The sequence below is a fragment of the Actinomadura sp. NTSP31 genome, assembly GCF_041951385.1.
Classification (GTDB): domain Bacteria; phylum Actinomycetota; class Actinomycetes; order Streptosporangiales; family Streptosporangiaceae; genus Spirillospora; species Spirillospora napierensis.
On the sequence record NZ_JBGNUT010000007.1, the window covers coordinates 230,687 to 288,357 of the forward strand.

At 73.5% G+C, this 57,671-nt stretch carries 50 protein-coding genes (2 of these 50 running past the window's edge); 12 read left to right on the plus strand and 38 right to left on the minus strand.

Annotated elements, in window-relative coordinates; translation table 11 throughout:
* The 11 genes from ACA514_RS14765 to ACA514_RS14815 form a co-directional block, all read right to left on the minus strand.
* On the minus strand, window positions 1–2,675 hold the 5' portion of the coding sequence (locus ACA514_RS14765; RefSeq protein ID WP_375041669.1) for a BTAD domain-containing putative transcriptional regulator. The gene continues 448 nt to the left of window position 1, outside the view; only the first 2,675 of its 3,123 coding nucleotides appear in the window; the start codon lies at window positions 2,673–2,675; its stop codon lies off the left edge, out of view.
* Between the two features lie 64 nt (window positions 2,676–2,739).
* Entirely contained in the window at window positions 2,740–3,195 is a 456-nt protein-coding gene (locus tag ACA514_RS14770; RefSeq protein ID WP_375041670.1) for a TadE/TadG family type IV pilus assembly protein, read from the minus strand.
* Window positions 3,192–3,650, minus strand: coding sequence for a TadE family protein (locus tag ACA514_RS14775; RefSeq protein WP_375041671.1), 459 nt, complete (start codon window positions 3,648–3,650; stop codon window positions 3,192–3,194). Before ACA514_RS14775 ends, ACA514_RS14770 begins: the two co-directional genes overlap by 4 nt.
* On the minus strand, window positions 3,647–4,123 hold the full coding sequence (locus ACA514_RS14780; RefSeq protein ID WP_375041672.1) for a TadE/TadG family type IV pilus assembly protein: 477 nt from the start codon (window positions 4,121–4,123) through the stop codon (window positions 3,647–3,649). The genes ACA514_RS14775 and ACA514_RS14780 overlap by 4 nt, the downstream gene beginning before the upstream one ends.
* A gap of 23 nt (window positions 4,124–4,146) precedes the next feature.
* The gene (locus ACA514_RS14785) at window positions 4,147–4,359 is read right to left on the minus strand and encodes a Flp family type IVb pilin (RefSeq protein WP_375041673.1); all 213 of its coding nucleotides are present in this window, start codon (window positions 4,357–4,359) and stop codon (window positions 4,147–4,149) included.
* A 49-nt stretch (window positions 4,360–4,408) separates the two neighbouring features.
* Complete coding sequence (locus ACA514_RS14790) at window positions 4,409–5,323, minus strand: type II secretion system F family protein (RefSeq protein ID WP_375041674.1); 915 nt, start codon at window positions 5,321–5,323, stop codon at window positions 4,409–4,411.
* 13 nt (window positions 5,324–5,336) lie between these two features.
* On the minus strand, window positions 5,337–6,338 hold the full coding sequence (locus ACA514_RS14795) for a type II secretion system F family protein (RefSeq protein ID WP_375041675.1): 1,002 nt from the start codon (window positions 6,336–6,338) through the stop codon (window positions 5,337–5,339).
* Between the two features lie 37 nt (window positions 6,339–6,375).
* Window positions 6,376–7,677: a CpaF family protein gene (locus ACA514_RS14800; RefSeq protein ID WP_375041676.1), complete on the minus strand. Its 1,302-nt coding sequence runs from the start codon at window positions 7,675–7,677 to the stop codon at window positions 6,376–6,378.
* Complete coding sequence (locus ACA514_RS14805; protein WP_375041677.1) at window positions 7,678–8,682, minus strand: hypothetical protein; 1,005 nt, start codon at window positions 8,680–8,682, stop codon at window positions 7,678–7,680. It lies immediately after the preceding gene.
* 2 nt (window positions 8,683–8,684) lie between these two features.
* Window positions 8,685–9,590, minus strand: a complete 906-nt coding sequence (locus ACA514_RS14810; protein ID WP_375041678.1) for a hypothetical protein — start codon at window positions 9,588–9,590, stop codon at window positions 8,685–8,687.
* Window positions 9,591–9,800: 210 nt separating this feature from the next.
* Entirely contained in the window at window positions 9,801–10,511 is a 711-nt protein-coding gene (locus ACA514_RS14815) for a TetR/AcrR family transcriptional regulator (protein ID WP_375041679.1), read from the minus strand.
* Window positions 10,512–10,641: 130 nt separating this feature from the next.
* Between ACA514_RS14815 and ACA514_RS14820 the strand changes: the two genes are divergently transcribed.
* On the plus strand, window positions 10,642–11,583 hold the full coding sequence (locus ACA514_RS14820; RefSeq protein ID WP_375041680.1) for an NAD-dependent epimerase/dehydratase family protein: 942 nt from the start codon (window positions 10,642–10,644) through the stop codon (window positions 11,581–11,583).
* Window positions 11,584–11,683: 100 nt separating this feature from the next.
* Window positions 11,684–16,225 (plus strand): FtsK/SpoIIIE domain-containing protein, encoded by a 4,542-nt coding sequence (locus ACA514_RS14825; RefSeq protein WP_375041681.1) that lies wholly within the window; start codon window positions 11,684–11,686, stop codon window positions 16,223–16,225.
* A gap of 133 nt (window positions 16,226–16,358) precedes the next feature.
* Here the strand turns inward: ACA514_RS14825 and ACA514_RS14830 are convergent, their stop codons facing one another.
* Both ACA514_RS14830 and ACA514_RS14835 read right to left on the minus strand, forming a co-directional pair.
* Window positions 16,359–16,631 carry a WXG100 family type VII secretion target gene (locus ACA514_RS14830; RefSeq protein WP_375041682.1) on the minus strand — a complete coding sequence of 91 codons (273 nt, stop codon included), beginning with the start codon at window positions 16,629–16,631 and terminating at the stop codon, window positions 16,359–16,361.
* Window positions 16,632–16,991: 360 nt separating this feature from the next.
* The gene (locus ACA514_RS14835) at window positions 16,992–17,534 is read right to left on the minus strand and encodes a hypothetical protein (RefSeq protein ID WP_375041683.1); all 543 of its coding nucleotides are present in this window, start codon (window positions 17,532–17,534) and stop codon (window positions 16,992–16,994) included.
* 159 nt (window positions 17,535–17,693) lie between these two features.
* Between ACA514_RS14835 and ACA514_RS14840 the strand changes: the two genes are divergently transcribed.
* The 4 genes from ACA514_RS14840 to ACA514_RS14855 all read left to right on the plus strand — a co-directional run bounded on the left by ACA514_RS14840 (window position 17,694) and on the right by ACA514_RS14855 (window position 21,875).
* Complete coding sequence (locus tag ACA514_RS14840) at window positions 17,694–17,939, plus strand: type B 50S ribosomal protein L31 (protein ID WP_375041684.1); 246 nt, start codon at window positions 17,694–17,696, stop codon at window positions 17,937–17,939.
* A 304-nt stretch (window positions 17,940–18,243) separates the two neighbouring features.
* The gene (locus ACA514_RS14845) at window positions 18,244–20,010 is read left to right on the plus strand and encodes an acetyl/propionyl/methylcrotonyl-CoA carboxylase subunit alpha (RefSeq protein WP_375041685.1); all 1,767 of its coding nucleotides are present in this window, start codon (window positions 18,244–18,246) and stop codon (window positions 20,008–20,010) included.
* Window positions 20,011–20,155: 145 nt separating this feature from the next.
* Entirely contained in the window at window positions 20,156–21,550 is a 1,395-nt protein-coding gene (locus tag ACA514_RS14850) for a hypothetical protein (protein ID WP_375041686.1), read from the plus strand.
* A gap of 4 nt (window positions 21,551–21,554) precedes the next feature.
* A complete protein-coding gene (locus ACA514_RS14855) occupies window positions 21,555–21,875 on the plus strand; it encodes a DUF5313 family protein (protein ID WP_375041687.1) in 321 nt (106 codons plus the stop codon).
* A gap of 20 nt (window positions 21,876–21,895) precedes the next feature.
* On the opposite strand, the gene ACA514_RS14860 is transcribed toward ACA514_RS14855, so the two are convergent.
* Window positions 21,896–23,281, minus strand: coding sequence for an NAD(P)H-quinone dehydrogenase (locus tag ACA514_RS14860; RefSeq protein WP_375041688.1), 1,386 nt, complete (start codon window positions 23,279–23,281; stop codon window positions 21,896–21,898).
* Between the two features lie 164 nt (window positions 23,282–23,445).
* On the opposite strand from ACA514_RS14860, the gene ACA514_RS14865 reads away from it, so the two are divergent.
* The 3 genes from ACA514_RS14865 (at window position 23,446) to ACA514_RS14875 (ending at window position 26,390) form a co-directional block, all read left to right on the plus strand.
* The gene (locus tag ACA514_RS14865; protein ID WP_344278340.1) at window positions 23,446–23,892 is read left to right on the plus strand and encodes a gamma-glutamylcyclotransferase; all 447 of its coding nucleotides are present in this window, start codon (window positions 23,446–23,448) and stop codon (window positions 23,890–23,892) included.
* 63 nt (window positions 23,893–23,955) lie between these two features.
* Window positions 23,956–24,756 carry a purine-nucleoside phosphorylase gene (locus ACA514_RS14870; protein ID WP_375041689.1) on the plus strand — a complete coding sequence of 267 codons (801 nt, stop codon included), beginning with the start codon at window positions 23,956–23,958 and terminating at the stop codon, window positions 24,754–24,756.
* Window positions 24,757–24,758: 2 nt separating this feature from the next.
* Window positions 24,759–26,390 (plus strand): phospho-sugar mutase, encoded by a 1,632-nt coding sequence (locus tag ACA514_RS14875; protein WP_375041690.1) that lies wholly within the window; start codon window positions 24,759–24,761, stop codon window positions 26,388–26,390.
* 22 nt (window positions 26,391–26,412) lie between these two features.
* Here ACA514_RS14875 and ACA514_RS14880 read toward each other — a convergent pair whose 3' ends face one another.
* The 16 genes from ACA514_RS14880 to ACA514_RS14955 form a co-directional block, all read right to left on the minus strand.
* On the minus strand, window positions 26,413–27,054 hold the full coding sequence (locus ACA514_RS14880; protein WP_375041691.1) for a PH domain-containing protein: 642 nt from the start codon (window positions 27,052–27,054) through the stop codon (window positions 26,413–26,415).
* 7 nt (window positions 27,055–27,061) lie between these two features.
* Window positions 27,062–28,153 carry an adenosine deaminase gene (locus tag ACA514_RS14885; RefSeq protein WP_375041692.1) on the minus strand — a complete coding sequence of 364 codons (1,092 nt, stop codon included), beginning with the start codon at window positions 28,151–28,153 and terminating at the stop codon, window positions 27,062–27,064.
* 62 nt (window positions 28,154–28,215) lie between these two features.
* The gene (locus ACA514_RS14890; protein ID WP_375041693.1) at window positions 28,216–28,572 is read right to left on the minus strand and encodes a cupin domain-containing protein; all 357 of its coding nucleotides are present in this window, start codon (window positions 28,570–28,572) and stop codon (window positions 28,216–28,218) included.
* A 55-nt stretch (window positions 28,573–28,627) separates the two neighbouring features.
* Entirely contained in the window at window positions 28,628–29,095 is a 468-nt protein-coding gene (locus ACA514_RS14895; RefSeq protein WP_375041694.1) for a hypothetical protein, read from the minus strand.
* Window positions 29,088–29,621, minus strand: a complete 534-nt coding sequence (locus ACA514_RS14900) for a hypothetical protein (protein WP_375041695.1) — start codon at window positions 29,619–29,621, stop codon at window positions 29,088–29,090. Before ACA514_RS14900 ends, ACA514_RS14895 begins: the two co-directional genes overlap by 8 nt.
* The gene (locus ACA514_RS14905; protein WP_375041696.1) at window positions 29,603–31,342 is read right to left on the minus strand and encodes an alpha/beta hydrolase; all 1,740 of its coding nucleotides are present in this window, start codon (window positions 31,340–31,342) and stop codon (window positions 29,603–29,605) included. Before ACA514_RS14905 ends, ACA514_RS14900 begins: the two co-directional genes overlap by 19 nt.
* Window positions 31,342–31,755, minus strand: coding sequence for a hypothetical protein (locus tag ACA514_RS14910; protein WP_375041697.1), 414 nt, complete (start codon window positions 31,753–31,755; stop codon window positions 31,342–31,344). The genes ACA514_RS14905 and ACA514_RS14910 overlap by 1 nt, the downstream gene beginning before the upstream one ends.
* A 455-nt stretch (window positions 31,756–32,210) precedes the next feature.
* Window positions 32,211–33,110, minus strand: a complete 900-nt coding sequence (locus ACA514_RS14915; protein WP_375041772.1) for a hypothetical protein — start codon at window positions 33,108–33,110, stop codon at window positions 32,211–32,213.
* 84 nt (window positions 33,111–33,194) lie between these two features.
* Window positions 33,195–34,469 (minus strand): thymidine phosphorylase, encoded by a 1,275-nt coding sequence (locus tag ACA514_RS14920; protein ID WP_375041698.1) that lies wholly within the window; start codon window positions 34,467–34,469, stop codon window positions 33,195–33,197.
* Between the two features lie 53 nt (window positions 34,470–34,522).
* Window positions 34,523–34,930, minus strand: coding sequence for a cytidine deaminase (locus ACA514_RS14925; protein WP_375041699.1), 408 nt, complete (start codon window positions 34,928–34,930; stop codon window positions 34,523–34,525).
* A 25-nt stretch (window positions 34,931–34,955) separates the two neighbouring features.
* Window positions 34,956–36,308 (minus strand): ABC transporter permease, encoded by a 1,353-nt coding sequence (locus ACA514_RS14930; RefSeq protein WP_375041700.1) that lies wholly within the window; start codon window positions 36,306–36,308, stop codon window positions 34,956–34,958.
* Window positions 36,305–37,657, minus strand: a complete 1,353-nt coding sequence (locus ACA514_RS14935) for an ABC transporter permease (protein ID WP_375041701.1) — start codon at window positions 37,655–37,657, stop codon at window positions 36,305–36,307. Before ACA514_RS14935 ends, ACA514_RS14930 begins: the two co-directional genes overlap by 4 nt.
* Window positions 37,654–39,192: an ABC transporter ATP-binding protein gene (locus tag ACA514_RS14940; protein ID WP_375041702.1), complete on the minus strand. Its 1,539-nt coding sequence runs from the start codon at window positions 39,190–39,192 to the stop codon at window positions 37,654–37,656. The genes ACA514_RS14935 and ACA514_RS14940 overlap by 4 nt, the downstream gene beginning before the upstream one ends.
* A 147-nt stretch (window positions 39,193–39,339) precedes the next feature.
* Entirely contained in the window at window positions 39,340–40,401 is a 1,062-nt protein-coding gene (locus ACA514_RS14945) for a BMP family protein (RefSeq protein ID WP_375041703.1), read from the minus strand.
* 250 nt (window positions 40,402–40,651) lie between these two features.
* Window positions 40,652–41,971, minus strand: coding sequence for an amidohydrolase (locus ACA514_RS14950; RefSeq protein WP_375041704.1), 1,320 nt, complete (start codon window positions 41,969–41,971; stop codon window positions 40,652–40,654).
* 148 nt (window positions 41,972–42,119) lie between these two features.
* Entirely contained in the window at window positions 42,120–43,286 is a 1,167-nt protein-coding gene (locus ACA514_RS14955) for a glutamate--cysteine ligase (RefSeq protein ID WP_375041705.1), read from the minus strand.
* A 530-nt stretch (window positions 43,287–43,816) separates the two neighbouring features.
* Between ACA514_RS14955 and ACA514_RS14960 the strand changes: the two genes are divergently transcribed.
* Entirely contained in the window at window positions 43,817–45,094 is a 1,278-nt protein-coding gene (locus ACA514_RS14960; RefSeq protein WP_375041706.1) for a D-alanyl-D-alanine carboxypeptidase family protein, read from the plus strand.
* Here the strand turns inward: ACA514_RS14960 and ACA514_RS14965 are convergent.
* From ACA514_RS14965 to ACA514_RS14980, 4 genes are read right to left on the minus strand one after another with little or no spacing between them, the layout of a single operon-like run.
* On the minus strand, window positions 45,091–46,161 hold the full coding sequence (locus ACA514_RS14965) for a YihY/virulence factor BrkB family protein (protein ID WP_375041707.1): 1,071 nt from the start codon (window positions 46,159–46,161) through the stop codon (window positions 45,091–45,093). The two genes, ACA514_RS14960 and ACA514_RS14965, sit on opposite strands and share 4 nt — an antisense overlap.
* A gap of 46 nt (window positions 46,162–46,207) precedes the next feature.
* On the minus strand, window positions 46,208–46,801 hold the full coding sequence (locus tag ACA514_RS14970) for a 2'-5' RNA ligase family protein (protein ID WP_375041708.1): 594 nt from the start codon (window positions 46,799–46,801) through the stop codon (window positions 46,208–46,210).
* A gap of 50 nt (window positions 46,802–46,851) precedes the next feature.
* Complete coding sequence (gene trpS / locus ACA514_RS14975) at window positions 46,852–47,919, minus strand: tryptophan--tRNA ligase (RefSeq protein WP_375041773.1); 1,068 nt, start codon at window positions 47,917–47,919, stop codon at window positions 46,852–46,854.
* An 18-nt stretch (window positions 47,920–47,937) separates the two neighbouring features.
* Window positions 47,938–49,008: a hemolysin family protein gene (locus tag ACA514_RS14980; protein ID WP_375041709.1), complete on the minus strand. Its 1,071-nt coding sequence runs from the start codon at window positions 49,006–49,008 to the stop codon at window positions 47,938–47,940.
* Window positions 49,009–49,159: 151 nt separating this feature from the next.
* On the opposite strand from ACA514_RS14980, the gene galE reads away from it, so the two are divergent.
* Entirely contained in the window at window positions 49,160–50,113 is a 954-nt protein-coding gene (gene galE, locus ACA514_RS14985) for a UDP-glucose 4-epimerase GalE (RefSeq protein WP_375041710.1), read from the plus strand.
* A complete protein-coding gene (galK, locus tag ACA514_RS14990) occupies window positions 50,110–51,255 on the plus strand; it encodes a galactokinase (protein WP_375041711.1) in 1,146 nt (381 codons plus the stop codon). Before galE ends, galK begins: the two co-directional genes overlap by 4 nt.
* 58 nt (window positions 51,256–51,313) lie before the next feature.
* Here the strand turns inward: galK and ACA514_RS14995 are convergent, their stop codons facing one another.
* The 4 genes from ACA514_RS14995 to ACA514_RS15010 all read right to left on the minus strand — a co-directional run.
* Window positions 51,314–53,998, minus strand: a complete 2,685-nt coding sequence (locus ACA514_RS14995) for a hypothetical protein (protein ID WP_375041712.1) — start codon at window positions 53,996–53,998, stop codon at window positions 51,314–51,316.
* Window positions 53,995–55,764 (minus strand): HSP90 family protein, encoded by a 1,770-nt coding sequence (locus ACA514_RS15000; protein ID WP_375041713.1) that lies wholly within the window; start codon window positions 55,762–55,764, stop codon window positions 53,995–53,997. The genes ACA514_RS14995 and ACA514_RS15000 overlap by 4 nt, the downstream gene beginning before the upstream one ends.
* 130 nt (window positions 55,765–55,894) lie before the next feature.
* Window positions 55,895–56,884: a malate dehydrogenase gene (locus ACA514_RS15005; protein ID WP_375041714.1), complete on the minus strand. Its 990-nt coding sequence runs from the start codon at window positions 56,882–56,884 to the stop codon at window positions 55,895–55,897.
* Between the two features lie 254 nt (window positions 56,885–57,138).
* Window positions 57,139–57,671, minus strand: the final stretch of a protein-coding gene (locus tag ACA514_RS15010) for an NADP-dependent isocitrate dehydrogenase (protein ID WP_375041715.1). The gene runs 685 nt beyond the window's last position; only the last 533 of its 1,218 coding nucleotides appear in the window; the start codon falls outside the window, past its right edge — the gene reads right to left on this strand; it ends in the stop codon at window positions 57,139–57,141.

Sequence of the window (57,671 nt, forward strand, 5' to 3'; positions counted from 1 at the left end):
CGGAACACCGCGAGGTCGACGCGGACCTCCGAACCGAGCCTGATCCGGCCGCGCTCGTCGTAGTACAGGTTCGGGCGGCCCCGGGCGTCGCGGCCCAGCCAGTCCGACACGCGGGCCACGCACGCGTCGCGGACCCCGGCGGTGACGCCGCGCGGCCAGATCGCGCCGGACAGCACCGTCGGATGCACGCCGTTCGGGTGCGCCGCCAGGTAGACGAGCACCTCGGTGCACAGCTCGCGGCGGCTCTCGTCCATCGGGCCGGGCGCCTCGACCTCGATCGGGCCGAGCAGCCGGACGTCCACCGAGGACTGCTGCGCGGACGGCGGCTGCGGGCCGTCCGCCATGTCCGGCAGCGGCACCGACTCGGCCCGGCCGGCCATCCGGAACAGCTCGAACACGGCGCGGTACTGCTCGTCGCGGACGAGCTGGGCGTCCACCTCGAAGCCGAGGACGCCGGCGTGCAGCCGGCCCCGCTCGTCGACGTCCCAGGTCCAGGTGGCGCCCTGCACGTCGCCGGGGACGAGGTAGCCGGCGGCCATCCGGGTGCCGGTGCGGGCGAGCGCGACGAGCCGGTCGGCCTCCTGCTCGGTCGGCGGGTCCGCCATGACCAGGTAGTGCGGCATCCACGCCTCGCCGAACACGCCGCGGCACCGGCCGGTGAGCACCGAGTCGACGCCGGACGCGGCGAGCGCCTGCCGCACCTCCTCGCTGCGCCCCTCCAGCTCGGGCAGCGCGTCCGCGAGGTTCGGCACGGACCGGATCCGGTCCGGGGCGATCCGCCCGAGGCCCTCGCCGAACTCGCCGCCGAACCCGACGAGCGTGATCCGCATGTGGTCCGACCACCGGTTCGTCGCCAGCTCCATCGCGATCGCGGCGAGCGCGGCGCGCCGGTCGGCGTCCGGGCCGCGCAGCGCGACGAGCCCGTGCGCCGCCTCCAGGTCGACGAGGATCCGGCCGCTGTCGTTGGTGCCGATGGACACCAGGCCCGGGTAGGGGGCGAGGACGTCGGCGAGGTCGGACGCCTCCAGCCCGGCCGCCGCGTCGGCGCGCAGCCGCCACACCTGGCCGTCGTCGAACGCCTGCCAGGGCGCCGGCGGGTTGCGGTCGGCGGGCGCGATCCACAGGTCGATGCTGCCCTGCCCGCTCTCCGACCGCCCCAGGTGCACCCCGTAGACGGTCGGGAGCGCGCGGCCCCCGGCGGCCATCGACTTCGACAGGTGCCGCAGCCCGAGGTCCAGGAGGCGCGCGCCGTCGGCGTCGGCGCCGAACCGCAGCGCCCGCTCCGCCTCCGCCGCCGCGCCCTCCGGCCGGACGATCATGTGGCCGAACGCGCGGTTCCACATCTGCGTGCGGCGGCGCCGGCCGAGCACGCCGAGCAGCCCGGCGGCCAGCAGCGACGCCGCGGCGAGCCCCTGCGGCCACGTCAGCTCGAACTTCGGGCCGGGCTCTTCGTAGGCGGTCCTGGTGTGGCCGGGGAGGCTCGCCCCGCCGCTCCCGGCGCCGCCGCCCATCTCGCCGGACGGCCCGTCCGTGGCGCCGCCGCCGTGCGCGGGCGGGTGCGAGGGCGCCCCGGCCTGATGGGACGGCGCGGGCACGTGCGATGGCGCGGGCGCATGGGACGGCGCGGGCGCATGTGACGGCGCGGGTGTGTGCGCGGGGGCGGGTGCGTGCGACGGCGCGGGCGCCTGCGTGTGCGTCGGCTGCGGCGCCGGGGTGTGGGCCGGCGCCGGAGTCTGCGACGGCTGCGGCGCCGGAGTCGCCGGCGCGGACGGCTGCGGAGCCGGCTTCTGCGGCGCGGGCGTCGAGGGCGCGGGCTCCTGCGGGTGCTGCTCATGGTCGGGCACGGCGTGCCCGTACCGGTAGTAGTCGTGCAGGTCCTGGACGGGTACGGACTCCGCGTGCTTGGCGTCCGCCGGCATCTCCAGGATCCAGCCGGGGCGGATCAGGCTCGCGATGGTGAGGCGCGTCCCGTCCGGCTGCACGTGCCCCTTGTTGAGGTCGTAGACCTCCTTGTAGCGGCGCCCTTCGCCGAGGCACTTCTCGGCGATCTCCCAGAGGCTCTCGTGGTGGCGGCCCTCCGGCGGATGCACCCGGTAGATCTTGGTGGTGACCGGTGTCTCGGCGAGGGACTCGGTGCGGGTGTCGACGGGCGGGGACGCCGCCTCGGCGGGCCGCCGGTCCGGCGCGTCCGGGGCCCGGTGGTACTCCTGCGCCTGTGCGTGCGCGGGACGCTGCGCCAGCCCCCCGGAGAACGCCGGCGCGATCACCGACGCGGCGGTGAACAGCAGCAGCGCGGCGACCACCAGCCGGTGCACCAGCGACTGCGTGCCGCCGGCGAGCGGCACCCGCGCGGGCACGCCGACGCCGCGCACCCCCGCGTACACCTCGACGATCACGCACACGGCGAGCTGGATCCAGGCGAGCCAGACCAGCACGACGAGGATGCCGATGAGGGAGCCGGGCCCGACCTCGCGGGTGAGGTCGGACGCGGCGGGCAGGTGCGACGGGAGCGGCGATCCGAAGAACGTCAGCAGCGCGTACGGGACCCCGGCGAGCAGCGCCGCCAGCGCGGCGAGCGCGCCGATGCCGGCGAGGACGTCCCCGGCCCCCCGGCGCCTGCCGTGGAGCGGTCCGCGCGCCCGTGCCGAGGGCCGCTGCCCGTGCCGCGTCACCATCGCGCCCCCACCGTTCTCCGGTCCTCGGACGTCGCACCAATGGTAAAGCCGTTTTCGCTGGGCCTCACGGGCCGTTTCCTCCGGTGACGGGGTGGGCGGTCTCGGTGGAGGACAGGGTGAACGAGCCGAACCCGGGGACGATCCCGAGGATCTGCGGTTTCACCGTGATCTCGACGCTGACCGTCACCTGCTGCTGGTCGGCGTCGCAGCGCGACGCGGTGATCTGCGTGCCGAACGAGCCGAGCAGGTCGCACGCCGTGGCGCGGGCCCGGCCCGGGTCGAGGACGGGCTCGCCGGTGGCGCGGAGCGCGTCGGTGTCGATCTCGTCGGCGCCGGCGCGGGCGGCCTGCTCGGCCATGTCGGCGGCGCGCTGCCGGGCGTGGATCGCCAGGCCGCCGTCGACCAGCAGGCCCGCCAGCATCAGCACGACCGGCGTGAACAGGACGGTGTACATCGCGACCGTGCCGCGGTCGTCCCGCATCCGGACGCGCCGCGACAGGCGGCGCAGGAGCCGTCTCATCGGCCGTCCTCCGGTTCCGCCGGCGCGCCCTCGTCGCCCCGGAAGGTGAAGGTGTCGATCGGCGCCACCGACCGGCCCTGCAGCTGCTTGGTGCCGGGCAGGCCGATGAACGCCAGGTCGGACAGGTCCACGTCGCAGAGGATCGTCACCTCGACGCGCCCGCCGGGCTCGAAATGCGAGACGTTCGTCCGGACGGTCGGCCCGCCGGAGCACCACCGCGAGTCGCGCAGGCCGGCGGTGGCGGTCTCCTCCGCGAGCCGCTGCGCGGACCGGGAGTCGCGGGCGATGGACGCGGCGCGCACCGCGTCGCGGGCCGCGCCGTCCACCTGGCTCTGCGCGTCCACCATCCGCCCGGCCCCGGCGAGGAACAGCAGGAACGCCACGAACAGCGGCGTGACCAGCACCAGCTCCAGCGACATCGAGCCCCGGTCCGCGTCCCGGTGCCGCCACTTCACCGGCCCGCCCCCCGCTGGCAGGCGAGGCCCGCGCCGACGTCCGGGCGGAAGCACTCGATCGGGCCCTGCGACCGCTGCGACACGTGGAAGGTCAGGAACGGGATGACCTGCACGGCGTCGCCGCTGACCTCGACCCAGCGTTCGTCGTCGGCCTCGCCGGTGTCGACGCGCAGGCCGCTGATCAGGTGCGGCCCGATGTGGTCGATGTCGCCGGTGGCCTTGGCCGCGGCCGCGTCCTGCCAGCCGCCGCCGACGGGCTCGGTCCGGGCGACGCGGGCGCCGGCCTGCGCGGCGGCCAGCGCGACCTGCCGGGCGTGGAACACCATCGTGAACTGGACGACGGCGAGCAGCACGAGGATGAGCACCGGCGTGAGCAGCGCCCATTCCATCGACGACGCGCCCCGGTCGGACCGGAGCCGCCGCCCGGCCGCCGCGAGCACCGCGGCCGTCCGCCGCCGCCACGGCCTGGGCACGGGTGCACGGGACCGCATGCCGGTCAGCCCGTGTTGATGCTGTTGGCCTTGTCCTGGACCTTCTTCTGGATGATCGCGCCGATGGTGATCGCGATCAGCGCGAGGATCGCGGTGATGATCGCCCATTCGATCGCGGACGCGCCCTTGGTGCGCTCCTCCTCGTCGCGCAGCCGCGCCAGCCGGGTGGCGAGCAGCGCGCGCAGATAGACCAGGGCCGGATCGTTGAGCGGGTTCATCGTGCCACCTCCAGGGGGACTGCGGGAACGGGCCGGCCGCGGTGCGGCGTCATGAGACGAGCACCCGCATCAGGGCCGGATAGGCCAGGAAGACCAGGAAGCCGGCGCACAGGAACAGCTGCGCGACGAGCATGGACTGGGACCGCTCGCCCGCCCTGCCCTCCAGCTCCGACAGCTCGCGGCTGCGCATGGAGGCGGCGCGGGCGGACAGCGACTTGCGGATCTGCGCGCCGTCGTCGGACACCAGCGCCAGCGCGCCGGCGAGGTCGCGCAGCTCGGCGATGTCGAGGTCGTCGCCGAGCCGGCCGAGCGCCTGCCAGGGCGTCTGGCCGGTGAGGCGGGCGTTGCCGAGCGCGTCGCGGAGCCGCCGCATCGCCGGGCCCTCCCCGACGTTCGAGGCGCTCATCAGCGCCTCCGGGACGCCGCGCCCGCCGGCGAGGTTCATCGAGACCAGGTCCAGGAACGCGCCGACGACGTGCCGGAAGTCCTGCCGGCGGGCCTGCGCCTCCTGCCGCAGCTGCATGTCGGGGAAGAAGAAGAACAGCGCCGCGAACAGCACGCAGATCCACACCGGGACCTGCACGGACGAGCCGAACCCGAGCAGCGCGAAGTAGGCGACGATCAGCGGGATGAACAACAGCGCGGCGGCGGGCAGCAGGAACTTGGACGCCAGGAACGCCTCCAGCGACCGCTCGGTGATGGCGAGGTCGGCGCGGATCGAGCGCATCTTCCAGCCGCGCGACGCGCAGAACTCGGCCAGCTCCCGGCCGAGCCGCGCGCGCATCCCGCCGAACCGGCCGGCCGGCGGGGCCGTCCCGGCCTGCGCGTCCTCGAGGTCGCGGCGGCGGGCGGCGTCGAGCGCGGCCATCCGCGCGGCGAGGCCGGGCCGCGCCGGGAACAGCGCCCGGACGAGCGCGTAAAGGCCGAGGCCGACGGCGGCGCCCGCGAGGATCGCACCGGTCACGCGTCACCGCCCGTCATGCCGGACCACCGCCGCCGGCGTCCATGGTGTGGCGGCCGCGCAGCGGCACGTCCTGGGTCGTGCCCGTCCTGCCGGGCTGGGCGGCGCGCCGGGCCTGCCAGGCCGCGACGGTGCTCGGCACCTCGCCGGGCACGCCGGGGCGCTCCTGCCGCGGCTCGCTGAGAAACCGTCCGGGCAGGTCGTACTTGGCGAGGCGGCGCAGCCACAGGAACGCCGCGCCGTACAGGGCGACGACGACGCACAGCACCAGCTGGCCGAGGAAGTCGTCGTAGGGCTGCACGTAGGAGTGGTTGAACACGGCGAGGGCGAGGGCCGTGCCGACCGAGACCCCGACGACGATCCGGACGCTGCGGCGGGTGGAGCGGCGGTCGGCCTCGACACGGCGCCGCATGTCGAGCTCGGCGCGCGCGGACGTCGCGAGCGCGGTCAGCATGTCGCGCAGGCCGGGCCCGCGCAGCTTGGCGTTCAGGATCAGCGCGGCGACGACGAGGTCGGCGGACGGGTCGTCGATGTCGTCGGCGAACCGGCGCAGCGCCTCCGGCATCGGGACGCGGGTGTGCAGCCGGTCGACCAGGTCGCGCAGCGGCTGCCGCAGGGCGGGCGCGGCGGCGCGCTGCGAGGCGGGGATGGCCTGTTCGAGGCCGACCGCGCCGGCGATGGTGTCGCGCAGCGACTCCGTCCAGGCGGCGAGGCCCTCCAGCCGCGCCATGCCCTTGCGCTCCTCGGCGGCGCCGCCGGCCAGGCCGTCCCAGGCGAGCACGAGCGCGCCCGTCCCGGCGGCGGCGATCGGCCAGCGGGTCACCACCAGCACGAGCGCCCCGGTGATGATCGCGAGGGCGGTGCGGGTGGTGAGGGTGCGGACCAGGTCCTCGCGGCTGCGCCCGCGCGCCGGCCGGCCGCGGTCGGGCAGGCCGCGGATCGCGACGCCCAGCAGCAGCAGCCCGCCGCCGGCGACGGCGCCGGCGACGATGGCGAGCAGCACGTCCGGGGAGTACATCACCCGCCTCCCGCGCGGTTCGCCCTGCACCCGGGAATCACCAGGCACCGCCGTGGGACGGGTCGTAGCCGTGCTCGGCCAGCTCGTCGACGCAGGCGATCGGCGCGGCCGGCACCGCGAACCCGCCGGGCCCGAGCGCGAACACCTCCGACGACAGCACCCGCCCGTCCACGCCGGTCACCTCGCGGACGCTCGCGACGTAGCGGCGCAGCCGCCCGCCGGAGGCGTAGTCGTTGCGCTTCTCGATGAACACCACGAAGTCGATCGCGCCCGCGATCAGCATGTGCGTGGCCTCGACGGGCAGCCGCTCCTCCGCCTGGATCGCGTAGGTGGAGATGCGGTTGAACACCTCCGCCGAGGAGTTGGCGTGGATGGTCGACAGCGACCCGTCGTTGCCCTGCGTCATCGCGTTCAGCATCGTGACGATCTCGTCGCCGAGCACCTCGCCGACGATCACCCGGGACGGGTTCATCCGCAGCGACCGGCGGACCAGCTCCGCCATCGAGATCGCGCCCTGCCCCTCGGAGTTCGGGAGGCGCTGCTCGAACGCCACGCAGTTCGGGTGCAGCTCGGGGAAGGCGTCCAGGCCGAGCTCCAGGGCCCGCTCGACGGTGATGAGCCGCTCGTTCGCCGGGATCTCGTTGGCGACGGCGCGCAGCAGCGTCGTCTTCCCCGCATTGGTCGCGCCCGCGATCATGATGTTCTTGCGGGCGAGGACGGCGGCGCGGAAGAACACCCCGATCTCCTGGCTGAAGGTGCCGTTGCCGATCAGGTCGGCGAGGAAGACCTTGCCGAGCCGGGCGCGCCGGATCGACACCGCCGGGCGCAGCGTCACGTCCATCACCGCCGACAGCCGCGACCCGTCCGGCAGCCGCAGGTCGAGCTGCGGGTTCGCGGTGTCGAACGGCCGCGACGACAGCCCGCTGTAGGCGGCGAGGATCTGGATCAGCTCGACCAGCTCCTCGTCGGACTCGGCGACCGGCTCGCCCATCACCTCCCGGCCGTCGGCGTAGCCGATGAACACCCGGTCGCAGCCGTTGACGTCGATGTTCTCGATCTCGGGGTCCTCGAGCAGCGGCTGGAGCCGGCCGACGCCGAACAGCGCGGCGTGCACGCCGGCGGCGAGCGCCTCCTCCTCTTCGGCGTTCGGCGGGCGCCGCCCCGAGGTGATCTCGCCGCGCGCGAACTCCTCCAGCACCTGGCCGATCAGCGCGCGGGCGAACTGCCGCTCGTCCTCCCCGGACATCGGCGGCAGCCCGTGCGCGGCGTCCATCCGGCGCTGCTGGGCGAGCCGGTCGCCGACCTCCTGGCGGAGCCGTTTGACGAGGACGTGGTCCACCTAGCGCCCCCGCTCCTCGTGCCGGCCGCCCGCCGGGACGTGGTCGGCGCGCGCGTCCGGCGCGGCGGCGGGACGCCCGTTCGGGACGGCGTGCGGCCCGGTCTCCCGCGGCCCGGGCGCGTCACCGGCCGGCGGCGGGGGCGGGGGCGGCGGAGCGGAGTCGGGGTATCCGGGCGCGCCGGCGGCGGCGGCGTCGAGCCGCGCGGTCAGGTCGCCGGCGACCTCGCGGGCCGACCGGATCAGCAGCGACCGGTCCAGCCGGCCGCCCCAGCGGCCCGACAGCAGGTCGGCGCCCTTCGGGTCGAGGGCGAGCCCGCCGAGCACCCGCACGTCGGGCGGCGGCGGCCCGGCCGGCGCGGCCGGGTCCGGGACCTGCCGGCCGCGCGCGCCGAGGATGATCCGGTCGACCTCGGCGATGGAGCCGCGGAAGTCGCGCGGGTCGGCGAGCACCAGCACCCCGATCGGCGGGCCGCCGCGCAGCTCCGCGCTCAGCGCCGCGACGCGCTCGCGCAGGTGCGCGACCTGCTCGAGGGTCGCCCGGGTGAGCAGGACGACCAGGTCGGCCTCGCGCAGCAGGCCGAGCTGCGGCGTGCCGGCGCCGAGCCGCCCGCAGTCGGCGATCACGTCGACCGGGGCGAGGCCGGCGAACGCGCGGCCGAGCGGCCCCCACAGCCACGTCATGGCCTGCGCCTGCTCGGCGTTGGTGGTCCCGACGAGGACGTCGAGGCCGCCGACGAGGCGCTGGCAGTGCTCGGCGACCTGGTCGGGGCGCAGCCCGCGGCGGGCGGTCGCGGCGAGGCTGAGCAGCCCGCGCGCGGGGTTCAGCATGCCGCCGTCGCCCTCGCCGCCGCCGGGGGCCGCGGCGGGCAGCCGGTACACCAGGTCGCCGCCCGCCTGGTCGCACTCGGCGACCAGCACCGGGCGCGGCCACACCGCGCCGAGCGCCACGGCCGCCGTCGTGACGCCCGGCGCCCCCTTGTCGGCCGCGAGCGCGATCAGTGCCACGGTCAGTTCCCGCCCGTGCCGGGGGTGCCGTTGCCGGCACCCGGCGTGCCCGTGCCCGTGCCCGTTCCCGTTCCCGTTCCCGTGCCGGAGCCCGTGCCGTCGCCGCCCGTGCCGGCGGGCGGCTGCGCGCCGCCGGAGGGCGCGGCGGACGGCTGCTGCCCGGGCGCCTTCGTCCCGTCCGGGATCAGCGCGATCGCGACCGTCCCGGCGGACGCGGCCTCGGTCACCTGCGCGGCATCGCCGGGCGCGACGGCGACGTCGACGTTCGTCTGGTCGGAGCGCAGCCGGCCGCCGCCGTCGCCCCCGACGTTGACCACGATGGCGTCGGCGGCGAGCACCGTCCCGGCGCGCGGCCCGCCCCCGCTGCCGTTGCCGACCGCGTACAGCGTCACCTTCTTGCCGCTCTCGACGCCGCCGGACGGCAGCTGGCCCGGCTTGAGCGCGAGGCCGACGACGAGCCGGCCCTTCGCCGCGTCGTCGGTCCGGCCGATCATGCCGTTGGTCAGCAGCGCGCCCTTCACCAGCGGGACGGACGCGTAGTAGCGGGACACGTTCAGCCGCTCGGACCAGTTGACGAACTGGACGCCGGTGTCGCCGATCTGCACCTCTTCGAGGGCGCTCTGCGGGATCCGCTGCCCGGCCGCGACCGGCTGCGCGATCCGGATCGCCGACACCCGCTGCCCGCTCGCCATCACCAGGTAGGCGCTGGCGAGCGCGCCGCCGAGGATCAGCAGCACCGCGAGGGCGGCCAGGGCCGGCTTGCGCTCGCGCGGGGAGACGGGCAGCCGCTGCCCGCCGGACGTGCCGAGCCCGGAGCGTCCGAGGCCGCCGCCCGCGCCCGGGCCGGAGGAGCCGCCGGACGAGCCGCCGGCGAGGGTCTGCCGATCAGCCTTCATCGCGCTGCGCACGTGCCCCTTCCCGCCCTCCAGCGGACCTCGCCTCAGGAGGTCTCCGCATCACCGGGCGATCCATGCTTGCGGTGCGGGCAAGGCCGCGTCAATGGATTCGGTGAGGGTAAGCGGGCCGTTCTCCGTCACTACCGTGGTGACCTGCGAATTCACCGGCCACTTCGGTACTTACCACGAGTCACATCCGTCACTACCGCATCCGCGCCGCCGTTATGGCGCGTTCCGGAAGCCGACGAGGCGGCCGAGCAGCGCCATGCTGTGGTCGAAGTAGGCGGCCCGTTCCTCGATCACGTTGGTGAATTGCCCGAACAATTCGAAGCTGACCGTCCCGTACAAACCGGCCCACGCGGTGAAGGCGCGCGCGATCACGTCCTCCGGCGCCTCCATGGGGAGCACGGCCCGCGCCCGCGCCATGTCCCTGGCCAGGGTCGGCGGCGCGGGCGGGCACGGGCCGGCGGGGTCGAGCGCGTCGGCGGCGTGCGCCTCCTCGACGATGCGCACGAAGACGACCGTGTCGCGCAGGGCGGCGGGGACGGTGTCCTGCGGCGCCTCGTAGCCGGGCACCGGTGATCCGTACAGCAGCGCGTACTCGTGCGGGTGCGCGAGCGCCCATTCGCGGACGGCCCGGCACACCGCGAGCCACCTCGCGGCGAAGGACTCCCCCTCCTTGCGCGCGATCTCCTCGGCGCGCTCCACGGCCTCGCCCACCGCGTTGTAGCCGTCGATGATCAGCGCGGTCAGCAGGTCGTCCCGGCTGGGGAAGTAGCGGTAGATCGCCGAGGAGACCATGCCCATCTCGCGGGCGACCGCGCGCAGCGAGAGCCCCGCCGCGCCGGCGGTCGCCAGCTGCTCGCGCGCGATGCCGGTGATCTCGCGGATCAGCTCCGCGCGCACCCGTTCCCGTGCCGTCCGTCCGCTCATGCGACGAGGTTAGCAGAGCACCGGAACGAAATGAGAGCGCTGCTCTTGACGAACAGTGCTCCAAAGAGAGAGCATTGCTCTCATCGCGGAGCACCGAACCACGGTGCTCCCGGACACCAGGGAGACCGAGATGGGCAAGCACGTGATCGTCGGAGCCGGCCAGGTCGGCTCGCACCTCGCCGAGCACCTCGCCGGGTCGGGCCACGACGTCACCGTCGTGACGCGGTCCGGGTCCGGGCCGGAGGGCGTCGAGCGGATCGCCGCCGACGTCGCCGACCGGGCCCGGCTGACCGCCGCCGCCAAGGGCGCCGACACGATCTACAACTGCGTCAACCCGCGGTACCACCGCTGGGTGCAGGACTGGCCGCCGATGGCCGCGTCCTTCCTGGGCGCCGCCGAGGACACCGGCGCGGCCCTCGTCACCCTCGGCTGCCTCTACGGGTACGGCCCGGTCGACGGCCCGATGACCGAGGACACCCCGATGGCGGCGACCGGCGTCAAGGGCCGGGTCCGGGCGAAGATGTGGCGCGACATGCTCGCCGCGCACGAGGCCGGCCGCATCCGCGCCACCGAACTGCGCGGCTCCGACTACTACGGCCCGCGCAGCACCGACCAGGCGTACATCGGCGAGACGCGGTTCGTGAAGCCGCTGCTGGCGGGCAAGCGCGTCGCCTACTTCAGCGACCCGTCGGTCCCGCACGCCTGGACCTACCTGCCGGACGTCGCCCGGGCCCTCGCCATCGCCGGGACGGACGAGCGCGCCTACGGCCGGGCCTGGCACATCCCGACCGGCCCCGCCGTCTCGACGATCGAGGTCGGCGAGCGGCTCTGCCGGATCGCGGACGCCCCCGCACCGCGCATCTACGAGGTGCCCCGTCCGGTCTTCAACGCGCTCGGCCTCGCCAACGCGATGGTCCGTGAACTGCGGGAGACCAGGTACCAGTTCGACAAGCCGTACATCCTGGACTCCTCCGCCTTCGAGACCGCCTTCGGAATGGCGCCGACCCCCATGGACGACGCCCTGAAGACCATCGTCGCCGCGTCCCGCGAAACCCGGCCGGACGCGCGGTGAGGCCCCGGACCCGCTTCGCCGGAAAGTGACGGGCCCGGTAATTAAGCTGGCCCGGACTGGCAGCGCCGGCATTGCCAGCGGCGCGCGATGGAGGGCTCGGATGCGGATCTCGTTCACGGCGCTGACCGGCGGCGGACCACGCGACGTCGTGGTCACGATGGACTCCGGAATCACCGTCGCCGGGGTCGCGCGGTCGCTGGCCGCCGCGCTCGACGCGCCGCCCGGCGGCACGGCCCAGACCGGCACGCCTCAGATCGGCACGGTCCCCGCGCCGCGGTTCTCCAAGGAGGCGCTGCTCACCGGGGCCCCGCGGGCGCCGCGGCCCGCGTCCGGCGGGTCGCCCGCCGAGCGCATGGCGCTGTGGATGGACGGCCGGATGCTCGACCCGCAGGCCCTCGCCGCCAAGGAGCTGCGGGACGGCGCGGTCGTCGCGGTCGAGCGGGGCGCCGCCGCCGCGACCGTGCTCGCCGAACCGGCCGGCCTGGTCGAGGTCCGGGTCGTCGGCGGGCCCGCCGCCGGGCCGGTGCACCGCCTCGGCCTCGGCGTCAGCACGATCGGCTCCGGCGACGACGTCGACGTCGTCCTCGCCGACCCGTCCGTCCCGGCCCGGTCGCTGCGGATCACGGTCGGCCGCGACGCCGTGCGGGTCGAGGCGTCGGCGGTGACGATGCAGGGCGCCGCCGCGCTGGACGGCGAGCCGCTCACCGCCGGGACCGTCTGGCCGATGGGCGGGATGCTGTCGGTCGGCGCGACGGTGCTGACCCTCGCGCCGAGCGCCGCGCCCGACACCCACCTGGAGCCGCTGCCGGAGGGCGGCCTGGCGTTCAACCGCCCGCCGCGGCTCGCCCCGGCGCACCGCGTCCGGAGCCTGGAGGTGCCGAAGCGGCCCGAGCGCAACCCGCGCGAGCGGCTCCGGCTGTTCGGCGCGATCCTGTTCGCGGTTTTCGGCCTGGCCATGGCGTTCGGGCTGCACCAGTGGTGGTGGGCGCTGTTCGCGCTGGCCTGGCCGCTGATGACGGTCGGCGAATGGGCCGGCGACCGGATGCACGGCCGCAAGTCCTACAAGAAGGCACTGAAGGAGTACCAGCGCAAGGCCGGCGAGTTCGACGGCGAACTCGACCGGCTGCGCCGCGAGGACGAGGCCGAACGCCGCGGCCTGCACCCCGACCCCGCCGAGGTGCTGCTCACCGCGACCGGCCCGCGCCGCCGCCTGTGGGAGCGCCGCCGCGACGACCCCGACGCGCTGCACCTGCGGCTCGGCCTCGCCGACCTGCCCGCCCGCATCGAGCCGGTCGGGGACGAGACCGGCGGGTTCCCGGTGCCGATCGCGCGCTCGGTGCCGGTCGCGCTGCCGCTCGGCGACCTCGGCGTGATCGGGCTGACCGGGCCGCGGACCGCGTCCCGCGCGCTCGCCCGCTGGCTCGTCGCGCAGGCCGCCGTCCTGCACAGCCCGCGCGACCTCGCCGTCATCGTGCTGTCCGCCGACCAGCACGCCGGGGACGAGTGGAACTGGGTGCGGTGGCTGCCGCACTGCGCGCCGCGCGAGGGCGAGGAATGCGTGGCGCTGGTCGGCACCGATCCCGAGTCCGCCGCGCACCGCGTCACCGAACTCGCGATCCGCGTGACGGAACGCCGCCGCGCCGCACAGGCCGAGTCCGCGTTCTTCGGGCAGGGCAAGGCCGCGGACGCGGTCCCCTACAAGATCCTCCTGGTGCTCGACGGCGCGCGCGCACTGCGCCGCATACCGGGCATGCCGATGCTGCTGTCACGCGGCGCCGAGTACGGGATCCACGCCATCTGCATCGACGACGAGGAGCGGCTCCTCCCCGAGGAGTGCAACGCCATCGCCGCCTTGGACCCGCAGGACCCGTCCCGCCTCCAGCTCCGCGGGCAGGGGCTCGACGCCATCGGCCCTGTGCTCGCCGACCAGGTCTCCTCCTCCTGGACCGACCGCGTGGCGCGCGCGCTGGCCCCCGTACGGGACGTGTCCCGCGAGGACGCCCAGGAATCCATCCCGTCGAACGTCCGCCTTCTGGACCTGCTCGACATGGCCGAGCCCACCGCCGAGCACATCCTCCAGTCCTGGTCGCGCACCGGTGGCCGCTGTACGCGCGTCCCCATCGGCCTGGGCTCCGGCGACCGTCCCGGGCGCCTCGGGCAGCCCTACGAGATCGACCTCCGCGCGGACGGCCCGCACGGCCTCATCGCCGGCACCACCGGCGCCGGCAAGTCCGAACTGCTGCAGACGCTCATCGCGTCCCTGGCCGTGGCGAACCGCCCCGACGAAATGACGTTCGTCCTCATCGACTACAAGGGCGGCGCCGCGTTCAAGGACTGCGCGCGCCTCCCGCACACCGTCGGCATGGTCACCGACCTCGACGGGCACGCCACCGAACGCGCCCTCGAATCCCTCGCCGCCGAACTGCGCCGCCGCGAGGAGATCCTGCTGCACGCGGGCGCGAAGGACATCGACGACCACAACGACCGCGCCGGAACGATGCCCCGGCTCGTCCTCGTCATCGACGAGTTCGCCGCGATGGTCACCGAACTGCCCGACTTCGTCACCGGCCTGGTCGACATCGGCCGCCGCGGCCGGTCCCTCGGCGTCCACCTGATCCTCGCCACCCAGCGGCCCGCCGGCGTCGTCACCGCCGACATCCGCGCCAACACCAACCTGCGGATCGCGCTGCGCGTCACCGACCCCGACGAGTCCACCGACGTCATCGACGGGCCCGAGGCCGCCCACATCGCCAAGACCACGCCGGGCCGCTGCTACGTCCGGTCGGGCGCGGCGGCCCCGCACGCCGTCCAATCCGCCCGCATCGGCGGACGCCGCGCCGGGCCCGCCGGCCACCGCACCAGCGTCCTGCCGCTGCCCTGGCAGGGCCTCGGCCACCCGCTGCCCGCGCCCGGCGAAGCGGCCGGCGGCGACGGCGACGCGCCGGTCACCGACCTCGCCGTCCTCGTCCAGGCCGTCGACGAGGCCGCCCGCCGCGCCGGGACCGCCCGCCTGCCGTCGCCGTGGCTCACCCCGCTGCCCGACCAGGTCCGGCTGTCCCCGCGCGTCGCCGCCGGCGGCTCCGTCGTGGACGTGCCCGCCGTCCCGTTCGGGATCACCGACCTGCCCGCCGTCCAGTCCCGCGAGCCGCTCGTCCTCGACCTGGCCTCCGGCGGCCATCTGTACATCGCCGGGTCGGCGCAGTCGGGGCGCTCCACCGCGCTGCGCACCATCGCCGGGTCCCTCGCCGGCTCCTGCTCCCCCTACGACGCCCACCTGTACGCCATCGACTGCGGCGCGAACGCGCTGCTGCCGCTGATCTCGCTGCCGCACTGCGGCGCCGTCGTCACCCGCGACCAGCTCGACCGCTGCGAGCGCCTGCTCACCGCGCTGTCCGCCGAGGTCGCCCGCCGCCAGCAACTCCTCGCCGAGGCCGGGTTCGCCTCCCTCGCCGAGCAGCGCGCCGCCGTCGCCGCCACCGACCGCCTCCCCTGGATGGTCCTGCTCCTCGACCGCTGGGAGGGGTTCCTCGGCGCGTTCGAGCACTACGACTACGGCCGCCTCGTCGAGCAGGCCCTCCGGCTGCTGCGCGAGGGCGCCGCCGTCGGGCTGCGCGCCGTCTTCACCGGCGACCGCACCGGCCTCGGCGGGCAGATCTCCACCGTCTTCGACCGCCGCCTCGTGCTGCGGATGGCCGACCCCAACGACTACGGCTACGCCGGGCTGCAGGACAAGCAGGTCCCCGCCGCGATGCCGCCCGGCCGCGCCCTCGAACCGGCCCCGCCCGGCGCCGCGCCCCGCGAGTCCCAGATCGGGCTGCTCGCCGACGACCCGTCCGGCACGTCCCAGGTCGCCGCCCTCCAGGAGATCGCCCGCACCTGCGTCGCGCGCTACGGCCGCCTCCCCCGCCGCCAGCGCCCCCTGCACGTCGACGAGCTGCCCGTCCGCGTCACCTACCGCGAGGCGATGACCCTGGACGAGGCGTTCCTCGCCCCGTCCGCGCTGTGGGCGCTCGTCGGCGTCGGCGGCGACACCCTCGCCCCCGTCGGCGCCGACCTGCTCAACGAGGGCCCCGGCTTCACCGTCGCCGGCCCGCCCCGCTCCGGCCGCTCCACCACGCTGCGCACCGTCGTCCACTCGCTGCTCGACCCGGCCGTCGGCGGCGGCCTGGTCCCCGTGGTCCTGGTCACCCCGCGCCGCTCCCCGCTCCGCCTGCTGTCCGGCCGCCCGGGCGTCCTCGGCGTGCTCACCTCCGACGCGGACCCGGACGACCTGGAGCGCGCGATCGGCGACGAGCACCGCTACGCCGTCGTGGTCGACGACGCCGAACTCCTCGACGAGACCGACATGGACGACGCCCTGGCGGGCGTGCTGCGCACCGCCCGGGACGGCGAGCACGCCGTCGTGGTCGGCGGCACCACCGCCGACCTCGGCCGCGGCTACCGGGGCTTCCTCGCCGACGCGCGCCGGTCCCGCTCGGGCGTCCTGCTGTCCGTCGAGTCGCCCGACGACGGCGAGCTGTTCGGGCTGCGGCTGCCCCGCAACGCCCCGCTGGCGGGCCCGACCGGCCGCGGGCTCTTCGTCGCCGCCGGCACCACCACCCAGATCCAGGTGGCCCTGCCGCCCCCGGTCACCAGCGAGTGACGGGGAGCCGGGCGAACACCCCCGGATCTGACTGACCGTCCCGCGCGACCCGGCGGAGGCCGCCGGTGCGGGGACGGAGATGCGGGTCCCGGCCTCGGGGGGATGGGCCGGGACCCGCGGTCCGTGCGAGGCGTCAGCGCGTGGCGGCCTCGATGTTCTGCTGCGATTTGCGGATGTCCTGGCTGCCCTGCTCCAGCGCGAGCGCCATCTTGTCGAAGGCGGTCTTGGCCTCGGCCCAGGCGCCGCGGAACCGGTCGGCGCCGGGGCCCCACCAGGCGGCGCTGCTGCTGACCGTCCGGCCGTTGAGGTCCCTGATCAGGGCGTCCAGGTTCTTCGAGTGCTTGCTGAAGATCCGGGACAGCTCCTCCAGCTCGCCGAGGTTGGCGCCGCGCTTGTCACCGCTCATCGCTTCGACCCTCCGTCGCCGGTCGCACCGTCCGCCGGGGGGCGGGCGGACTTCACTGGAACGTTTTCCGGTCCTGCCGCACTGCGAAAGAATGGCGCCAGCCTACGCCTCTCCGATCACTCGAATCCAGCGGCGGACCCGGGATCGGGCCCCGATACGCCCATAATCCCGCCATCCCGGAGTGACCGGATGTGGCCAGCCGGGCCCCGCCAGGTGGAGGTTTGGCGCCCCGGGGCCCGCCGGCACGGCGACGCTCCGCCATCCCGTGACGCGCATAATGACTGGCCGTCAAGGGCATTTCAGAGCCGTCGCGGTCCCGGCATTCCAGAAGAACGCCCCGCAATGTCGGAAAGGGATCGGTCAGCGGGAGCCGGGCGCCGGGTCGTTCACCGGGTGCGTCCCGGGGTCGAGGACGCGCTCGCCGACCAGGACGAGCTGCTCGCCGCGCTCCTTGAACTCGAACCGCCGCCGGACCGACTGGGTGACCTTGCCGCTCCCGTACCGGACGACGGTGTGCTCGACGGCCTCCAGCGCGATCCGGTCGCCGGTGCGGACGGCCTTCCGGGCGTCCAGGCGGGTGCGGGCGCCGGTGTAGGCGGGGCCGCCCGCCACCGGGGCGCGGTTGCGGTTCTCCAGCTCGTGCACGGCCCGCTCCTGGACGCGCGCGACCCGCGGGGAGATCCGGACGCCGAGCACCTCGTCGGGGGTCTCGCGGTGCCGGCGGCCGCGCTTCTCGACGAGCGCCTCGGAACGGTCCTGCAGCAGGGTGTTCGCGGCGACGGTGAGCTGCCGGGTGGTTTCGGCGTCCAGGACGGGCGAGGCGTGGCGTGCGGCGGACGAGGGCGCCGCGAGGCAGCAGGCCATGACGGCCGCGAGACCGGCCCGGGTCCAGTGGCGAGCCATCCGGCCCCTTCCCATGCGTTGCCGCGCGCTGCCGAGACTGACCAGTGGCGAAGATACACCGGCCCGCCGGGCTCCGGGCAAGGCGCCGGGCAGGTGGGGAATGAAAACCGTTCCCACCCTGTTGGCAGGGGTGAGCAGCCGAGAACCAGGGAGGGAACGATGAGGAACAGGATCCACCCGCAGTACCGTCCGGTCGTCTTCCGCGACCGCGGTGCGGACTACGCCTTCCTGACCCGGTCGACGGCCGAGTCGGACCGGACGATCGAGTGGCGGGACGGCCGCACCTACCCGCTGGTCGACGTCGACGTGTCGTCCGCGAGCCACCCGTTCTACACGGGCCGCCGGCAGGTCCTGGACTCCACCGGAGCGGTCGAGAAGTTCAACCGCCGCTACCGCCGGAGCTGAGACCTCCGCGACGCCCCCGACGGGCCGCCACCGCGCCCCGGCGCGGCCCCGGGCGGCGTCCCGGCGGCACAGGCCCGCGCCTCCCCGAGGCGCGGGCCTTCCGCATGCCCGGGGCGCGGCCTTCCACATGCCCGGGGCGCGGCCTTCCACATGCCCGGGGCCTTGCGGGGCACGGGCCCGGCGAGCGGTCCCACTGAGCGGCAACCCCCTGAAAGTTGGCATCCCGGTGCAATAAGGAGGGGCTTACGAAAACCTCGAACGGCGGTTATCTAGACTGCGTGCGAGGTTTAGGGAGGAGACCCACGTGCGCAAGGTCCTGATCGCCAACCGCGGTGAGATCGCGGTTCGTATAGCCCGAGCCTGTCGCGATGCGGGGCTGGCCAGTGTGGCGGTGTACGCCGAACCCGATCTGGAGGCGCTGCACGTACGGGTCGCCGACGAGGCGTACGCCCTGGGCGGCCAGACCGCCGCCGACAGCTACCTGGACATCGGCAAGCTGCTGAAGGTCGCGGCCGAGGCCGGCGCGGACGCCGTGCACCCCGGCTACGGGTTCCTGTCCGAGAACGCCGACTTCGCCGCGGCCGTCGAGAACGCGGGGCTGACCTGGATCGGTCCGCCGCCCGCCGCGATCACCGCGCTCGGCGACAAGGTGCAGGCCCGGCACATCGCGCAGAAGGTCGGCGCGCCGCTGGTCGCCGGCACCAAGGACCCGGTGTCGGGCGCGGACGAGGTCGTCGCGTTCGCCGAGGAGCACGGCCTGCCGATCGCGATCAAGGCGGCGTTCGGCGGCGGCGGCCGCGGCCTGAAGGTCGCCCGCACGCTGGACGAGGTCGCCGAGCTGTACGAGTCGGCGGTCCGCGAGGCGGTCGGCGCGTTCGGCCGCGGCGAGTGCTTCGTCGAGCGGTACCTGGACAAGCCGCGGCACGTCGAGACCCAGTGCCTGGCCGACAAGCACGGCAACGTGGTCGTCGTGTCCACCCGTGACTGCTCGCTCCAGCGCCGCCACCAGAAGCTCGTCGAGGAGGCCCCCGCGCCCTACCTGACGGACGAGCAGGTCGAGCTGCTGTACACCTCGTCCAAGGCGATCCTGAAGGAGGCCGGCTACGTCGGCGCCGGGACGTGCGAGTTCCTCGTCGGCCAAGACGGGACGATCTCCTTCCTGGAGGTCAACACCCGGCTGCAGGTCGAGCACCCGGTGACCGAGGAGGTCGCGGGCGTCGACCTGGTCCGGGAGATGTTCCGGATCGCCGAGGGCGAGGAGATCGGCTACGACGACCCCGCGCTGCGCGGCCACTCGTTCGAGTTCCGGCTGAACGCCGAGGACGCGGGGCGCGGCTTCCTGCCCGCCGTCGGCACGCTGACCGCGTTCGACCCGCCGCACGGCCCGGGCGTCCGGTTGGACTCCGGGTACGTCGCCGGGCAGACCGTCCCGCAGGCGTTCGACTCGCTGATCGCCAAGCTGATCGTCACCGGCGCGACCCGCAGGCAGGCCGCGGAGCGGGCCCGGCGGGCGCTGGACGAGTTCGTGGTCGACGGCATGCCGACCGTGCTGCCCTTCCACCGGACGGTCCTGGACGACCCGGCGTTCGTCCCCGCCGATGACGACACGCCGTTCAGCGTGCACACCCGGTGGATCGAGACCGAGTTCGACAACACGATCGCGCCGTTCGACCCCGCCGCCGCCGGCGAGGAGGCCGAGGCGGGCGAGCGCGAGCGCGTCACCGTGGAGGTCGGCGGCAAGCGCGTCGAGGTCGTGCTGCCGGCCGGGCTGGGCGCGTCCGCGGCCCCGGCGGCGGGCGCGGCGGGGCCGGGCCGGCGGCGCGGCGGCAAGAAGGGCGGCGGCGCCCAGGCGTCCGGCGACTCGCTGGTCAGCCCGATGCAGGGCACGATCGTCAAGGCCCTGGTGGAGGACGGCGCGACCGTCGCGGAGGGCGACACCATCGTCGTCCTGGAGGCGATGAAGATGGAGCAGCCGCTCACCGCGCACAAGGCCGGCACGATCACCGGCCTGACCGCGGAGGTCGGCCAGACCGTCTCGTCCGGCGCCGTCATCTGCGAGATCAAGGACTGACGCGCACGGCCACCCTGGCACTCAGGTCCGACACCCCCGTCCGGCAGGCCCGGACGGGGGTGTCGCGTTTGTCACTAAAGGTGGTTTTTACGGAACGCGCACGCGGCCCCGGTCGTCGGGTCGGGTGAGGGGGCAGACTGTAACCATGAGTTCCGAGATCCGTACCATCCGGCCGGTGCTCCGCGCCGCGGTCTCGGCGATGATCCTCGCCGTGGCGCTGCTGGCGGGCCTGGCCGCGCCCGGCCTGGCCGCGACCTCCCACACCGCCCCGGCCGCCGCGGCACCGGCGGCCCCGGCCCTGCCGGCGGACACCGTCGGGCAGATCGCCAAGGGCCTGCTCGGCTCGCGCCTGTACGTGACGACCGACTCCGGCGCGAACCTGTCGGCGGCGGACCAGCGGCAGATCACCTCCGCGCTCGGCGACGACCACGACGCCGACATCCGCGCCGTGGTCGTCCGCAACGACGTCAGCGGCCCGCAGGTCGGGCAGATGCTCAAGGCCGTCGCGAACCGCGTCGGCAAGGGCGAGACGTACGTGGCGATCACCGCGGACGGCACCCGGATGGGCGCGATCTCCAAGAAGCTCGGCACCGGCGAGATCAACCGGCTCGTCACCCGCACCGACGGCGCGCCGCTGAAGGAGCGGCTGGTCCGGTTCGGGAACCTCGCCGAGAAGAAGGTCGACGACGAGAACCGGTCCGGCGCGGTCGTCGGGTACGTGGTGATCGGCGTGCTGATCGTGGTCGCGGCGGCGGTCACCGGCGTGGTCCTGGTCGCCCGCAGGCGGCGCCGCGAGCGCGACGCCCGGCGGATGGCCGATCTCAAGCAGGGCGTCGAGGAGGACGTCACCCTGCTCGGCGAGGACATCGCGCGGCTCGACCTCAACGTCATGGACCGCGACCTCGACCCCGAGATCCGCGCCGACTACGAGCGCGCCATGAACTCCTACGACAAGGCCAAGGCGGCGACCGAACGCGCCGCCAGGCCGCAGGACATGCAGGCCGTCACGACCGCGCTGGAGGACGGCCGGTACTACATGACGGCGACCCGCGCCCGGCTGGCCGGCGAGCCCGCGCCCGAGCGGCGCGCGCCGTGCTTCTTCAACCCGCAGCACGGGCCGTCCGTCCAGGACGTGACGTGGGCGCCTCCGGGCGGCGTGGCGCGGTCCGTGCCGGCCTGCGCGGCGGACGCCCGGGCCGTCCTGCAGGGCCACGACCCGGACGTCCGGATGGTGCCCTACGGGGACGCCCGGCGACCGTACTGGGACGCGGGCCCCGCCTACGCCCCCTACGCCGGCGGCTACTACTACGGCTACGGCGGGTTCGACCTGCTCAGCGGCCTGATGATCGGCACCGCGCTCGGCTCGGTGATGGGCGGCGGCTGGGGCGGCGGCTACTACGGCGACGGCTTCGGCGGCGGGGACGGCGGTTTCGGCGGCGACGGCGGCGATGTCGGCGGCGGCTGGGACTTCGGCAGCGGCGACTTCGGCGGCGGGGGCGGCGGAGGCGACTGGGGCGGCAACGACTTCGGCGGCTTCTAAGAACATGGCGCGCATCCCAGGCGATCCGGGCCCGTTAGGCCGGGTCCGGTACGCGCTGGGCTTCCGGCTCCCGCCCCGCAACCGCGACTGGGTCCGGCACGACCTCACCGACGCGGGCTGGCGCGCCCGGCTGCTGCTGCGGCACCTGTGGGTGATCGTGCCGGTCTGCCTGCTGCTGGCGCTGCTGCCCGGCCCCGCGTGGATGCGCGCCGCCGTCCCGCTGCTGGCGTTCCTCACCAGCACCCTCACCGTCGTGATCAGCGCCAACGACCTGCGCAGATCCCGCCTGCACCGGCACGGCCTGCACTCCCCCGACGACCGCTGACGCGCGCCGCCGCGCCGCCGCTAGTACGCGTGTTCGGACATCAGGCGGCGGGACGCCTCGGTGATGCTGCCCGACAGCGACGGGTACACCGCGAACGTGTGCGCGACCTGGTCGACCGTCAGGTGCTGCTGCACCGCGATCGACACGCCCAGGATCAGCTCGCTCGCCCGCGGCGCCACGATGACGCCGCCCAGCACGATCCCCGTGGACGGCCGGCAGAACAGCTTCACGAAGCCGTCCTCGAACCCCTGCATCTTCGCGCGCGCGTTCGTGAACAGCGGCAGCATGACCGTCCGGGCGTTGACGTCGCCGGAGTCGACCATCTGCTGCGTCACGCCGACCGACGCCACCTCCGGGTCGGTGAAGATGTTGGACGAGACCCACCCGAGCTTCAGCGGCTGGACGGCCTCGCCGAGCGCGTGCCACATCGCGATCCGGCCCTGCATCCCCGCCACGGACGCCAGCATCAGGATGCCCGTGCAGTCACCGGACGCGTAGATGTGCGGCACGGACGTCCGGGAGACCTTGTCGACCTTGACGAACCCGCGCTTGTCGCACTCGACGCCGATCTCCTCCAGGCCGATGCCGGTGGTGTTCGGCACCATCCCGACCGTCATCAGGCAGTGCGAGCCCTCGACCTTGCTCCCGTCCTCCAGCGTGACGATCACGCCGTCCCCGGACCGCTCCACGCCCGCGGCCCGCGACCGCGACATCACCTTCATCCCGCGCCGCAGGAACACCTCCTGCAGCACCGACGCCGCGTCGGCGTCCTCGGTGGGCAGGATCCGGTCCCGCGACGACACCAGCGTGACCTTCGAGCCCAGCGACAGGTACGCCCCGGCCAGCTCGGCGCCGGTGACGCCGGACCCGACCACGATCAGCTCCGCGGGCAGCTCCGGCAGGTCGTACAGCTGCCGCCAGTTGAGGATCCGCTCCCCGTCCGGCTCGGCGCCGGGCAGCACCCGCGGGGTCGCGCCGGTCGCGAGCAGCACGATGTCGGCCCGGATCCGCCGCTCCCCGACCGCGACGACGTGCGGCTCCACCAGCCGCGCCTCGCCCCGGACGATCTTGACCTCCTCGTAGGCGAGCCGCTCCGCCACGTCGAACGACTGCGCCCGCGCGAGGTCCTTCACCCGCTTGTTCACGTTGGCCATGTCGACCTCGAGACCGCCGACGATGCCGTCCGGGCCGCCGCTGAAGCGCAGCCCGAGGGCCGCCGACTCCGACATGACCGCCATGCGGGTCGAGGTGGCGATGAGCGTCTTGGAGGGCACGCAGTCGGTGAGCACGCACGCGCCGCCCGGCCCGTCCCGCTCGATGACGGTCACGTCCGCGCCGAGCTGCGCCGCGACGAGAGCGGCCTCGTAGCCGCCGGGTCCTCCTCCGATGATCACAATGCGGGTCACGGTTCCCATTGTTTCCTACTCGGCCCGGTGGTAGGACCGACGCCCCGCCATCGGCGGGTGGCGCGTCACTTCAGGGGGACGCCCCCCAGGCCCCCGAGACGCGCGGGCCCGCGATCCTCGCTCCGCTCCGGTCGCGGTCCGCGCGTGGCGTAGCCTTGGCCAACGTGGCTCTGTACGCGGCGTACGCCTCCAACATGGACCCCGAGCAGATGGCGAGCCGGGCTCCGCACTCCCCCATGCGCGGAACCGGCTGGCTGACCGGCTGGCGGCTGACCTTCGGCGGCCACGGCTTCGACGGCGCCCTCGCGACCGTGGTCGAGGACGACTTCGAGCAGGTCTTCGTGGTGATCTACGACGTCCCGTCCTTCGATGAGAAGGAGCTGGACGGCTGGGAGGGCGCCGCGCTCGGCGTCTACCGCAAGATCCGTGTCCGGGTGCAGACCCTGGACGGCGAGGCGCTGTGCTGGCTGTACGTCCTCGACGACTACGAGGGCGGCCTGCCGTCCGCGCACTACCTCGGCCTCCTGGCCGACGCCGCCGAGGCCGCGGGCGCCCCCGACGACTACGTCAAGGCCCTCCGCACCCGCCCCTGCAAATCCCTGGGCGACTGACCCGCCCCGCACCCGCGAAGGCGGGGATCGTCCGTCCCGGGGGGCGGCGGTAGTGTCGGCGATGTGAGCAACGACGCTTTTGACCTGGCGCGGGCCGCGGCGGACGAGCTGCGGCAGCGCACCTCCATCGAGTCCTTCGACGTGGCCCTGGTGATGGGGTCGGGCTGGGTCCCGGCGGCCGACGCGCTCGGGGCGCCGGACGACGAGCTGCCGGTCACGCTGCTGCCGGGGTTCGCGCCGCCCGCCGTCGAGGGGCACGCCGGGAAGATCCGGATCGTGGAGGTCGGCGGGCACCGGGCGCTGGTGTTCCTCGGCCGGACGCACCTGTACGAGGGGCACGGCGTGGACGCGGTGGTGCACGGCGTCCGGACGGCGCTGGCGGCGGGCGCCGGCACCGTCGTCCTGACGAACGCGGCGGGCGGGCTGCGGCCCGAGCACCAGCGGGTCGGCGACCCGGTCCTGATCTCCGACCACCTGAACCTGTCGGGCGCGAACCCGCTGACGGGGCCGGCGTTCCTGGACATGACCGAGGCCTACTCGGCGAGGCTGCGGGCGCTGGCGAAGGAGGTCGACCCGACGCTGTCCGAGGGCGTCTACGCGGCGTTCCGGGGCCCGACGTACGAGACGCCGGCGGAGATCCGGATGCTCCGGACGATGGGCGCCGACATGATCGGGATGTCGACGGTGCTGGAGACGATCGCGGCCCGGCAGGGCGGCGCGGACGTGCTCGGACTCTCGCTGGTCACCAACATCGCGGCGGGCCTGTCGGGCGAGCCCCTCGACCACGAGGAGGTCCTGGCGGCGGGCCGCGCGGCGGCGGGCCGGATGGGCGAGCTGCTCGGCACCGTCCTGACGAAGCTCTGAGCATGAGCGATCTTCGCGGATGCGCCGAGGAGTGGCTGGCGCAGGACCCGGACCCCGCCACCCGCGCCGAGCTGCGCGCGATCCTGGACGCCGGCGACGACCGGGCCCTCGCGGACCGGTTCGGCGCCCGGCTGGAGTTCGGCACGGCCGGCCTGCGCGGCGAGCTGGGCGCCGGGCCGAACCGGATGAACCGGGTGACGGTGATGCGGGCGGCGGCGGGCCTCGCCGCGTGCCTGCCGCGCGGCGGCCGGGTGATCGTCGGGTTCGACGCGCGGCACGGGTCACGGCGGTTCGCGCAGGACACGGCGGCGGTGCTGACGGGCGCGGGGCTGCGCGCCGAGGTGTTCGCCGAGCCGGTGCCGACGCCGGTCCTGGCGCATTTCACCCGGTCGTTCGACGACGTCGTCGCGGGCGTCATGGTCACGGCCAGCCACAACCCGCCGCGCGACAACGGCTACAAGGTGTACTGGGCGGACGGCGCGCAGATCGTCCCGCCGCGGGACGCGGAGATCTCCGCCGCGATCGACGCGGTCGGCCGGGTGGACGAGCTGCCGCTCGGCTCGGACTGGACCGTCCACCATGACGCGGCGCTGTACCTGGACGCGGTGTCGGGCCTGCGGCTGGGCGGCGACCGCGACATCTCGATCGTCTACACCCCGATGCACGGCGTCGGGCGCGACGTCCTCCTCGCGGCGTTCGAGCGGGCCGGGTTCGCGGCGCCGGCCGTCGTCCCCGAGCAGGCCGACCCCGATCCCGACTTCCCGACCGTCGCGTTCCCGAACCCGGAGGAGCCGGGCGCGCTCGACCTGGCGCTCGACCTCGCCCGCGAGCGGGACGCCGACCTGGTGATCGCCAACGACCCGGACGCGGACCGCTGCGCCGTCGCCGTCCCCGCGCCGGACGGCTGGCGGGCGCTGTCCGGCGACGAGGTCGGCGGCCTGCTCGCCGAGCACGTGCTGCGGCACACCTCCGGCGGCGACCGGCTGGTCGTGACCACGATCGTGTCGTCGTCGCTGCTGGCGTCGATCGCGCGGGAGCACGGCGTCCGGTCCGCGGAGTCCCTCACCGGCTTCAAGTGGATCATGAAGGCGGGCGGGCCCGGGGACCGGCTCGTGTTCGGCTACGAGGAGGCCCTCGGCTACAGCGTCGGCGACGACCGGGGCGTCCTGGTCGACGACAAGGACGGCATCGGCGCGGCCCTCGCGGTCGCGGCGCTCGCCGCCGAGGCGCGCCGCGCCGGCCGGACCCTGCCCGACCTGCTGGACGACCAGGCCCGCCGGTACGGGCTGCACGCCACCGCCCAGCTGTCGGTGCGGGTCGACGACCTGTCGCTGATCGGCGGCGCGATGGCCCGGCTGCGCGCGGACCCGCCCGCCGAACTCGGCGGGCGCGCCGTCGAGGCGTTCGACGACCTGTCCGCCGGCGTGGACGGCCTGCCGCCGACCGACGGCCTGCGGTTCCGTCTCGGCGGCGCCCGCGTCGTCGTCCGGCCGTCCGGCACCGAACCGAAGCTGAAGTGCTACCTGGAGGTCGTCCGCCCGGTGGACGGCGACGTGGCGGCGGCCCGCGAACGCGCCGCCGCGGACCTCGAAGCCCTCCGCGCGGACGTCTCCGCCGCACTCGGCCTCGCCTGACCGGGCCCCGCCGGCAGGTCCGTCAGGTCACCGCGCCCGCGATCACCAGCGCGACCAGCGCGACGGCCGGGACCGCCAGCGACGCCACGGCCGGGACCGACCAGGTGACCGTCCCGGCCGCGGCGGCCCGCTCCGCCTTCGCCTCGGCCGCCTTGCCCGGCGCGCCCGACCGCGCCCTCGCCCGCTGGCGCTCCCGGATCTCGTTCAGCTGCTGCGCCGCGTACGCCGCCGGCGTCCGGCCCTTCAACGCCGACGCCGGCACCCGGCCCGGTTCCTTGCGGGCCCGCGCCTCCGCCTTCGCCTGCGCGCGCGGCGACGTCTGGTGCACCCACGCCCGCGTCTGCAGCTCCTGCCCGTCCGGCCCGTCGAACCGCACCGTGACCGCGTTCGTCCCCTCGATGTCGCGGACCGCCGCCCACGGCGCCCGCGCCTCCCGCAGCGGGTTGCGGACCGTCACCGCCGTCTCGTCCCCGATGATCGCCGGCCGGAGCCCGACCGTGTAGGCGATCCCGCAGCCGAGCAGCAGCAGCACCGCGATCGTGAAGGCGGTCAGCGAGTACGTGGCGTCGCCCGTGATCCCGAACACCAGGTCGAGGATGTTGAGCGCGGCGAACACCAGCCACACGTACGCGGCGACGCGTGCGCCGGTGGAGCGAATGGTCATGGCCCGATCATGCCAGGGGCCGCGCGCCGCGCCACTTGAGCTGCGCGAATCCGGGCTTGATCACCCCGTTGATCAGCTCCAGCCGCTCGTTGAACGGCACGAACGCCGACTTCATCGCGTTCACCGTGAACCACTGCAGGTCGTCCCACCCGTACCCGAACGCGTCGCGCAGCCTGGCGAACTCCCGCGACAGCGTCGTCCCGCTCATCAGCCGGTTGTCGGTGTTCACCGTGACCCGGAAGTTCAGCCGCCGCAGCAGCCCGATCGGATGCTCCTCGATCGACTTCGCCGCGCCCGTCTGGATGTTCGACGTCGGGCACATCTCCAGCGGGATCCGCTTGTCCCGGACGTATCCGGCGAGCCGCCCCAGGCGCGGCTCGTCGCCGTCCACCTCGATGTCGTCGATGATCCGCACCCCGTGCCCGAGCCGGTCCGCCCCGCACCACTGGATCGCCTGCCAGATCGACGGCAGCCCGAACCCCTCCCCCGCATGGATGGTGAAGTGGGCGTTCTCCCGCTGCAGGTACTCGAACGCGTCCAGGTGCCGGGTCGGCGGGTAGCCCGCCTCCGCGCCCGCGATGTCGAAGCCGACCACGCCGAGGTCCCGGTACCGGACGGCCAGCTCCGCGATCTCCATCGACCGCGCCTGGTGCCGCATCGCCGTCACCAGCGTCCCGACCCGGATGCCGAAGTCCTGCCGGGCCTTCGCGAATCCGTCCAGCACCGCCTCGACGACCTGCTCCAGCGTCAGGCCCGTACTGAGGTGCTGCTCGGGCGCGTACCGCACCTCCGCGTACACGACCCCGTCCGCCGCCAGGTCCTCGGCGCACTCGTAGGCCACCCGCGTGAGCGCCTCGACCGACTGCATCACCCCGACGGTGTGCGAGAACGTCTCGAGGTACCGCTCCAGCGACCCGGAGTTGGACGCCTCCTCGAACCAGGCCCGCAGGCTCTCCGGGTCCGTGGTGGGCAGTCCCCGGTACCCGCTGTCCCGGGCCAGGTCCACGATGGTCGCGGGCCGCACCCCGCCGTCGAGATGGTCGTGCAGCAGCACCTTCGGCGCCCGCCGGATGTCCTCAAGAGTCGGCCGATCGTCCATCTCTAGAATCTACTGCCCGTAACCCCCTCTCCACCTCGGCAACTCCCGCCAACACGGGACGACTACCGGGCCTTCGCGTAGTCGCCGATGCCGCCGGCGAAGTCGAACACGATGCAGGGCTCGTCCCCGAGCACCCACGCGTCGTGACCGGGCGACACAACGAACACGTCACCGGGCCCTACTTCCTGCTCGGCGCCGTCCTGCGTGCGTATCCGCATCCGGCCGTCGACGACGTAGCCGTTGTGGTGCACCTCGCAAAGGTCGGTGCCCGCCAACTCCCGGACGGACTCCGTCCAGCGCCAGCCCGGCTCGAACGTCGCCTTGCCGAACACCAGCCCGGACATCTCCACGATCTCGACGTGCCCCTTGGGGAAGTCGCGCCGCTCGTCCGGCTTCTCAATGCTCTTGATCTCCATCATGACGATCCCCCCTTTTTATCGTCACTTCCTACGCTTGCGCCCCCTCTGACCAGGGTCAAGACCCCCCTTCCGGACAGCGGAAGCACGGCGACGACACGTACACCCCGATACGCGGCCCCGGCGGCTCCGCCACCGCGACCAACCGCGCGCCATAGCCCGCATACGGCGACTCGATGACGACCTCGGGGTCCGCCCGCAGCGACCGCCACCCGCGAGCGACCAGACGATCGTGCACGACCCCCATCAGCGGAGCGGGCGCCGTCCCGGACGGCAGATCGACATAACCGATGTACATCATCACGTACGGGCTGTAATCGACGTACCAGGGCTCCTCGCCCCCACCGTCCGCAACCGAGACGGCCCGCACGACCTCGACACCGTCGCACGGCTGCGGTCCGACCTCCGTGGCCGCCTTGTTCAACCCGCCCTGCCCCGCCATGCTCTCCGCGATCGCCGTGACCAGCTCGGACACCCGCGCCGCCGCCACCCGCGGCCGCTCCACCCGCAACCCCGCCTCAACCATGGGGATGCCGATAGCAGTCGCTCTGCAGCGACACGTAGACAATGTGCCCTCCACGGCCATCGGGAGTGTCGTGAGCAGACAGCTGCACATCGTCCTTCTCTCCCGAAACCGTTCCCGGGTACCCTGCCATGTTCTTCTGCTCACCCACCTTCCAACCGCCCGCGTTATTCAGATTCCGCACGAGGGCGCCATAGATCAAGGGAATGTCGTTCTGCTCCTTGACCGCCAGCCTGATGTCGACGTAGAACTCGAACTGGTTGTACGTGACCTTCCAAGGGTCGCCGGGGTCCGGCTTGACGGTCTTGCCCTTCTCCCAGTCCTCGACGCAGAGCCGCCCGAATGCGCCGCTGTCCGAGGTCGGGGTTCTCCCGAGCGCCGACACGACCTCCCGGTGGAGCCGTTCGACCCGCTCTCCGACCTTCCGAGGATGCTCTTCGGGATGATGGCCGGTAAGCGAGCAGGACGCCGCGACCACCAACGATCCTCCCAACAGGACGGCCTTGGTGATCAGAATATGTTTTGCCACCAGGTGTCCTTGCTCTCGCCGTGTCCGCCCTTTCCATAGGCGGCGGGATCGTTACTCGGATCGGCATCGGTGGCGCCTCCCGCGATCACCCGCGCCTGCTCGTCCAGACTGGTACTCGGACCGTTGAACGTGTAGATGTCCCCATGCCCGGCGGGATCCTTGTCGTTCCAGTACTGGCTGTGCCCCCTCCCATCCGTCACGAGCCGGTGGCCGCCGAACTCGGGGTCTGAGGGAACGACGGGCTGCCCCGGGCCCCACGTCACCCCGCCGTGGCCGTAGCGCCCCAAAGCGGGCACCTGATCACCGCGCGCCTCTTGCGCGTAGACGTGCCCGGCTCCGATCCCGAGGTCGCCCGCATGCATGACGTGCATGCCGGGACTACCCGCCACCATGATGTCGTCGACCCTGAGCCGGTCGCCGGGATGCCGGGCCGCCTCGCCGATCACCGTGGACCCGTAACTGTGCCCGACCGCCGTCAGATGACCGTGCGGATTGCCCGCACCCGCCTGGGCCTCGCGCAGGCCGTCGACGAAACCGTTCAATTTCGGGCCACCGGAATCCGCGTAGTTGTTGAACGGCGCGTCCTTGAAGACCCCGTCCGGAGCGTCATATCCCAGCCACGCGATGGTGGACACGGGCCCCTTGGAATAGATGCCCGTCGCCTCGTGCAGATTGAACGCACGGTTCATGCTCTTGGAGAACTTGTCGAGCGTCTCCGTCGTCCCGGGAACGTAAACGGCGGTGTTCGTGGCCGTGTCAGGGTTACCGAACGCCAGGATCGCGCGGCCGTCGGAGCCCTGGCCGTCCCGGCGCTCGGCCTTCTCCGCCGTCGTGGAGTCGAGACCGAGAAGGTAGAGGTCCTGCCCTTTGCCCTCATAGGTCGTGATGGCGGTGTTCAGCTTCGTCAGGCGCTCGAGATCACGTTTCTCGAACGGAGTGAGGACCGTCCCCTTCGCCTGCAACTCGGTGAGCCGGCTCTCCAGACGCACCCGGTTGGCCTCGTTGCGATCCTCCGAGGGGATCCCGTCGAGCCACCCGATCTTCTCGGGATAGGCGTCCATCATCAGATGCCGCTGCTCTTCGGGCAGGTTCTTCCACCAAGCGGCGACGGCCTTGGGCCCTTTGACATTTCCGGGCAGGATCCGGCTGGGGTCGAAGCCCGCCAGCCTTGCGGCGTATCCGGCGTCCTTGCGCAGTTCTGACAGCGGATCCTTGGCGTCGAGCACCTCCGGGCCGCGCAACGCGGCGGCGATCTCCTGGTCTGCCGCAGTGGCGTCCTTGACGGCAATGGCCATCTCGCCTTGGATGCGCCGGGCCACCTGCCGCAACTCCTCCCAGCTCGAATACCGGGCCGGGAGGGCGTCCGGGAAGCCGAGGGACCCGTCCGAGCCGACCCTCAGATAATTGCCCTCCGCCGATGCGATCGCGGCCTTGAGCTTGAGCTGTGCGATGGCGAACCTGTGCTGCGCGGTGTCGAGCGCGCTCGCGATCGCCGACGCCTCCCCGGCGGACACGCGGATACGTGTTCGCACCGGCAGGAGAGTCCGCATGGCCGCCTCCGCGTCCCGTCCCTGCCACCTCGCGCCCCGGACCCCCTGCAGGAACTTCCCCTGATACGTGTCCTCCGCCTGTTCGAGGAGCTCCACGAGCTTGCGCCAGGACCGCCACGCCGAATCCATCTCCTCCGGCTTGGCATCCCGCAACTGCCGGAACGAGACCATCAGTGCGCTCCCGTACGGATCTGCGCGATCCGCTGCTGGATCTCCGTCTCCGCCCACTGACGGTTGCGGGCGCTCTTCTCCACCGCGTCCCCGAGGAAGTCGGCCTCGTCGGCGAGCCGGCGAAGCGCCTGTGACCACTGAGAAGAGATCTTCTTCATCGCCGCCGCGGTGGCCCACCCCTCACCCAGGGCCGCCGCGGCCCTGTCGGTTTCACCGGGGAACACTCGCGCCCCGCTGCGGACCTGTGTCTCCACCTCCGGAATCGTCTTCGCCGCCGTGCGCAGCGCGGTGGGATCCATCGCCGAGGTACCGGCGGCGCCACCCGGCGGACCGGCCGGCGGCGTCGCCGATGGACGCGGGGTCGGCGGGTTGTACGTGGTGTTCAGCATGCGGTGGATCGAGTTCTCGGTCACGCCTCTGCCCCTTCACCCTTCTGGTCGACACAGATCATGTCCGGGTGTCAGGGGGCGGTCAAGCAAAAGCTGAGAACGAGCAAGAATCACCGCCAGGATCGCAAATCGCCCCGCCTACATTCGGGAGGAATGCCGACTCGTCAGGCGGCCCAGTCGAGACCGGGCGGACTAGTCGCGCGGGGCGCCGCTCTGTCTCGGGATGGAAGGAGCCGGTAGATGTAACGTCCGACGGGATCTTTGCTGATGGCGATCTGGTTCGGGCTGGTGTGTTTGAACCGGTTGCGCCACCCGCAGGTCAGCGCGAGCTGATCGATGTCGGTGGGGCTGCTGCCCAGGGCCCAGCCGTTGACGTGGTCGACCTCGCACAACGTCCCCGGGATCTCACACTCCCGCACCGCGCAGGTCCAGCCCAGGTAGAGGGGGTGGTGGGGGCAGTGCCGCCCCCACCGCCATTATCAAGAAGCGGACTCATCGTATTCGTAGGTCATGCCGATTCCGAGGGTGCTCTGCATCGGCAGGAGGCCGGTGCCGACGATGTCGAGCACTGGAGGCATCAGCAGATCCGCCAGTTCGTCCACCTCATCGGCGGTGAGCAGTTCCCAGGGGCCGGCGGCGAGTTCGTCGGTGCGCTTTTCCACCGATGCGCGCAGCCGGACGCCCGCTTCCGTCGCGTGCCCCTTTCCGTCGACGAGGCCGCGGGCGGCCAGGCGGTCACGGGCGGCGTTCCATTGTTCGGGGGTCCATTGCCGGCTGGCGAACACCTCCTCGGGGGCGGCTCCAACGGCGGCGTGGGAGACCAGTGCTTCGGCGGGGCCGATGTCGTGGGCCCGGAGCGCCGCGATGTGGCCGTCCCCTCGGTGTTCGCGCAGGACGGTGGCGGCCTGCCACAGCACCATGTGCGGTTCGTCCGGCCACGGCAGCGCAGCGTTGGCGGCGGCCATTGGACGGTCGCTCGTGTCCGCGGCCTCGGCGACACGGCGGGCCGTCTGCGCGGCCCGCTCGAGTTCAGGCGAGCCGATCCGTTCGCCGAGGATCCGGCGCAGCACTCCGTCCATGGCGGTACGGCGAGCCGTCAGGACCTGCTCGGGCGTGGCCGTGCGCCAGGCCGGGGCGATGTACCGCTCCACCATGTCGGGGTTGAAGCTGTAGAAGAGATCGCTCACCGTCTTCGCGTCCACCGCTCCCAGCGGCGCGGCACGGTTGGGAAAGTAGCTCGGCCAGCGCTCGTCGACGGCGTATCCCAGGGCCGCCGCCTCCTCGAACGCCTCGGGTGCGTAGTACAGGACGGCGTGAACCGGCTCCAGGAGCTGCCACATCTTCCTGATGGTGCTCAAACTGTGGGTCATGGTCATCATCTCCAGCACGCAGCAACCAACTAGACACTGACTAGATTCCGGCACGGCGGGGCAACTTGTCAATGACTAGATGAAATCCTCGCGTCAGGAGATGCGGTCGATGACCAGGGGGTGCAGGTCCGGCGTGCCGTTCTCCTCGACCGAGTACGCGCCGTCCAGCGCCTCCAGCGCCCGCGGGAAACGGGACTCCTCGTCGGCGTGCAGGGTCAGCAGCGGCTGACCGGCCACGACGGCTTCGCCCGGCTTCGCGTGGCAGGTGACGCCGGCCGCGAACGACACCGGGTCCTCCTTGCGGGCGCGGCCGGCGCCGAGGCGCCACGCGGCCACCCCGACGCCGTAGGCGTCGAGACGGGTCAGGACACCGGACGACGGCGCCGCGACGACATGGTTCTCGCGCGCGGCCGGCAGCGCGGCGTCCGGGTCGCCGCCCTGAGCGCTGATCATCCGGCGCCAGACGTCCATGGCGGAGCCGTCCTTCAGCGCGTCCGCCGGGTCCTTCCCGGAAACGCCGGCGGCGGCGAGCATCTCGCGCGCCAGGGTCAGCGTCAGCTCCACCACGTCCGCAGGGCCGCCGCCGGCCAGCACCTCGACCGACTCGGCGACCTCCACGGCGTTCCCCACCGCGTTGCCGAGGGGACGGTCCATCGCGGTGAGCAGGGCGATCGTCCGGACGCCGTGGTCGGTGCCGATCGCGACCATCGTCTCGGCCAGCTCGCGGGCGTCCGCGGCCGTCTTCATGAACGCGCCGGAGCCGGCCTTGACGTCCAGGACGAGCGCGCCGGTGCCCTCGGCGATCTTCTTCGACATGATCGAGGACGCGATCAGCGGGATCGACTCCACGGTCCCGGTCACGTCCCGCAGCGCGTAGAGCTTGCGGTCGGCTGGGGCGAGGCCGCCGCCCGCGGCGCAGATCACCGCGCCCGCGGCGCGCAGCACGTCCAGCATCTCGGCGTTGGACAGCGACGCCCGCCAGCCGGGAATGGACTCCAGCTTGTCCAGGGTGCCGCCGGTGTGCCCGAGGCCCCGGCCGGACAGCTGCGGGACGGCCGCGCCGCACGCCGCGACCAGCGGCGCCAGCGGCAGCGTGATCTTGTCGCCGACGCCGCCGGTGGAGTGCTTGTCGGTGGTGGGGCGGTCCAGCGCCGACCAGTCCATCCGCTCGCCGGAGCGGATCATCGCCTCGGTCCAGCGGGCGACCTCGGCGCGCGACATGCCGTTCAGCAGGATCGCCATCGCCAGCGACGCCATCTGCTCCTCGGCGATCGCGCCGCGCGTGTAGGCGTCGACCGCCCAGTCGATCTGCTCGCCGGTCAGCGTTCCGCCGTCGCGCTTGCTGCGGATGACGTCGATGGCGTCCACGGGATCCCCCTCAGTATCACTCGACCGGGCCCACCGGCCCGGCTCGCCCGGTCTCAGGCTCGTTCGATCAGGTCGTCGGGCCCGAACGCGTCGGGCAGGACGTCCGACATGGGCAGGACGCCGCGGACGGTCTCCAGCAGCATCGAGGCCCCGCCGTGCTCCCACAGCAGTTGCCGGCAGCGTCCGCACGGCATCAGCGGATCGCCGTGCCGGTCGACGACCGCGACGGCGACGAGCCGGGGCCGAGACGCTTTGCCGGGCCCGTGCAGCGCCGACACCAGGGAGCATTCGGCGCAGAGCCCCACCCCGTAGGAGGCGTTCTCGACGTTGCAGCCGGTGATGACGCGCCCGTCGTCCACCAGCGCCGCCGCGCCCACCGGGAACCCGGAGTACGGCGCGTACGCGCGCGCCATCGCCTCTGTCGCCGCGCTGCGCAGAGCGGGCCAGTCGATGTCGGTCATGCGTCCATGATCTCCCAGCGGCCCGTCACCGGGCCTCGCCGCGGCGGTAGCGCAGGCCGTCGGCCGCGGGCATCCGCAGCCGCTGGCTGGCCAGCGCGAGGACGAGCAGCGTCGTCAGGTGCGGGCTGAACGACACCAGCTCCCCGGGGACGGTGTCGCTGAGCAGGAACCAGACGAGCAGTCCCGCCGCCGCGACCAGCGACAGCACCGCGCCGACGTAGGCGCCGCGGACCTCGCGCCGCCCCAGCTCCGTCACGATCTGCGAGCGCAGCCGGTTGGCCCGCACGCCCTGCCACACCCCGACGCCGACCAGCAGGACCGTGACGAACAGCAGCAGCGCGTGCATGGACTGCCCGCCGCCCCGCACGTTCATCGCGTCGGTGTAGCCGAACAGCAGCGACCCGGCGGCGAGGCCGCCCGGCCGCCAGTTGCCGAAGATCATGGAGGCGAGGCCGATGTAGCCGCGCCCGCCGGTCTGCCCGTCCTGGTACAGGGACGCGGCGACGGTGACGAGGAACGCGCCGGCGAGGCCGGAGAACCCGCCCGAGATCATGACGGCCGCGTACTTCATCCGGTACACGTGCACGCCGAGGGACTCGGCGGCGTACGGGTCCTCGCCGCAGGACCGGATCCGCAGCCCGAACGGGGTTTTCCACAGGATCAGGAAAGTCAGCGGGATCAGCAGCAGGCAGACGAGGGTGAGCAGGGACAGGCCGTTCGTCACCCCGCGAAGGATGCCCGCGATGTCCGACACCAGGAACCAGTGGTGGCTCTCCAGCGACCCCAGCCAGTCGGGGCTCTCCCATCCGCCGATCTTGCCGCCGGACAGCACCGGCAGCGTCAGCGTCTTGATCGGGTCGAGGGGCGGCGACTGCCGGGGCCCGCCGCCGAGGTCCTTGGCGTGCCCGGTGTTGAAGATCAGCCCGGCGAGGAACTGGGTGAGGCCGAGCCCCAGGATGTTGATCGCGACGCCGGACACGATGTGGTCGACGCCGAACGTGACGGTCGCGACGGCGTGCAGCAGCCCGCCGAGGGCGCCGCCGAGGATGCCGAACAGCACCCCGATCCACGGCCCCCACTGGTAGCCGGCCCACGCGCCGGTCCAGGTGCCGAGGATCATCATGCCCTCGAGCCCGATGTTGATCACGCCGGAGCGTTCCGCCCACAGCCCGCCGAGTCCGGCGAGGAAGATCGGCACGGCCAGCCGGAGCGCCGCGCTGACCGTCCCGCTGGAGGTCACGTCGTCCGCGCCGTCGATCATCCGGACGAGCGACAGCAGCACCAGCAGGCCCGCCGTGATCAGCAGGTAGTGCGGCCAGCGCAGCCGGAACGTGCCGTTCCCGGCCTTCGCCGGCAGGGCGGTCTCGGTCGCGGTCATGAGGTGCTCCCAGCGGCCTCGCGGGCCAGGTCATGGCCGGTGGCGAGCTCCGCGGCGACGGTCCGCTGCTGCAACCGTATCTCCCAGCGCCGGACGAGCTCGTAGACGATCACGACGGTCAGCACGACCACGCCCTGCATCACCCCGACGATCTCCTTCGGCACCTCGACCTCCTGGAGGATGTCGGAGGTCTGGTCGAGGAAGGCGAACAGCAGGGCGGCCAGCGCGATCCCGGCCGGGTGGTTGCGGCCGAGCAGCGCGACGGTGATGCCGGTGAAGCCGAGCCCCGCCGGGAAGTTCAGCGAGTAGTCGTAGGACTCGCCGAGCAGCCCCGGGATGCCGATCAGGCCGGCGACCGCACCGGACGCCACCATCGTGATCACGACCATCCGCTTGGCGCTGACCCCGCTGGCCTGCGCGGCGGACGGGGACAGCCCGGAGATCTTCAGGTCGAACCCGAACCGGGTGTAGTTGATGACCACCCAGAACACGATGCCGACCACGATCGCCAGCGGCAGCAGCCCGTACACCGCCCCGGGGAGGTCGATGCCGATCGCCGACAGGAAGCCGTTCAGCGGGCCGACGCGCCCCGAGTGCGGGATCGTCGCGGTCGCGACGTCGTTGCTGTTCGGCCGCGGCTCGGCGAGCCGCTTGTCGTTCAGCAGGTAGGCGATCACGCCGGTGGCGATCGCGTTCAGCATGATCGTGGACAGCACCTCGCTGACCCCGCGGGTCACCTTCAGCACGCCCGCGATCGCCGCCCACAGCCCGCCGACGAGCACCGCCGCGACGATCACCAGGAGCTGGCCGAACGGCGCGGGCAGCGAGACCGCGCCGCCGAGCGCCGCCGCCAGGAACGCGGCGAGCCGGTACTGGCCGTCCACGCCGATGTTCAGCAGCGCCATCCGGAAGCCGATCGCGACCGCGACCGCCGACAGGTAGTACCGGGTGGCGCGGTTGATGATGTCGACGATGGAGTGCTGCTGCGTGCCGTAGTCGACCATGCTCTGCACGGCGCTGACGGGGTCGGCACCGGTCAGCCGGAGCAGGATCATCGTGATGGCGAGCGAGATCAGCAGCGCGAGGATCGGTGCGCCGATCTTCAGCACGAGCCCGGTCGGGCCGAGCCCCCGCAGGATCGCCTTCCACGACGGCACCGGCACCGGCACCGCCTTCGCCGCCGCCCCGCCCTCCGAGGGATCCGGCTCCGCCGGCCTGGGCACCTCCGCCCGCGCCGAACCCGCCCCGGCCTCGGACGCCGTACCGGGCTCGGAGGCGTCGTCCGGCTTGGAGGCGTCGTCCGGCTTGGAGGCGTCGTCGGGGTTCGAGGGGTCGTTCGGGCCGGTCATGTCGGGTTCCCGGCGCCGGTCATGGCGGAGCCGAGGTCCTCCGGGGTGACCGTCCGCGGATCGACCTCCGCGACCAGCCGGCCCCGCAGGATCACGTGCAGGGTGTCGGACATTCCGATGAGTTCCTCAAGATCGGCGCTGATCAGCAACACGGCCAGCCCGGCCGCGCGGGCCCGCCGCAGGTGGTCCCAGATGGCGGCCTGGGCGCCGACGTCGATGCCGCGGGTCGGGTGCGCGGCGATCAGCAGGTGCGGCTCCCCGGTCATCTCCCGCCCGACGATCAGCTTCTGCTGGTTGCCGCCGGACAGCGCGGCGGCGGGCACGTCGATCCCGGGCGTCCGGACGTCGTAGTCCCGGACGATCCGGGTGGTGTCGCGGCGCGCGCCGCGCCGGTCCACCCACGGCCCGCGGACGTTCGGGCGCTGCGTCTGGTGGCCGAGCACGCGGTTCTCCCACAGCGACGCCTCCAGCACGAGCCCGTGCCGGTGCCGGTCCTCGGGGATGTAGGCGATGCCGGCCTCGCGGCGCCGCCGCGTCGGCCAGTGCGCGATGTCGTCGCCGCCGTAGACGATCGTCCCGGCGTCCGCGGCCCGCAGGCCCATGATCGCCTCGATGAGCTCGCTCTGCCCGTTGCCCTCGACGCCGGCCAGCCCGACGATCTCGCCGCGCCGGATGCGCAGCGAGACGTCGTCGACGACGGGACGGCCCTGCGGGGTGAGGACCGTGAGCCCGCCGACCTCCAGCTGGACGTCCTCGGTGACGGTCGAGTCGCGCAGCTCCGGGGTGGGAAGCTGCGAGCCGACCATCAGCTCGGCGAGCCGCCGCGAGGTGACCTGCGACGGGTCGAGCCGCGTCGCGACGGTGGTGCCGCGGCGGATCACCGAGATGGTGTCGGCGACCGACAGCACCTCGTCCAGCTTGTGGGAGATGAACAGCACGGTGAGGCCCTCGGCGCGCAGCTCCCGCAGGTTGCCGAACAGCTCGTCGACCTCCTGCGGGACGAGCACGGCGGTGGGCTCGTCCAGGATCAGCACGCGGGCGCCGCGGTAGAGCACCTTGAGGATCTCGACGCGCTGCCGCTCGCCGACGCCCAGCGTCTCGACGAGGACGTCGGGGTCGACGCGCAGCCCGTACGCCTTCGACATCTCCCGGATGCGCTCGCGGGCGGCGGCGAAGTCGATGCGGCCGCGCAGCCAGCCCTTGGCGCGCGGTTCGGCGCCGAGGATGACGTTCTCCAGCACGGTCAGGTTGTCGGCCAGCTTGAAGTGCTGGTGGACCATCCCGATGCCGCGGGCGATCGCGTCGGCGGGGGTGCGGAACGACACCTGCTCCCCGTCGATCTCGATGGTGCCCTCGTCCGGCCGCTGCATCCCGTAGAGGATCTTCATCAGCGTGGACTTGCCGGCGCCGTTCTCGCCGCAGAGCGCGTGCACCTCGCCGGGCTCGATGCTCAGGTTGATGTCGCGGTTGGCGACGACGCCGGGGAACCGCTTGGTGATCGATGTCAGCCGCACGGCCGGCACCTGGTCAGGCACGAGTGCCCCTCCTCCTGCCTCGGGGTACGCGGCCGGGGCGCGCGGCGGGCGGCGTCGCGTCGGCGACGCGCGGCCCGGGTGCGCGCCCCGGCCGGGAGACGGCCGGGCGGGCCGGCCCGGCGGGTGCCGCGGCGGCCCGCCGATCGGTCACTGGGGCTTGGTCGGGACGGTGATCTTGCCGGCGACGATCTGCGCCTTCAGGTCCTCCAGCTTGGCCTTGACGTCGTCGACGTTGCCGCCGGTCGTGGCGTACCCGACGCCGTCGTTCTGCAGGTTGTACTGCACCGTGCCGGCCTTGAACTGATTCTTGGCGACCGACTCGACGAAGTTGAACACCGACAGGTCCACGTGCTTCACCATCGAGGTGAGGATGTGCGACTTCACGTCGGCGACCGCGGGCTGGTTGTACTGGTCGGAGTCGACGCCGATGGCCCACTTGCCGGCCGCGCCGACGGTCTTGATGACGCCGATGCCGGCGCCGCCCGCCGCGTGGTAGATGACGTCCGCGCCGGCGTCGAGCTGGCCCTTGGCGGCCTCGTTGCCGAGCCCGGTGTCCTTGAAGCCGTTGAAGTTCGGCGGCTCGGTCAGGTACTTCGGCGGCAGCACCTTGGTGCCGGGCTTGGCCTTCTCGGCGCCCGCCTGGTAGCCGGCGAAGAACTTCTGGATCAGCGGCACGTCCACGCCGCCGATGAAGCCGATCTTGCCGCTCTTGGACTTCAGCGCGGCGGCGGCGCCGACCAGGAACGAGCCCTGCTCCTCGGAGAAGCAGGAGCCGGCCACGTTGGCGCCCTCGACCTTGCAGCCGTCGGCGTCCACGATGAAGAACTTGGTGTTCGGGAAGTCCTTGGCGACCTTGAGCAGGGACGCGGTGTAGGAGAACCCGACGCCGATGACCGGGTTGTAGCCGGTGTTGGCGAGCAGCCGCAGGCGGGACTCCTTGTCGGAGTCCGGCTCGTCCGGCTGCGCGGAGATCTCCTTGGTGGTGACGTGCAGGTCCTTCTCGGCCTTCGTCAGGCCGGCCGCCGCCGAGTCGTTGAACGACTGGTCGCCGCGGCCGCCGATGTCGAACGCCAGCCCCACCTTGAGGGTCTTCTTGCCCTCGTCCCCGCCGCCGTCGCCACCGGCCTTCTTGCCACCGCACGCGGAAGCGCTGAGCGTCAGCGCCGCACCCGTCACGGTGACGAGCGAAATCTTCAGTCCACGGCGCAAGGTAGCGCTCCTTCCGTTCCCCACCCGGGATCGGTGGCCTACGGGCCACCGAAATCGATGGGACGCTACCTCGCGGTTGGTGGAAAACTGCCGGCTTGCACCGTTTCGCAATAGGTCCGTTACCAATGCGTACGCATATCGGCACAGGTCAGCGCACGGACGGTCGCGCCCGGTGACGCCGCCGGGGACCCCGGCCGGCCCGAACGGCGCCGCCGGCGGAGGCGGAGGCGGCGCCGCGTGCCGGGCGCCGTCAGGCGAGCGTGGCGCCCTCGACCGTCTCCGGGTCCGCGGGACGGCCGCCGTCCCACAGCGCGGTCAGCGCCGTCGCCGCCAGCACCCGCACCCCGACCGGGATGCACCGCTCGTCGACGTCGAAGTCGCCGCGGTGCAGGTCGTACTCGCCGGGCGAGCCGGGCGTGCGGACGCCGAGCCGGGCGAGCGCGCCCGGGATCGACTCCAGGTACCAGCCGAAGTCCTCGCCGCCGAGGCTCTGCGGCGTCGGCACCACGCCCTCCTCGTCGAGGACCTGCGCCGCCGCGTCCCGGAACATCTGCACGCTGGCCGCCTCGTTGACGGTCGGCGGGACGCCCCGGACGTACTCCAGCGACGCCTCGACGTCGTAGGCGGCGGCGACCGACTGCAGCAGCGCCTTCATCATCTCCGGCGCGCGGTGCCACGCCTCGTCGTCCAGGCAGCGGACGGTGCCCTCGGCGACGCCGTCGTCGGGGATCGCGTTGGCGACCGACCCGGCCGACACCCGGCCCCACACCAGCGACAGGCTGGAGCGCGGGTCGACCCGCCGCGACAGCGCCGACGGCAGCTCGGTGATGATCTTGGCGAGCGCGTACACCAGGTCGGAGGTCAGGTGCGGCCGGGCGGTGTGCCCGCCGGGGCCGGTGACCTTCACGTACACCTTGTCGCAGGCCGCGGTGATCGGGCCGCTGCGCAGCCCCAGCTCGCCGACCTCGATGCGCGGGTCGCAGTGCAGCGCGAACGCGCGGTCGACGCCGGCGATGCCGCCGGCGGCCATCACGTCCAGCGCCCCGCCCGGGGTCTCCTCGGCGGGCTGGAACAGCAGCCGGACCCGGCCGGGCAGCAGCCCCGCCTCGGCCTGCTGCGCCAGGAACAGCCCGGCGCCGAGCACCATCGTGGTGTGCACGTCGTGCCCGCACGCGTGCGCGACGCCCGGCACCGTCGACCGGTACGGGGCGCTCTCCTTCTCGTCCTGCAGCGGCAGCGCGTCGATGTCGGCGCGCAGCGCGATCGTCGGCCCGTCGCCCGGGCCGATGTCGCAGATCAGGCCGGTGCCCTTCGGCAGGATCCGCGGTTCGAGCCCGGCCATGCGCAGCCGCTCGGCGATCCGCGCGGTGCTGCGGTGCTCGTCGTAGCCCAGCTCGGGGTGCATGTGCAGGTCGCGGCGGAACGCGACCAGCTCCTCCTCGTGGCGGGCGAGGAACACCTCGAGCTGCGGCCGCAGCGCGGCCGGGCGGTCGCTGCCCGCGGGGCCGTGCGGTCCCGGGGCGGTCGGTGGTTCAAGGCCGGGCATCACCCCGGGTCCCGGTTGTGTCATGTGCGCCCCCTGCGCGAGGGCGGGGCCGCTGGGCCGCCGCCCGGTATCGGTGTTCTCACAGGCACCGGTGTCGTCGGCGTCCCCTGTGTTCTTGCCCGGAGGGCCCGCCGCCGTTCGCTCGGGGCGCCCGTCCGGACCGGCCGGCTGCTCAGGCCCCGGCATGGACGGCCTCCCCCGGTGCGACGAACCTGTCCTCGGCCAGCTCCGTGATCGCCGCGTCGACGATGTTCTCCAGCGAGCCGCCCGCCGCGCGGATCGCGCGCTGGCGCTCGTACGGCGCCCCGTGTTCGAGGACCTCGCCGGCCACCTTGAGCTCCTCGGCGCAGCCGAGCCGGTCGGCGACCGGCTCCAGCTCCCGGATCAGCTCGTACAGGTCGTCGCGGAGCGGCGCGGTGTTGCCGTTGTCGTCGGTGATGACGATCGCGTCGAGCCCGTAGCGGGTCGCGCGCCACTTGTTGTCGCGCACCACCCACGGCGCCGGGCGGGGCAGCGTGTAGCCGCGGTCGAGCTGCTGCTCGAACAGCGTGACCAGGCTCTGGCACAGCGCCGCGGCCATGCCGACCTCCCGCAGGGTGGGGATGCCGTCGCACATCCGGATCTCGACGGTGCCGAAGTCCGGGTGGGGGCGGATGTCCCACCACACCTCCTTGATGCTCCGGATGGTTCCGGCGCGCAGCAAGGTGTCCATGTAATCCTCGAAGGCCGCCCAGTCGTCAAGCAAGTGGGGCGGACCGGCCGTCGGCAGCTGGCCGAAGACGACCGCCCGGCAGGACGCCAGCCCGGTGTCCGCGCCGCTCCAGAACGGGCTGGACGCGGTGAGCGCGAGGAAGTGCGGGAGGTAGGCCGACAGCGCGTTCACGATCGGGATCGCCTTGGAGACGTCGGAGACGCCCACATGGACATGCACGCCGAAGGTCTGGATGCGCCGGGCCAGCCACTGCATCTGCTCGACCAGGTCGGCGTAGCGCTGCGTCGGCGCCATCACCGCGTCGCGCCAGTCGCTGATCGGGTGGGTGCCGGTGCAGGCGAGCGCGATGCCGCGGTCGGCGGCGGCGGTGCGCAGCTCGGCGAGGGTGGCCGCGAGGTCGCTCTTGGCCTCGCCGACGGTGTGGCAGATACCGGTCACGACCTCGACCGTGGACTCCATGAGCTCGTGCCGGACCTTGGGGATCTCGCCGTCCTCGCTGAGCGACGGCAGCGCGGCGAGCACCCGGCGCGCGTCCTGCCGCAGGTGCCGGGTCTCCGCATCGACGAGCTGGATCTCCCACTCGACGCCGAGCGTCGTTCCGCTCGATGCGTTGAACTCAATGGCCACGGCCAACCTCCGTCCACAATCCTTGCAGGTCGTTGCGTGGCACGTGGCGCAATTCAGCCAGCGGGTCCCTAAGCCTGGACAAACGCCGGTCCAGGTCACGTGTTCACACCATCATGGCGCCCGCGCCCGCCGCCACGCCGGTCTCCATGCCCTTCGCGGATCAATTGACTCGTACGGGCGGCCTGCGGACGGGTCCGTCCCCTACTTTTCGGTCATCGATCTCGCGGCGGGCACCACTCGATCGAACTAGTCCGCCCGCCCCAAACTACCTGTGATGACGGACCGTGACGGACTCTGGCGTCCACTTACGTACTGTGAGTAGTCATAAGCACCACAAAAATCGTCTAACGCACCATACGCCTCAACTGTCCCGAGCTTGCCGTCTTCGCGGTCGGGTACCCCTTCGCCGGATGTGTCGCCTAGTCTTCGGGGGAGCCATGGGCGTGCGGAACCGGACGGCCGCTGCGGGACTGAGGAGCGTCGGAAGCTTGCGAGCAGGACGACAGGGGCGGACCGGAGTCCGGCGCGCCATGCCGATGATCACTGTGCCGCTGAGCGCGGCCTGTCTGCTGGCGGCCCCGGCCGCCGCGTCGCCGGCCGTGCGCCCGGCCGCGGCGGCGCCGTCGGACCCCGTCGGCGGGCCGCAGCTCGCCGGCCGCGGCATCGTGCTGAACCAGGCGCCGGGCGTCCCCGCGCTGCCGAAGCTGAAGTTCTCCTCCTACCTGGTCGCCGACGCCGACACCGGCGAGGTGCTGGCCGCCAAGGACCCGCACGGGCAGTACCTGCCGGCCAGCACGCTGAAGACGCTGACCTCGGCCACCCTGGTCGCCAAGCTGAACCCGGACCGGCTCGTCCGGCCCTCGCAGAAGGCGTGCGACGTCGAGGGCACCAAGGTCGGGCTGACCCCGAAGATGCAGTACAAGGTCTCCGACCTGTTCCACGCGCTGATGATGATGTCGGCGAACGACGCGGCGGTCACGCTCGCCGAGGCCAACGGCGGCATGAAGAAGACCATCGCCGACATGAACGCCGAGGCGAAGTACCTGCACGCCGACGACACGCTCGCCGCGTCGCCGAACGGCCTCGACGTCGACTACGGCCTGAACCTGCGCACCCAGCACACCTCGGCGTACGACCTGGTGCTGTTCCTGCGGGAGGCGATGAAGAGCCCGCAGTTCCGGACGTACGTGCAGGCCGCCCAGTTCCAGTTCCCGGCGCCGCTGACCAAGAAGGAGAAGAAGAAGCACAAGAAGGTCGGCGGCTACCCGATCTACACCCACAACAAGCTCCTGCCGGGCCAGAAGTACGGCTACCGCGGGATGCTCGGCGGCAAGAACGGCTACACCGTGCACGCCCAGCAGACCTACGTCGCCGAGGCGCGCCGGGACGGGCACACGATCATCATCTCGGTGATGCACGGCGAGACCTCCCCGTTCCAGGCCGGCGCCAAGCTGCTGGACTGGGGCTTCGCCGCGCGCGGCAAGGTCCAGCCGGTCGGCACGCTGGTCGCGCCGGGCGCCGCGGCGCAGGCCAAGAAGCACGCCGACGGCGAGTCGGGCGGCGTGCTCCCCGGCACCTCGCTGGACTCCTCGGGCGGCTCGTCCGCGCTGGTCTACGAGATCGGCGGCGGCACGGTCGGCGGGCTCCTGGCCGCCGGCGTCCTGTTCACCGTGTACCGCCGGCGCCGCCGCCACCCGCTGCCGAGGCCCGCCGGGAACACCGGCGGCTCCCAGGCGGCCTACGGGGACGTCCCGCCCCGCGACGACGCCTCCTACGAGGGGCCCTCCTACGACGACGGGGCCCGCTAGAGCTTCGCGTTCGCGGCGCCGGGCTTCGCGGTGTCCTCGCCCGTCCCCGCGTCCCTGCCCGCGTCCATGTGGCCCTTGGTGGCGCCGCCGTCCGGGTCGCGGTGCTCCTCGACCGCCGCGACCTCCTGCTCGGCGAGGTTCTCCGGATCCGCGGCGTCGGCCTTCAGCACGACGCGGCGGGTCGCGGTCCACGCGGCGACGAACAGCACGAACCGGGACACGATGTTGATCCACACCATCAGCCCGACCAGGACGGCGAACGAGGCGTACACCGGGTTCTGCGTCGTCCGGCCGATCAGCAGCGTCGCGGCCTGCTTGAGCAGCTCCAGGCCGAGCCCGCCGAACAGCGCGCCGCGGATGATCCGCCGCCACGGCGCGATCGTCCCCGACAGCCGGGTGAACAGCACCAGGAAGATCACCGTGTCGAACGCGACGGCGCAGGCCAGCGACAGCAGCCGCAGCCCGGTGCCGGCGCCCGGCACGTCGTCCAGCGAGAACCAGCCGAGGACGGTGTGGGTCGCCGACGAGGTGACCGTCGACACCGCCATCCCGCAGATGAGGATCACGCCGAGGAACGCCAGCACGGCCAGGTCCCACAGCCGCTTGAGGAAGTAGTTGCCGCCGCCGGTCGGCGGGTTGCCCCAGATGTCGCGCAGCGACTCGCGCAGCACCTGCACCCAGCCGAGCCCGGTGAACAGCAGCGCGACCAGGCCGACGACCCCGACGGCCGTCTTGGACTGGGCGATCTGCTCGACCTGCAGCTGGTCCGACAGCCCCGGCAGCAGCTCCCGGACGGCCTTGACGAAGTAGTCGCGGGCCTGCGTGCTGATGCCGACCAGGTAGCCGAGCAGCGAGTACGCCAGCGCCAGCAGCGGGAAGAACGACAGGAACCCGTAGCAGGTCAGCGCGGCGGCGAGCCGGTCGCCGCGGCGCTCCTGGTAGCGCTCGAACGCGCGGGCGAGGTGGTCGAACCAGCGCCAGCGGGCGCGCGCGGCGCGCAGCAGGTCCTTCCCGGCCTCCAGCGCACCGTCGATCCACCGCTGAATCCCGCTGATCACCTGCCGCATGTACGCAACGTACCCACCCCTTGGCGCTCGATGCGGCGGACGGTAATCAACCGTTGAACGTTGAGTGGCGTTTCCCATTACCGAACAGGAAGTCGCACTGCGGCCGCCACACGCCGTCCAGGCCGTGCTCGTACAGCGAGAAACCCCAGGCCTCGAACTCGGCGCGGTAGTTCGACAGGTCCTTGTACGCGCGGTCCATCACGTCGTCGGGCAGGTGGTGCGCGATGGTGATGTGCGGGTGGTACGGGAACGGCAGCGGGCGCGCGAGCGGCCCCGAAGCGACCTTCGCCTGGACGCGCTCGCAGCCGCCGATGCCCTTCGCCAGCGCCACGTAGACGACCGGGGACACCGGCCGGAACGTTCCGCTGCCGCGCAACCGGATGCGGAACGGCCGCTCGGCGTGCGCCACGTCCAGCAGGTGCGCCTCGATCGCGTCCATCTCGTCCGCGGTCACCTCGGTCGGCGGCATCAGCGTGATGTGCGTCGGGATCGCGGTGGCGAGGGGGTCGCCGTAGGACGCGCGGGTGCGCTGCAACTCCGTCCCGTACGGCTCGGGGATCGGGATCGCGACCCCGATCATCCGCACGCCGCCGTCCGCCCCCGGGCCCGCGGGCATCCCCACGAACGTGTCCGCGGGCATCCCCACGAAGGTGTCCGCGGGCCCGGGTCGCGCCCCCTCGCCGGCCACGGTCAGCGACCGCGTCCCACGAAGCCGACCCGCTCGCGGACGGTGTCCATGGTGCGCCTGGCGACGGCCCCGGCGCGGCCGGCGCCCTTCTCCAGGATCCGGTCGAGCTCGGCGGGGTCGTCCAGCAGTTCGGCGGTGCGCTCCCGGATCGGGTTGAAGGTGTCCAGCACGACCTCGGCGAGGTCCTTCTTGAACTGGCCGTAGCCGGACCCCGCGTACCTGGCCTCCAGGTCGGGGATCGGCGTGCCCGCCAGCGCGGAGTAGATCCGCAGCAGGTTGGTGACGCCGGCCTTCTTCTCCTCGTCGTACACGACCTCGGTGCCGGTGTCGGTGACCGCGCGCATGATCTTCTTGCGCATCGGGCCGGGGTCCTCCAGCACGTCGATGATGCCCTGCGGCGAGGACGCCGACTTGCTCATCTTCGCGCCCGGCTCCTGCAGGTCGGTGATCTTCGCGGCGCCCGCGGGGATGTGCGCCTCCGGCGCGACGAACGTCTCGCCGAACCGGTGGTTGAACCGCTGCGCCAGCGTCCGGGTCAGCTCCAGGTGCTGCCGCTGGTCCTCGCCGACCGGGACGCGCAGCACCGTGCTGCCGGGCTCCGGGGTGTAGAGCAGGATGTCGGCGGCCTGCAGGACCGGGTAGGTGAACAGCCCGACACTGGCCGCCGACGTCCCCTGCTTGGACGACTTGTCCTTGAACTGGGTCATCCGGCTCGCCTCGCCGAACCCGGTGATGCAGCCCATCACCCACGCCAGCTCGGCGTGCTCGGGGACGTGGCTCTGCACGAACAGCGTCGCACGGTCGGGGTCGACGCCCATCGCGATCAGCTGCGCCACCGACACCCGCGTCCGGCGCCGCAGCACCTCGGGGTCGTGCTCGACCGTGATCGCGTGCAGGTCGACCACGCAGTAGAACGCCTCGTGGGTGTCCTGCAGCGACACCCACTGCCGCAACGCGCCCAGGTAGTTGCCGAGATGGAACGAGTCGGCGGTGGGCTGGATGCCGGAGAGCACCCGCGGGGCGGGCGCGGACGCAGCGGGGTCGGATACGGGGCTGGACGCTTCGGGCATGTGCACGGACCGATTCTCTCAGGTGTCTGCGGAGGCTCCGCCGCCGGTGGCGGCGTCGCCGACCGGCCGCGGGGCCGCGGCCGGGGGGACGGGCGTCGCCGGCGCCGCCGGCCGCCGCGCCGCCGGCCGTGCCGGGTGCCGCACCGCCGGCCGGACCGGCTGCCGGGCCGGCTGCGGTGCCGCCCGCGGCGTGACGCGCACGCGGGCCACCCGGCGGCCGTCCATCCGGGCGACCCGCAGGTCCCGGCCGGCGGCCCGCACCGAGTCGCCCTCGGCGGGGACGCGGCCGAGCACCGCCATGATGTGCCCGGCGACCGTCTCGTACGGCCCGGCCGGCAACCGGATGCCGGTCACGGCGGCGAAGTCGTCCAGGTTGAGCAGGCCGTCGACCTCGACCACCCCGCCGTGCAGGCGCCGCGCCTGCGCGTCCTGCACATCATATTCGTCGCGGATGTCGCCGATCAGCTCCTCCATCAGGTCCTCCAGCGTGACGATCCCGGCGACGCCGCCGTACTCGTCCATCACGATCGCCAGGTGGCAGCCCTCCCGCCGCATCTCCGACAGCACCGGCAGGACGCGCTTCGAGGACGGCAGGAACTTCACCGGCCGCACCAGCTCCCCCACCCGCCGCTCCCCCACGGGCTGGGCGCGGTCCCGGTCCGCGGGGACGAGCAGGTCCCGGATGTGGACGAAACCGACCACCTCGTCGTGCGAGCCGCGGCACACGGGGAACCGCGAGTGCGGGCTGCCCGCCGCGGCCCGCGCCGCGGTGCCGAGCGGCAGCGCCGCGTCCAGGAACACCACCTCGGTGCGGGGCACCAGCACCTCCCGCAGCGGCCGCTCCCCCGCCGCGAACACCTCCTCGATCAGCGCCCGCTCGTCCGCCGCGATCTGGGTGTTCTCCGCCACGAGCGCGCGCATCCGCTCCGCCGTCGGCTCCTCGCGGAGCGAGTGCGGGTCCCCGCCCGCGAGCCGCACCACCAGGTCCGTGGCGGCCGACAGCAGCCGCACCAACGGCCGCGCGAGCCGTCCCGGCGGCCGGAACGCCACCGGAGCGGGCGCGGGACCGCCGGCCGACGTCCGATCCATGGCAGGAACCTTCCCCGCCGGACGCCCCGAACGAACGGCCGATCCGCCACCGGCACCGCGCCCGGCACGTGGCGCGGGCCTTCGGGGGCGGGTTGTGCGGATAGCCTGGGCGGCACCCCGCCGTCCTGTCCGCATTGATGGAGGTCCGTACGTGAAGCTGCTCGTCACCGGAGGCGCCGGCTACATCGGCAGCGTCGTCTCCGCACTGCTGCTGGAGGCGGGGCACGAGGTGGTCGTGCTGGACGACCTGTCCACCGGGCACGAGGACGCCGTCCCGGCCGGGGCCCGGCTGGTGCGCGGCACGCTGCGCGGCGCCGCCGCCGAGGTGCTGGGCGGCGCCGGCTTCGACGCGGTGCTGCACTTCGCCGCCAGGTCGCTGGTCGGCGAGTCCGTCCAGAAGCCCGGCCTGTACTGGGACAAGAATCTCGGCGAGTCGCTGGCGCTGCTGGAGGCGATGCGCGTCGCCGGCGTCCCGCGGATCGTGTTCTCCTCCACCGCCGCCACCTACGGCGAGCCGGAGTCGACGCCGATCCTGGAGACCGACCCGACCCGGCCGACCAACCCGTACGGCGCGTCCAAGCTGGCGATCGACACCACGCTCGCCGAGTACGCGCGGCTGCACGGCATCGGCGGCGTCTCGCTGCGCTACTTCAACGTCGCCGGCGCCTACGGCACGCAGGGCGAGCGGCACGCCGTCGAGACGCACCTGATCCCGAACGTGCTGAAGATCGCGAACGGCGACGGGGAGGCGGTGAAGATGTTCGGCGAGGACTACCCGACCCCCGACGGCACCTGCGTCCGCGACTACATCCACGTCGCCGACCTCGGCCGCGCCCACCTGCTCGCGCTCGACGCCTGCGAGCCCGGCACCCACCAGATCTTCAACCTGGGCAGCGGCACCGGCAACTCCGTCCGCGAGGTCATCGAGGTCTGCCGCGAGGTCACCGGCCGCGACATCCCGGCGGAGGTGCACCCGCGCCGCCCCGGCGACCCGGCGGTGCTGATCGCGTCCTCCGACAAGATCCAGTCGCAGCTCGGCTGGAAGCCCGAGCGGGACCTGCGCGCCATGGTGTCGGACGCCTGGACCTTCCTGCGCTCGCGATGACCGATCTCCGCACCGCCTTCGGCGCGGCCTTCGGGCGGGCCGCCGAGGGCGTCTGGCACGCGCCCGGGCGGATCAACCTGATCGGCGAGCACACCGACTACAACGACGGCCTCGTCCTGCCGTTCGCGCTGCCGCGCGGCGTGTCGGTGGCCGCCGCGCGCCGCGACGACGGCGTGATCGAGGTCCGCTCCCGCCAGGCGGACGGCACCGTCACCGCGCCCGTCGACGGCGGGACGGTCGTCTCCGAGGGCTGGCCGGCCGAGCGGGCGTGGGCCGCCTACCCCGTCGGCACGGCGCGGGTGCTGCGCGAGCACGGCACCGGCGGCGCGTCCCTGCTGATCGACTCCGACCTGCCGCAGGGCGCGGGGCTGTCGTCGTCGGCCGCGCTGGAATGCGCCACGGCGCTCGCGCTCTGCGACCTGCACGGCGTCGGGATCGACCGCCCGGAGCTGGCCCGGCTGGCGCAGCGCGCCGAGAACGACCAGGTCGGCATGCCGTGCGGGCTGATGGACCAGTCCGCGTCGCTGCTGTGCACGCCCGGCCACGCGCTGCTGCTGGACTGCCGCAGCGGCCTGTCGTCCCAGATCCCGTTCGACCCGGCCGGGGCCGGGCTGACCCTGCTCGCCGTCGACACCCGCGCCTCCCACGCCCTCACCGGCGGCGACTACGGGCGGCGGCGCGCCGAATGCGAGCGGGCCGCGGCGCTGCTCGGCGTCGACGCCCTCCGCGACGTCAAGGACCTCGCGGGCGCGCTCGGCCGGCTGCGCGACCCGGTGCTGCGCCGCCGCGTCCAGCACGTCGTCACCGAGAACCACCGCGTCGAGGCGTCCACCGGGCTGCTGCGCGCCGGTGCCGTCGCCGAGCTCGGCGCGATGCTGAACGCCTCCCACCTGTCGCTGCGCGACCAGTTCGAGATCTCCTGGCCCGAAGCCGACGCCGCCGTCGACGCGGCGCTGCGCGCGGGCGCCCGCGGCGGCCGGATGATCGGCGGCGGGTTCGGCGGCTCGGTGATCGTGCTCACCGCGTCCGACCGGGCCGAGCGGGTCCGGGACGCCATCGCCGCGGCCTACGCCAGGCGCGGCTGGACGGCGCCGGAATTCCTCGACGCCGTCCCGTCCGCCGGAGCCCGCCGCCTGTCCTGACCGGGCCGGCCCCGGAGCGCGGCCGACGCGGGTCGCCCCGGAGCGCGGCCGGCCCGGGTCAGCCCCGGAGCGCGGACCTGATGTCGGCGAGGAGGGCGGCGGCCTGGTCGGCGGGGCCGGTCTCGTCCAGCGACCGGAAGCCGTCCACGGCGGCGGACGCGTGCGGTTCCGCGTCCGCCTGGCGCCCGGTCTGCGCGAGGATGCGGGCCTGGTCGTAGGAGACGAGCGCGGTCTCCCAGGTGCGGGGCGGGCCGTCCGGCAGGGCGTCCAGGGCCGCGCGGGCCGCCTCCACCGTGGCGACGGCCCGCTCCGGCTCGCCGCTCCAGAGCAGGCACATCGCGGCACGGCGGCGGGCGCGGACGACGCCGTGCGGGTCGCCGGCCCCGCCGTGCGCCTCGGCCGCCTCGGCGAACCGCTCGGCGGCCTGGGCGTCCTTGTCGAGGTCCGTCAGGATCTCGGCGGCCTCCTCCAGGAAGTGCGCGACCGCGCCCGGTTCCCCGTCCTTCGCGGCGTCCTCGGCGAGGGACGCGAACGTCGCCGCGCCGTCCTCCTCGCCCAGCCCCTTCTGGGCGTGCGCGAGGATCAGCCGGCAGCGCCGCGCGGCCCCGCCGGCCAGTTGCGGCAGCGCCTCCTCGGCGGCCTCCGCGGCCTCCAGGTGGCGGCCCGCCTCCAGGTAGCCGGCGGCGAGATCGGCGCGCAGGTGGACGGCCTGCTCGTGCATGCCCTCGGCGGTCCACGCGGCGACGGCCTCGGCGAGGTCGGCGACGGCGTCCGCGGGGCGGCCCGCGGACAGCAGCGCCAGCCCCCGCTCGGTGTGGGCCGACGCGCGCATCGGCGACGGCTCGGGCATCGCGGCGAGCGCCTCGTCGAGCAGCGCGAACACCTCCTCGCCCGGCCCGCCGGAACCGGAACCGCCCTCCGGTGCGGGCTCGCGGACCAGGATCTGGGCGAGCAGCAGCGCCGGGGCGGACGCCTGCTCCGGGTCGCCTGACGCGCGAGCCTCCGCGAGGGACCGCCGCAGCGCCGCGGCCGCGTCCCCCGTCTCACCGGCCGACAGCAGCGCGCGGCCCCGCAGGAACCACAGCTCGCCCGCCCGATCGGGGGCGTCGTCCGGGTCGACGCGGTCGAGCGCCGCGAGGACGTCGGCGTGCCGGTCGCGGCTCAGGTGGACGGCGGCCAGCCGCAGCAGCGCCGCCGTGGCGGCGCCGTCCTCGGCCGGATGCGCGGTGAAGTGGTCGGCGGCCTCGTTCAGCTCGTCCAGCCCGCGCTCGTCGCCCGCGTCGCAGCGCAGCGCGCCGAGCCGGCTCAGCACGCGGTACCGCCGCGCCCGCTCGCCCAGCTCGCCGAACAGCCGGAACGCCTCCTCCCAGCAGGCGATCGCGCCCTCGTGGTCGCCGTCCATCGCCCGCTCGACGCCCCGGGCGTCCAGCCGCCGCGCCCGCTGCAGCGGCGTCGGCCCGGTCGTCTCGGCGACGGCGTCGAAGCGCCGCCACGCGGCCAGCGTGCGGGCCGCGTCACGGCTGGTGCGGCGCTCGTCCCCGATGGCCAGCAGCACGTCGAGGTCGGTCTCGGTCGCGATGCCGTCCGGCTCGGGCCGCCGCGCGGCGGGAGCCGCCGCCGGGGCGGGAGCCGAGCGGCGGTGGTGCGGCGCCAGCGGGACGAACCCGGCGACCGGCTCGGCCGCCAGGATCGCGCGCACCCTGCCGCCCTGGTGGGACGTGCCGTTGCGGGCGTCGAACCGGGCCGCCAGCTCCGTCGCGCGGGCCTCCAGCTCGGCGCCCAGCTCCGCGAGCGGCACGTCCCGCGCCGGACGGTCGCCCGACGCGGGCCGCCGGACCGTCGCCGCGCCGTGCCCGGACGCCGCCGCCCTTCCCAGCACCAGCGCGGCCGAGGCGGCGAACATCATCTCCGCGTGGACGTGCGGCGCCCGGTCCAGCCACCCGAGATGCCGCTGCACGATCTCCACGCCGCGCGCCTCGTTGCCGGTCAGCGCGCAGAACTCCAGATGCTCGGCGACGTCCCCCAAGTCGGCGATCCGGCTCCGGTGCACCCGGTACGCGCGTCGGTGCGCGTCGGCCGCCGCGTCGGGCCGGCCCGTGCGCAGGTACACCGGCATCATCGCCGTCTGGATGCCCTGCGGCTGCTCCTTGCAGGTCAGCTCGGCCGCCAGCACCGGCGCCGCGACCTCCGCGGCCTCCTCGTACCGGCCCGCGTCGGCGAGATGGCTCACGATGCCGGTCGGGTCGCACCCCTCGCAGTCCGACAGCTGGTCCCGCTGGGCGGCGCGCCACCGGCCGAACCAGTCGTCGGCCGACGGGTCGCCGATGTGGCGGGCGACGATGTGCCGGCGCCGGTACACCGCCTGGAGGCTGTGGCCGCCCGCACGGTAGCGCCGCTCCATGTCGTCCAGCACCGCCCGCGTCCGGTCGAGCGGGATCTCCGGGAACTTCGTGAGCGAGCTCACCACCGCTTTCATCTGCCACAGCAGCACGAGCGGCTCGTCATAGCGGCCGGGGTCGCGGTCATGCTCGGCGAGCGTCCGGCCGAACGTCGCGAACGCCTTCGCGGGCTCGCCGCCGAACTGGTAGGCGTCGGTCAGGCGCGTCCGCACGCGGAACGCCAGCACGTCGTCGCCGGCCTCCTCCGCGCGGCGCAGCGCGTCCTCGACCAGGACGGTCCGCGCCTCCCCGTACGGGAGCTCCTGCGCGCGCCCCATCAGCGCGTAGACGTCATCGGTGCTCACTGGGTGGCCTCCGGGCTGTGGACGGCCCACTCCAGCAGGCCGATGAAGGAACGGTTCAGCACCGCCGTGTCGGCGGGCCGCAGCGGATGGTGGCCCAGCAGCAGCGCCTGCCCGTACAGCGCCTGCACGGCGGGCTCCACCGGCCCGCCCGCGCCCAGGGCCGTGACCCGGCGCGTCAGCGGATTGCGGTAGTTCAGCACCAGCTGCGGGCGCTCCAGGCCGGTCGACGCGCCGACCGCGCCGAGCACGTCCGCCCACAGCTCGCCGGCCTCCTCCCGCGCCCGCGTCAGCTCGTCACGGAACTGCGCGTCCCGGCTGGTCAGGTACAGCGCCGGAAGCGACGCCGGGTCGAAGTCGCGGACCACCACCTCGCAGCCGAGCCGCTCCACCGCCCGCTGCGCGGCCGCCAGGAACGGCCGCAGCGCCAGCTCCGCCGCCGGGTCCAGCACGCCGAACGTCGTGGTCAGCTCCGCCGCGTCCAGCCGGGTCAGCCGGATGTCGGGATCGAGGTCGGGCAGCCGCTCGATGATCTCGGTGTCGTGCACGTAACCGCCGTTGACCAGCCCGACGCCCTGCGCGCCCGCCACCGCCGACAGCCGCCGGAACTCCTCCACGCTCCCGGCGAACCGGCCCTCCGGATGCCGCCGCCGGAACTCGCGCAGCGTCATCGGACCCGCGGACGTCTCGTAGTCCATCCACCGGTCGACGATCCGCAGCATGTCGTCGTCGTGCAGCGCCATCGCCTTCACACCCAGCTGATGCAGCCGCAGGAACCCGCGCAGCCGCGCCGGATCCGTCTCCGCCAGCCGCACCAGCCACTGCCGCAGCACCTCCCCGAGGGCCTGCCGCGCCGACTCCAGCAGCTCGTCCTCGAACAGCGCCTCGCGGCTCGCGGTCGGCCGCAGCTCCCCCGCGTCCACCACGCACCGGACGAAGAACGCCCAGTCGGGCAGCAGCCCCTGCACGCTCTCCGCCAGCAGCATCCGCTTCAGATAGACGCGATGGGCGCTGCGGGACGTCGGCGACACCGGCTCCGGCAGGACGAACGCGACGCCCGTCAGCCCCGCCTCCGCCACCTCCAGATCGACCACGTCGAACGGCGTGAACCCGTACAGCTCCTCGCAGTACCTCTCCAGCGCGCGCCGCCGCGACGCCGGATCCGGATGGGACGCCCGCCACGGCGGGCCATCGCCCGTGACCGCGGCCCCGTCCACGACGAGGTCGACGGGGAGCAGCGAGCCGTAGGCGCGGGCCAGCTCCGCCACGACGGGCGCGCTCAGCAGCTCCGCCGACCCCGGACGCGGCCGCAGCGTCACCGTCGTGCCCGGCTCGTCCCGCTCGCCCGGCTCGACCCGGTAACTACCCTCCGACCGGCCCGTCCAGCGGACCGCGCCGCCGCCCTTCGCCGACCGCGACACCACCTCGATCTCGTCCGCGACCAGGAACGCCGACAGCAGCCCGATCCCGAACTGGCCGAGGAAGTCGTGCCGCGCGAACCCCAGGTCGTCGCGCTTGGACGACCGGCCGATCGTCGCCAGCAGCGTGTGCACCTCGTCCGCCGTCAGCCCGACGCCGTCGTCGTGCACCCGCAGCGTCCCGCCGCCGGTCTCGATCACCACCCGGCCGCCGCCCCCGCCGCGCGCGGTGATCGCGTCCACCGCGTTCTGCAGCAGCTCGCGCAGGTACACCCGCGGGCTCGCGTACAGATGCCGGCTGAGCAGATCCACCACGCCGCGCAGATCCACCTGGAAAGCCTGATCCGCCACCCGCGTCCCTCCCCGTCGCCTTCGAAGCGATCACACCCTAACGACCGGTGCCGACACGTTCGCGGGATTTACGACGCGAACGAGCCCCGGACCGCGCGGGTCCGGGGCTCGTGCGTACGGGTGCGGCCGGTCAGATCAGGCCGAGCTTGCGGACGGCGTCGCGCTCCTCCGACAGCTCCTGCACCGACGCGTCGATCCTGCCGCGCGAGAAGTCGTTGATCTCCAGCCCCTGGACGATCTCCCACTTCCCGTCCTTCGTGGTGACCGGGAACGAGGAGATCAGGCCCTCCGGCACGCCGTAGGAGCCGTCCGACACGACCGCCATCGACGTCCAGGTGCCCTCGGCGGTGCCGTTCACCCAGGTGTGCACGTGGTCGATCGCCGCGGACGCCGCCGACGCCGCCGACGACGCGCCCCGCGCCTCGATGATCGCCGCGCCGCGCTTGGCGACGGTCGGGATGAAGTCGTTCTCCAGCCAGGCCTGGTCGTTCACCGTCTCGGCCGCGTTCTTGCCGCCGATCTCGGCGTGGAAGATGTCCGGGTACTGGGTGGCGGAGTGGTTGCCCCAGATCGTCATCTTCCTGATGTCGGCGACGGACACGCCGGCCTTCTTCGACAGCTGCGCGAGCGCCCGGTTGTGGTCCAGGCGGGTCATCGCGGTGAACCGCTCGGCGGGGACGTCCGGCGCGTGCGACTGCGCGATCAGCGCGTTGGTGTTGGCCGGGTTGCCGACCACCAGGACCTTGATGTCGTCGGCGGCGCCGGCGTTGATCGCCTCGCCCTGCGGCTTGAAGATGCCGCCATTGGCCTCCAGCAGGTCGCCGCGCTCCATGCCCTTCGTGCGCGGGCGGGCGCCGACGAGCAGCGCCACGTTCGTCCCCTCGAACGCCTTGGTCGCGTCGTCGAAGATCTCGATGCCGGACAGCAGCGGGAACGCGCAGTCGTCCAACTCCATCGCGGTGCCCTCGGCGGCCTTCACCGCCTGCGGAATCTCCAGCAGCCGCAGGCGTACGGGTACGTCCGCGCCGAGCAGGTGCCCGGAGGCGATGCGGAAGAGCAGCGCGTAGCCGATCTGGCCCGCGGCGCCGGTAACGGTGACTGTGACTGGGGTGCGCGTCATGCGTCCTTCTCCTGCTGTGACCTGACGGGGCTCAGGCGGCCATCCTTCGAACCCGACCGCCGAAGAGCCGCCCATGGAACCGGTCCGCCGCACGGGTTCTCTCGCCGTCGAGATATTTCCGACGCCAGGCTATCGCGCGCCGTCCGCCCGTCACCCGGCAGGTGCCCGCCCCGACATGGCTCACACCCCGCGAACGCGGAAGGCCGCCCCGGGACGAACCCGGGACGGCCCTGCGAGTCGAAGAACGAACGCGATCAGGCGTTGATCTTCTTCTGGAGGTTGGTGTCCAGCGCCTCCAGGAACTGCTGCGTCGTCAGGAACGGAGTGTCCCCGCCGACCAGCAGGGCCAGGTCCTTGGTCATCTGGCCGCCCTCGACGGTCTCGACGCAGACCTGCTCGAGCTTGCGGGCGAAGTCGATGACCTCGGGCTGGCCGTCGAGCTTGCCGCGGTGCTCGAGGCCGCGGGTCCAGGCGAAGATCGACGCGATCGGGTTGGTCGACGTCGGCTTGCCCTGCTGGTGCTGCCGGTAGTGCCGGGTCACCGTGCCGTGCGCGGCCTCGGCCTCGACGGTCCTGCCGTCCGGGGTCATCAGGACGGAGGTCATCAGGCCGAGCGAGCCGAAGCCCTGCGCGAGCGTGTCGGACTGGACGTCGCCGTCGTAGTTCTTGGCGGCCCACACGAAGCCGCCCTCCCACTTGAGCGCCGCGGCGACCATGTCGTCGATGAGGCGGTGCTCGTAGGTGATGCCCTTGGCCTCGAAGTCCGACTTGAACTCGGTCTCGAAGA

Excerpts from the sequence above, each read along its gene's own strand:
- ACA514_RS14770 (WP_375041670.1), bottom strand. The coding sequence starts at position 3,195 with ATGAGACGGCTCCTGCGCCGCCTGTCGCGGCGCGTCCGGATGCGGGAC.
- ACA514_RS14785 (WP_375041673.1), bottom strand. The coding sequence starts at position 4,359 with ATGAACCCGCTCAACGATCCGGCCCTGGTCTATCTGCGCGCGCTGCTC.
- ACA514_RS14795 (WP_375041675.1), bottom strand. The coding sequence starts at position 6,338 with ATGTACTCCCCGGACGTGCTGCTCGCCATCGTCGCCGGCGCCGTCGCC.
- ACA514_RS14815 (WP_375041679.1), bottom strand. The coding sequence starts at position 10,511 with ATGAGCGGACGGACGGCACGGGAACGGGTGCGCGCGGAGCTGATCCGC.
- ACA514_RS14820 (WP_375041680.1), top strand. The coding sequence starts at position 10,642 with ATGGGCAAGCACGTGATCGTCGGAGCCGGCCAGGTCGGCTCGCACCTC.
- ACA514_RS14825 (WP_375041681.1), top strand. The coding sequence starts at position 11,684 with ATGCGGATCTCGTTCACGGCGCTGACCGGCGGCGGACCACGCGACGTC.
- ACA514_RS14830 (WP_375041682.1), bottom strand. The coding sequence starts at position 16,631 with ATGAGCGGTGACAAGCGCGGCGCCAACCTCGGCGAGCTGGAGGAGCTG.
- ACA514_RS14835 (WP_375041683.1), bottom strand. The coding sequence starts at position 17,534 with ATGGCTCGCCACTGGACCCGGGCCGGTCTCGCGGCCGTCATGGCCTGC.
- ACA514_RS14840 (WP_375041684.1), top strand. The coding sequence starts at position 17,694 with ATGAGGAACAGGATCCACCCGCAGTACCGTCCGGTCGTCTTCCGCGAC.
- ACA514_RS14850 (WP_375041686.1), top strand. The coding sequence starts at position 20,156 with ATGAGTTCCGAGATCCGTACCATCCGGCCGGTGCTCCGCGCCGCGGTC.
- ACA514_RS14855 (WP_375041687.1), top strand. The coding sequence starts at position 21,555 with ATGGCGCGCATCCCAGGCGATCCGGGCCCGTTAGGCCGGGTCCGGTAC.
- ACA514_RS14875 (WP_375041690.1), top strand. The coding sequence starts at position 24,759 with ATGAGCGATCTTCGCGGATGCGCCGAGGAGTGGCTGGCGCAGGACCCG.
- ACA514_RS14880 (WP_375041691.1), bottom strand. The coding sequence starts at position 27,054 with ATGACCATTCGCTCCACCGGCGCACGCGTCGCCGCGTACGTGTGGCTG.
- ACA514_RS14885 (WP_375041692.1), bottom strand. The coding sequence starts at position 28,153 with ATGGACGATCGGCCGACTCTTGAGGACATCCGGCGGGCGCCGAAGGTG.
- ACA514_RS14890 (WP_375041693.1), bottom strand. The coding sequence starts at position 28,572 with ATGATGGAGATCAAGAGCATTGAGAAGCCGGACGAGCGGCGCGACTTC.
- ACA514_RS14895 (WP_375041694.1), bottom strand. The coding sequence starts at position 29,095 with ATGGTTGAGGCGGGGTTGCGGGTGGAGCGGCCGCGGGTGGCGGCGGCG.
- ACA514_RS14905 (WP_375041696.1), bottom strand. The coding sequence starts at position 31,342 with ATGGTCTCGTTCCGGCAGTTGCGGGATGCCAAGCCGGAGGAGATGGAT.
- ACA514_RS14915 (WP_375041772.1), bottom strand. The coding sequence starts at position 33,110 with ATGATGACCATGACCCACAGTTTGAGCACCATCAGGAAGATGTGGCAG.
- ACA514_RS14925 (WP_375041699.1), bottom strand. The coding sequence starts at position 34,930 with ATGACCGACATCGACTGGCCCGCTCTGCGCAGCGCGGCGACAGAGGCG.
- ACA514_RS14930 (WP_375041700.1), bottom strand. The coding sequence starts at position 36,308 with ATGACCGCGACCGAGACCGCCCTGCCGGCGAAGGCCGGGAACGGCACG.
- ACA514_RS14935 (WP_375041701.1), bottom strand. The coding sequence starts at position 37,657 with ATGACCGGCCCGAACGACCCCTCGAACCCCGACGACGCCTCCAAGCCG.
- ACA514_RS14950 (WP_375041704.1), bottom strand. The coding sequence starts at position 41,971 with ATGACACAACCGGGACCCGGGGTGATGCCCGGCCTTGAACCACCGACC.
- ACA514_RS14960 (WP_375041706.1), top strand. The coding sequence starts at position 43,817 with ATGCCGATGATCACTGTGCCGCTGAGCGCGGCCTGTCTGCTGGCGGCC.
- ACA514_RS14965 (WP_375041707.1), bottom strand. The coding sequence starts at position 46,161 with ATGCGGCAGGTGATCAGCGGGATTCAGCGGTGGATCGACGGTGCGCTG.
- ACA514_RS14970 (WP_375041708.1), bottom strand. The coding sequence starts at position 46,801 with ATGCCCGCGGACACGTTCGTGGGGATGCCCGCGGGCCCGGGGGCGGAC.
- trpS (WP_375041773.1), bottom strand. The coding sequence starts at position 47,919 with ATGCCCGAAGCGTCCAGCCCCGTATCCGACCCCGCTGCGTCCGCGCCC.
- ACA514_RS14980 (WP_375041709.1), bottom strand. The coding sequence starts at position 49,008 with ATGGATCGGACGTCGGCCGGCGGTCCCGCGCCCGCTCCGGTGGCGTTC.
- galK (WP_375041711.1), top strand. The coding sequence starts at position 50,110 with ATGACCGATCTCCGCACCGCCTTCGGCGCGGCCTTCGGGCGGGCCGCC.
- ACA514_RS15005 (WP_375041714.1), bottom strand. The coding sequence starts at position 56,884 with ATGACGCGCACCCCAGTCACAGTCACCGTTACCGGCGCCGCGGGCCAG.